This is a genomic window from Dactylosporangium sp. NPDC049140 (genome assembly GCF_040648435.1).
Genome location: NZ_JBEZDS010000052.1, coordinates 1 through 56,204 on the forward strand (window position 1 = coordinate 1; position 56,204 = coordinate 56,204).

Consider the following 56,204-nt stretch of genomic DNA (forward strand, 5'->3'; position numbering starts at 1 on the left):
GCTGACCCAGGCGGCATCATCGGGCGTTGGTGGGTAGCGACCTTCATCGCTCAAGCCTGCCTCGATCATGCCTACCGTCAACGCAACAGAGCCCTCGCCGCCGACCTCGCGCAGCGCCGCGACGAGCCGGGCGGAGTCCGGCGCGGCGCGGTCGACGGCGGCGCGGTCGCGGATCGGGACGAGGAGGTGGCCGGCGCCGGTGGACACCACCCGGGCGGGCCGGTCGGGCACCAGGTCGTCTTCGGCGAGACCGAGCGCGGCGGCGAGCCCGGCCCGGTCGGCGGCCTCGGCGCCGAAGACGGGCGCGGACTGGTCCATCGTGACGACGGGCGCGGCGGGGTCGGGCAGGCGGACGTGCACCGGCAGGATGTCCTCGCCGATGAGCTGCGTGAAGGCGCCCTCGCCACCCTCCAGGGCGAGCCGGCCGGAGGAGGCGAGCCACAGCCAGGCGCCCAGCGCGTTGTGCCCGGCGCCGAAGACCTCCTCGCCGGTCGGGGTGAACGAGCGCAGCCGCCAGGTCGCGTCCGGCCGCGGCGAGCGCAGCACGAACGTCGTCTCCGACTGGTTGAACTCCCGCGCGACGGCCCGCATCTGCCCGTCGGTCAGGGCGTCGGCGTCGGGCACGAGCGTGAGCGGCGCGCCGGTGAGCGGGGACGATGCGAAGACGTCGACGTAGGCGAAGTCGATTTCGGTCACGGCCCGTACGGTACGCGGCGCCAGCGCACCGGTGCGTCCCGTCCGGCGCGCACGGCCCCGGCCGCGGCGAGGTGGTGCAGGTGCGCCAGCGTCTCTGCCAGGGCCATCCGGCGCATCATGCCGCGCAGCGCATCCCAGCCGCGGGACCAGGTCAGCCCGGCGGCGACGTCCCACGCGCTGGGATCGCCGAGGCGGTCGATGACGCCGAGGATCTCCGCGCCGCGCTCGTCGTGGTGGCGGACGAGCTCCGCGGCCCGGTCGTCGATACCCCGGAACCGGTACTCGTGCGCCGGCAGCGCCTCATCCGCGCCGAACTTCGCGATCTGCTCCAGCGAGGCCACGTAGTCGCCGAGCGGGTCGCCGTCGCCGCCGGCGTGCACGCCGATGTTGGGGCTGATGCGGGGCAGCAGGTGGTCGCCGGTGAGCAGGATGCCGGCGCCGGCGTCGTGCAGGCAGATGTGGCCGGGAGTGTGCCCGGGCGTCCAGACGGCGCGGACCTCGTGCCGCGCGAGGGGCAGCAGGTCGCCGTCCTCGATGGCGCGGTCCGGCTCGGCCATGCCGAGGATGTCGCGCATCCGCTCCGGGTCCAGCGCCAGCCGGTCCGCCTCGTCCCCGGGCACGCCGTGCCGGACCAGCCACGCGCGGTCGGACGCCGGCCGGCGGTCGCGCCACACGCGGCCCGGCAGCGACGCCGCCTCGACCGGGTGCATGCCGATCCAGGCGCCGCCGGCCTCGCGCAACCAGCCGCTGAGCCCGTGGTGGTCCGGGTGCATGTGGGTGACCACGACGCCGGTGACGTCGCCGATGCCGGCACCCGCGGCGCTCAGCCCGGCCGCCACGGCCTCGCGCCCCTCTGGGGTGTCCCAGCCGGGATCGACCAGCAGCACGCCACTGTCGTCGATGAAGGCATAGCTCAGGGTGTACCGCAGCGGGTTGTGCGGTATCGGCACGGGTATCGACCACACGCCGGGCCGGACCCGCTCGACCGGCGGCAGGACGCGCCGCTGCCACGCCTCGTGCTGTGCGGTGCCGGTGACGATCACGCGCCGGCCGCCGTGGGTGCGGTGACGGCGCGCAGCAGGAAGTCGACCAGGCGCCGGGCATGGGCCGCCGAGTCCTGGGCCAGCGCCTCGCGCAGCTGCGGCGGCGTGCTCAGCGCGTGCATCATCGCGCCGCCCGCCAGGGTGTCCAGCAGCAGCGTGACGGAGGTGCCGGCGGGCAGCTCGCCGCGGCCGATGCCGCGGCGGACGATCGCGCGCGCGGCGAGGATCTGCGCCGTGCCCATCGCCGCATAGTGCTCGGCAACGCCGGAGATCGTGCCGGCCTCCAGGGACAGCCGCAGCGCCGCGCGGCTGGTCGGGCCGGCGTACAGGTCGAGCATCTGGGTAGCCAGCTCGACCAGGTCGCCGTGCACGGTGCCGGTGTCCACATCGCTGATCTTCGGCAGGCCGGCCGTGAGCGCGTCGGTGAGGAGTGCCTCCTTGGTACTCCACCGCAGATACAGCGACGCCTTGCCGACGCCGGCGCGCCGGGCGACGACCTCCATCGCGAACCCGGCCCACCCGGCGTCGCCGAACACGTCCAGGGCGGCCCGGGCGATCCGGCGGTCGACGTCCGGATCGCGGGGCCGGCCGGCCGCCGGCGGCGTAGCGCTCATCGTGGTTCCTCCGCTATTGCTGAACGGTTTCCGTCAGGATAACATTCGGCTTATATGAACGGTAGGCGTTCAGTAATGGAGGGTCCAAGATGACACCGGACGAGCTCGCCGCACTGTCCGACTCGGTACGCGGCGTCGCCGCCCGCCACTGGGGCTCGGCCACCGCCGCCGGGACCGGCAAGCTCGGCGACCTGTACTCGGCCGGTGAGGCCCAGGGCTGGTTCGGCATCGGCGCCGACGACGACCTGGGCGCCGCGCTGACGGTGACCCGGGCGCTGGGCGCGCTCGCCTGCCCGCTGCCCGTCATGGACGCCTTCGTCGCGGCGCGCCTCGGGCTGACCGGGCGGCGGGTCCTGGCCGGCACCGCGCTGGAGCACCTGGACGCGGCCGGCGACGCCACGCACGTGCTCCACCTGGGCGAGGCGGCGCTGTACGAGATCGCCGAGCGCGAGGAGCAGCCCGGGCTCGCCGTCCCGACCTGGTCGCGGGTCCGGCCCGGCCCGCTCGTGCTGAGCGTCCGGATGACGGACCGGCAGCGCGACGAGAGCATCGCGCTGCTGCGGCTCGGCCTGGCCGCCCGCGCCCTCGCCGCGGCGCAGCGCGCGCACGAGATGGCGGTGGAGCACGCCAAGACCCGCCGGCAGTTCGGCGCGCCGATCGGCTCGTTCGGCGCGGTACAGCAGCGCGCCGCGACCTGCCAGATCGACGTCAGCGCCGGCAACCACCTCATCGACCGGGCCGCCGGGGCCTACGCCGCCGGCCGGGACGACTGGCCGCTGCAGGCCGAGATCGCCGTCGAGTTCGTCGCCGCGGCCGCCCGCCGGGTGCAGCTCGGCGCGCACCACACCCTGGCCGCGATCGGGTACTTCGAGGAGCACGAGGCGCCGTGGCTGTTCCGCCGCGTGCACGCCGACGTCGCCCGCCTCGCCGACCTGCGCCCGGCCGCCGGCAGCGTCGCCGACGTCCTCGTGGAGACGGGCTCGCCCCTGCCGGCCTTCGACGCCGGCGAGGTGGGCGAGCGCTTCCGCCGCGAGGTCCGCGACGTGATCGCGGCGTGCGACGACGCGACGATCGCCGACGAGATGGCCGGGCGTGGCTGGTTCGGGATGGGCTGGCCGGAGACGGCCGGCGGCCGCAACGCCTCCCTTGCCGAGCAGGTCGTGCTGCACGAGGAGATCACCTATGCCCGGGCGCCGGTCGTGCTGCAGCTCGGCTCGGTGATGCTGCTCGGCGGCTCGATTCTGCGCCACGGCAGCGCGGAGCAGCAGGAGACGTTCCTTCCGCTGATCCGGGCCGGCAAGCTGCGCTTCTGCCTCGGCTACAGCGAGCCCGAGGCCGGCTCCGACCTGGCCTCGCTCAAGACCCGCGCCGACCGCGACGGCGACGGCTGGGTGGTCAACGGCCAGAAGCTGTGGACCACCGGCGGCCACCGGGCCAGCCACGTCTGGCTCGCCACCCGCACCGACCCGGACGCCAGCCCACCGCACGCCGGCATCACGGTCTTCCTCGTGCCGATGGACACCCCCGGCATCACCGTGCAGCAGCACCGCGCCCTGTCCGGCGAGATCTCCTGCACCGTCTTCTACGACGACGTGCGCATCCCCGACAGCTATCGGGTCGGCGAGGTCAACGGCGGCTGGAAGGTCATCACCGACGCGCTCGCCGGCGAGCGCGTGCTCATGGGCGGCATCGCCGCGAGCCTGCTGCGCCAGCTCGACGACCTGCTCGCCGTCGTACGCACCGACCCCGACGCGTGGGTCGGCCCGCGCGGCTCGGCCCGCCGGGCCCGCCTCGGCGAGCTCGCCGTCACCCTGCAGGCCAACCGGGCGCTCGTCGCCGCCGCCATCGGGGCCACCGCCGGCGGCCGCGGCGCCCGCCTGGAGGCGCCGATGGCCGGCGTCCTCGGCGGCGAGCTGGCCGAGCAGTTCGGCGAGGCGATGCTCGACATCCTCGGCCCGCAGGCGGCGCTGAGCGGGGACGTGCCCGGCGGCGGAGCCTTCGAGTACGGCCTGCGCCTGTCGATCATGTACGTCGTCGGCGGCGGCACCAACGACATCCAGCGCGGGCTGATCGCCCGCGGCCTCGGCCTACCCCGCTAGACACCCCCTTGGAGCAGCACATGTCGTCCGACATCACCGGCGAGCGGCTCAACAGCCTCTTCCGCCCCCGAAGCGTCGCGCTGGTCGGCGCCGCCAACAAGTCCACGTTCTCCGCCCTGGCCTACCGCAACCTCGTCGAGTTCGGCTTCGACGCGCACACGTTCCTGGTCAACCGCCGCGGCGCGGAGACGCACGGGCGGGCCACGGTCACGTCCTGCCGGCAGATCGGCGAGCCGGTCGACGTGGCGTACCTGATGGTGCCGCAGGCGGGCATGCCGGAGGCCCTCGATGACGCCGCGGCCGCCGGCATCCGCAACGCCGTCGTGCTCTCCTCCGGCTACGGCGAGGCCGGCGACGCGGGCCGCGCGGCCCAGGAGCAGCTCGTCGCCCACGCGAAGTCGCTGGGCATCGCGCTGCTGGGCCCGAACATGCTCGGCTTCGCCAACTTCGTCGACCGGATCCCGGTCTGCTCGATCCCCGGGCTGCCCGCGGTCGCCGGCCCGGTCGCGCTGCTGTCGCAGAGCGGCGCCAGCTCCGCGGCGATGCTCGAGTTCGCCACGATGGTCAACGTCGGCCTGTCCCACATGGTCACCCTCGGCAACGAGGCGATGATCACCGCGGGGCACGTGCTGGACTTCCTCGTCGACGACCCGCACACCCGGGCGGTGGCCATCTTCATGGAGACCGTCCGCGACCCCGAGGTGTTCCGCCGGGCCGCGCGCCGCGCCGCCGAGGCGGGCAAGGCGGTGGTCGTGCTCAAGGCCGGCAGCAGCGAGCTGTCCGCCCGCACCGCTGCCGCGCACACCGGCGCCCTCGTGGGCGACGACCGGGTCATCGACGCGGTCTTCGCCGAGCTGGGTGTCATCCGGGTCGACAGCATCGAGGACATGCTCATCACCGCCGGCGCCGCGGCGGCCCTGGGCCGGCTGCAGCGCCCGGGCATCGGCATCGTGTCCATCTCCGGCGGCGCCTGCGACATCATCGCCGACCGGGCCGAGGACCTCGGCGCCGCCCTTCCCGAGCTGGCCGAGCCGACGCGCGCCACGCTCGCGCAGATCATGCCGGGGTACGGCACCGTGCAGAACCCGCTCGACGTCACCGGCGCCGCCATCATCGACCCGAGCATCTTCACCCGCTCCATCGAGGCGCTGTCGAAGGACCCGTCGATCGGTGTGGTCGGCGTCGTGCAGGGCGTGCCGTGGATCGACGAGGGGCAGCCCTACTTCGGCCAGATGTTCATCGACGCCATCGGCGCCGGCATGTCCGCCGCGGCCTGCCCGGCCGCGTTCATCAACCAGGTCATGCAGCCGATCACCGACCACACCCGCGCCATCATGGCCAAGGGCGGGGTCCCGTACGTGATCCCCGGGCTGCGCCAGGCGGTCGTCGCCCTGCGCAACGTCGCCTGGTGGTCCGAGGCCACCCGCTCGACGGCGGCGCCGACGCCGGCCGCGGCCGTCACGGTGCCGCCGGCGGGCGGCCGGCGGGGCCAGTGGTCGGAGGACGCCGCCCGCCGCCTGCTCACCGACGCCGGCGTGCCCGTCGTCCCGGGCCGGTTGGTCACCTCGGCCGAAGGGGCGGTCGACGCCGCCGCCGAGCTCGGCCGGCCCGTCGCCCTCAAGATCGTCTCGCCGGAGATCCTGCACAAGAGCGACATCGGCGGGGTGCGGCTCGACGTCGCACCGGACTCGCCGAGCGTCCGGGCCGCGTATGCGGCGGTGACCGCTGCGGCCGCGACGGTGCCGGGCGCCCGCCTGGAGGGTGTGCTCGTGAGCCCCATGCGGCGCGGCGGCGTCGAGCTGCTCGTGGGCGTGGTCCGCGATCCGCAGTGGGGTCCGATGCTCGCCGTGGCGTTCGGCGGCATCTACGTCGAGATCCTGCACGACTCCGTGCTCTCCCCCTTGCCGGTCACCCCGGCACAGGCCCGCGGGATGCTCGAGCGGCTGCGCGGCATCGCCCTGCTGCAGGGCGCCCGCGGCGGCACGCCCGCCGACCTGGACGCCGTCGCCGCCGCCGTCGCCCGCGTCGGCGACCTCGCGCTCGCACTCGGCGACGACCTCGAGTCCCTGGAAATCAACCCCCTGCGTGTCGAGGGCAGCAGCGTCGAGGCGCTCGACGCCGTCGTCACGTGGACGCGAAAGGACCAGTACTGATGCGCACCGCCCTGACCGAGCTGCTCGGCGTCGAACACCCGATCGTCGGGTTCAACCGCTCGCCCGCCGTGGTCGCCGCGGTCACCAACGCCGGCGGCTTCGGCGTGCTGGCCGGCTCCGCGTTCACCCCGGAGGAGCTCGACGCCCAGCTCACCTGGATCGAGGAGCAGGTCGGCGGCCGGCCCTACGGCGTGGACCTGCTCGTGCCGGAGAAGTTCGCCGCCGGCGACCCGGACAACCTCATCGCCAGCCTGCGCGCGCAGATCCCGGCCGAGCACTTCGCGTTCGTGCAGGAGTTGCTGCAGCGCTACGACATCCCGCCCGTGCCGGCGGGCACGCGCAGCTTCGACGAGATCGCCGCGAGCATCAACCCCGCCGGCGCCACCGCGCTGCTCGACGCCGCGTTCAAGCACGACATCAAGCTGTTCGCCAACGCCCTCGGCGCGCCACCGCCGGAGCTGGTCGAGCGCTGCAAGGCCGCCGGGGTCGTCGTGGCCGCGCTGGTCGGCCAGGCCAAGCACGCCCGCCGGCAGCTCGAGGCCGGCGTCGACGTGCTCATCGCGCAGGGCACCGAGGCCGGCGGGCACACCGGCACGATCGCGACCATGGTCCTCACCCCGGAGATCGTCGACATCGCCGGCGACCGGCCCGTGCTGGCCGCGGGCGGCATCGCCTCCGGGCGGCAGATGGCGGCCGCGCTCGCCCTCGGCGCGGCCGGGGTGTGGACCGGCTCGGTGTGGCTGTCCAGCGAGGAGGACGTCGCCAACCAGGCGATCAAACGGAAGTTCCTCGCCGCGACCAGCAACGACACCCTGCGCTCGCCGACGCGCACCGGCAAGCCGGCCCGGCAGCTGCGCACCGCGTGGCATGACGCGTGGGAGGCCGCCGGCAGCCCGAGGCCGCTGCCGATGCCGCTGCAGCCGCTGCTGGTCAACGAGGCCTGGCAGCGCATCGACGCCGCCGCCGAGGCCGGCCACGAAGGCGCCCTGGAGCTCGAGTCGTTCTTCATCGGCCAGGTCGTCGGCTCGTTCACGCAGGTGCGCCCGGCCGCGGACATCCTGCGCGCGATCGCCGCCGACTGCGAGCGGCGCATCGCCGACCTCGCCGCACTGCTCTGACCGCCCGAGCCCCAGGAGCCACCGACATGTCACCGAACCTCGACGACCTGGACCCGCGCACCCCGATCGTGGTGGGCGTCGGGCAGGCGTCCGAACGCCTCGACGCGCCCGGGTACCGGCGCCGCTCCCCCGTCGACCTGGCCGCCGACGCGGCCCGCGAGGCCCTGAGCGACGCGGGCGCCGACCCCGCCGCAATCGCCGCCGCCGTCGACACCGTCGCCGCGACGCGGCAGTTCGAGCACTCGACGCCCATGGCCCGAGCGCCGCTCGGCCGCTCGGACAACTTCCCGCGCTCGGTCGCCGGGCGCCTCGGCGCCGACCCGCGCCGCGCCGTGCTGGACGTCAGCGGTGGGCAGAGCCCGCAGCACCTCGTCAACGAGTTCGCCGCCACCGTCGCCGCGGGCGGCGCCGAGGTGGTGCTGCTCGTCGGCGCCGAGGCCATCTCCACCGTCGAGCACTACGCCAAGGCTGAGGACCGGCCGGACTTCACCGAGCACGCCGACGGTTCCCTGGAGGACCGCGGATACGGGCTGCGGGGCCTGGTCTCGATGCACCACGCCGCGCACGGGCTGGCCGACGCGCCGAGCCAGTACGCGCTGTTCGACAACGCCCGCCGGGCCCGGCTCAAGCTGAGGCGCGAGGAGTACGCGGCCGCGATCGGCGAGTTGTTCGCCCCGTTCACCCGGGTCGCGGCGGCCAACCCGCACGCGGCGGCCCCGGTCGAGCGCGGCGCGCCGGAGCTGGTCATGCCGAGCGAGGCGAACCGGCCGATCGCCGACCCGTACACTCGCTACGTCGTCGCCCGGGAGAAGGTCAACCAGGGCGCCGCCGTGCTGCTCATGTCGGTGGCCGCCGCCCGCCGCCTCGGCGTCCCCGCCGACCGGTGGGTGTTCCTGCCCGGCCACGCCGACCTGCGCGAGCGCGACCTCATGCAGCGCGCGGACCTTTCGAGCGGTCCGGCCTCCGTCATGGCCGCGCGCCATGCCCTCGACGTCGCGGGCATCGGCGCCGGCGACCTCGCCGCGATCGACCTCTACAGCTGCTTCGCCGCGCCGGTGTTCAACATCGCCGACGGCCTCGGCCTGGCCCCGGACGACCCCCGCGGCCTGACCGTCACCGGCGGGCTGCCGTTCTTCGGCGGCGCCGGCAACAACTACTCCATGCACGGCATCGCCGAGATCGTCCAGCGCGTCCGCCGGGCCCCGGGCAGCTACGGGCTCGTCGGCGCCAACGGCGGCATCATGAGCAAGTACTCGGCCGGCGTCTACACCACCACCCCGTCGCCGTGGCGGCCGGACGACAGCGCCGCCCTGCAGGCCGAGATCGACGCCTGGCCCGCGCCGGACGAGGCCCGCCAGGCCGACGGCTGGGCCACCATCGAGACGTACACCGTCAAGCACGGCCGCGACGGCCGCCGCACCGGCATCATCATCGGCCGGCTGGAGGCCGACGGGCGCCGGTTCGTGGCCCGCACCGACGACCGCGACACCGCCACAGTCGAACTGCTCGCCACCGGCGAGCCCATCGGCCGGCGGATCTACGCGCGCTCGTTCGGCTTCGGCAATCGGGTCGCCGTCGACGAGGCCGCCATGGACGCGCTGTTCCCGCCCGAGCCGGCCGTGCTGCGCGACCGGTACGAGCACATCCTCATCCGCCGCGACGGCCACCTGCTCGAGGTGACCATCAACCGGCCCGAGGCCCGCAACAGCCTGCACCCCATGGCCAACGACGAGCTCGACCACGCCTTCGACGCCTACTTCGCCGACGACGAGCTGTGGGTCGCCATCCTCACCGGCGCCGGTGACAAGGCGTTCAGTGCCGGCAACGACCTCATCTACTCCGGCTCCGGCAAGCCCATGTGGGTGCCCAAGAACGGCTTCGCCGGCCTGACCGGCCGCCGGCACATGCCCAAGCCTGTCATCGCCGCCGTCAACGGCTTCGCCATGGGCGGCGGCTGCGAGATCGCCCTCGCCTGCCACCTCGTCGTCGCCGACGCCACCGCGCAGTTCGCGCTCAGCGAGGTCAAGGTCGGCCTGATCGCCGGCGCCGGCGGGGTCGTGCGCCTGCCCCGCACCGTCCCCGTCAAGCTCGCCAACGAGATGATCCTCACCGGCCGGCGGCTGAGTGCGGACGAGGCCCTCGCGCACGGCCTCGTCAACCGCGTCACCGCGGCCGGCGGGGCCCTCGACGGCGCCCGCACCCTGGCGGCCGAGATCCTGGAGTCCTCGCCCACCTCGGTGCGCATCTCCCTGCAGGTGATGGAGGAGACCCGCGGCATACCCGACGTCGTCGACGCCGTCACCCACCACAGCCCCGCCCTCGACGAGCTCATGGTGAGCGCGGACATGGTGGAGGGGCTCACCGCCTTCGCCCAGAAGCGCCGGCCGCAGTGGCGTAACCGCTGATCAGGGAGCCGGCCGGCCGGCGCGGTTGGACAGGACCGCGCGGCCGTGCTCCTCGACCCAGCGGGCGAGGCCCCCGACGGGGTCGAGCAGGGTGCGGCCGAGCGGGGTCGTCAGGAGGTGGCGGCACCGTGCGCAGGGCGCGGCCGGTCGTCTCGTCGCACGCCGCGGCGAGCAGCAACAGGAGATGGTGCGGCACCCAACAGGTTGCCCAGATGCACATCGGCCGGGGTGTAGGCCGGAGACACCGAGAACCGGATCCCGAACAGGTAGTCCGTCAACGTCCAGTCCGTGCATAGCGCCCGCATCTGGGTCTGCCAGGTATGCCGATGGGTGTCGATCAGCCCCGGTGCGACAATGTGCCCGGACGCGTCGATGACCTCGGCGTCGACCTCGCCCAGCGACGGCGCGACAGCTGCGATGAGCCCGTCCTCGACGAGAACATCACCTTGGGCCAGTACGCCGATGTCCGGATCCATCGACAGGATGTGCCCACCCCGGACGAGGGTGCGTTGCGTCGCCATGATGACCGCGTACCCTAGAGACATCTGCTGGTTACCGGCCTGTGACGACCGTCATCAGCAGCACATCACCCCAGGCCAACGGCGATCATCAGCCAGAAAAGTTGCGGTCCAGGTCCGGACACGAACTGCCTGCCGGGCTTGTCCCGGAGCTTGCCCACCCCGGGTCAAGCAGCGGGCAAGGAGCGGACGATTGCCGCCGCACGGCGAAACGCGGCCACGGCCGGCCGGCGATCCCGGCTGCAGGTGGCGACAGCGATCTCCACCGGCGGTCCCTCCGCCGGCACAAAACGGACATCAGGTCGCGGGTAGTAGCGGGCAGCCGCCGCCGCGTGCAGAGACACCCGGCCGGTCGTCGCCACCGCCGTGGGGACGGCCGCCGGGTGTCGCACGCACGGTGCGCCGGCGACTCGCGCGGAACCGACCCACGAGGCCAACAGCGGCTCCCGGCCACCCACCTCCAACCACGGCAGCTCCGCCAGATCGCCCGACGTCAAGAACGACGCCCCAGCCAGTTCCGACCACGCCGGGACCACCGCGACCCGCGGCGAGGACAGGATCGGCTCGAAGTCGACCCCGTCCAACTCCCCCACGAACTGGACAACGGCGACATCCACCTCACCCCGGCGCACCGCGTCGTACTGATCCGTCAAATCCAAGTCGCAATACTGCAAGGACAGGCCCGGCTGTTGCACGCCCACCGCATCCCGCAGCGCCTGCCAGCGGTCAGCCGCACCGAACCCCAGAATGCCCACCCGCAACGAGCTTGTCTCCGGGCCCGGCTCCTCGGCAGCAATCTGGCGCAACCCCTCTAGCTCCGCCAGCACCACCCGGGCACGCCCGACAAACCGCGCACCCGCCGAGGTCAGGCTGACCCGCCGGCTGGTCCGCTCGAACAGGCGGATCCCGACCTCACGTTCCAGCCGCTGCACAGCCTGCCCGAATGGTTGGGCGGAGATGAAATGACGCTTCGCTGCCCTGCCGAAATGCAACTCCTCGGCCAACGTCACCACGTACCGCAGCGCCTGGATCTCCATCAACCCTCCGCCCCGAGCTACCGGCCAACAGTTCGGCGGCATCACCGGCAGTGCGAGAGTACGTCCCGCTGGCGGGAAAGCAGCGCCCGGACAGACCCAGCACTGGTCAGCTGTCCAGAACCACTGGACCACGCAGCGCCAGCGCCTCGCCGGGTTCTACAACCCGCGCTTGGTTGCTCCGGACCGGGGCACCAACCTGCGCGACGCGGAACGGGCGAAAATCGAGGTCAGCAACCGGGAACACCCAGGTCAGGCTGACCGCTGAGGGCGTCGGGAGAGCGCAGGGCCATCTCCAGCCGGGGGCACGTCACAGAACTGTGCACAGCCTACGGGCACGCTGGTGATTGAAGCCACGTTCCCGCTGCCACCGCCGCGAACCCGGCGTTGATCGCTCGATGCCCCCGACCGTCAGAACCGGGACCATCGTGGTGACCGATGGTCTCGTGGACGCGACACCATCCGCCTCGTGTGCTGGCCGCAACCGTACGTCCACGTCAGCCGGTCGCCCATGTCCGCCATTTGACTAGATGCCGCCCACGGCGGAGAGCGCGGCCGACTCCGAGCGCCACGCGGTCAGAGCGCCGTCCGTGTCGGCCCATCGGTAGGCCAGCAGCGGGCTGCCCGGCCCGGGACCGAGCTGTGACACCGGGGCGATCCCCTGCCGGCCCCAGAGCTGCTCGGCGCACGACCGTCGCGGGATCGCGTGCTCGGCCTCGGTGAGGGTCTGCCGTCCGGGGCGAAGAACTGGCTCTCGACCTCGTACTGGAACGGAATGTCCAGGCCATCGGGGTATCGGCGGCGTCGTGGTGGGCGTGCCAGTTCATCCTCGCCTGCGGAAGGTATGCGGGTCACGGCACAGGCGCCTGGACCGAGTCCAGCGCGACCGCTGGGAAAGGATTCGGCAACTGGCCGGGCGTCAGGGCGGTCGGGCCGTAAAGCCAGTCGGTGAAGGCGTAGTCCTGCGGGTCGCGCGATCGCAGCAGCACGTTGCGCTGCATCCGCTTGATCCCTTCGAGGTGCCACAGCCTGCCCCACTCGCGTGCGGCGAGGACCACCCGGCGGCAGTGCTCGGTGCGTACCGCCTCGTACGCCGCGAGAGCCGCCGCCCAGTCGACGCCGGAGGAGTGCCCGGTACGTCGCGGGCGTCCGGCGCGTACGTGCTGCGCCAGCACCCAGCCGTCCTCGACGGCCATCACGGCGCCCTGAGCCAGGTACTGCAGTGAACCGGCCGAACGGGTGCATGCCTATCACCGCCGCCGGCTGGCGGACCTGCCGGCCGGCGGCCGTGGCGTAGTTGTCGACATGAGGGTACGGCGGCTGCGCTGCTCGACCCCGGATTGTTCGCGCCGCATGTTCCGTGAGCAGACACGGCAGATGTACGGCCGCGCCGGCTTCGCGCTCCTACCGCCAACGAATCCTGCTCGCGCAGATCGCTCACAGCGACCACCGTTTCCGCGCCAGAGCCAAGGGAACCGGTCGTATCCGGGTAACGGGTTGCCCGTAGCGGGAGTCAGGCTGGTAGTTCTTCGATGTGCGACGGTTCGTGGTGGTCGATGCCGTTGACGTGGTGGCGGAAGTCGCTGGACCGGGGATAGGCCGTGCGTCGGGACCGCATGATCGAGCCGAGGGGGCGGTGGGCAGCGAGGGCGTGCCACGGGTTGAAGGACAGGACGTCGTCGGCGTAGCGGCGGCGGGCGTCGCTATACGGGTCTTGCGCGGGCAGGTGCAGCACGGCGACGACCTGGTGCGGGGACAGGCTTTCGGGCCACGGGACGGAGGCGTCCTCGATGGGCATCCGGTCGACGTCGACGCAGAGCTGGGCCCGCACGTCGTACTGGGCGTCCTGGCCGGTGAAGAAGTCGGCGACCAGGTCCCGCAGTGCCGACTCGCCGTCCTTGCGGCGCACTGGCTTGCCGGTGAGCGCGCGGACGTTCGCGGTGCGGGGCGCGGCGGAGATCTTGGCGACGTGCTCGCCGTACCGGATCGCGGCCATCGAGTGGAATGTCTCGCCCAGGATGTGGTTGTTGGCCGCGGCCAGCGTCTCGATCGCCGGCGGCAGCGGCCGCCCGAGCTGACCGAGGACCCGGGCAGCGGTCCGGGCGGCCAGGCCGGTGACCTGGAGCTGCTGGTCGCTCTGCCGCGGCTGCTGTTCGAGGAGCTTCTGCAGCTTGGCGTACTCGCCGATGGTGCCGAACGGGAGGGTCGGGTGGTTGACCAGCAGGAAATCCTGGGTGGCCAGGCCGTCGTCGACCGCCCGTGGGCCGTCGACGCCGATGACCTTGATGGCCATGCCGCGCTGGACCGGTACCTGGTCGGAGCGCAGGTCGCCGGGCGCGGTCGAGAACCTGACGATGACCGGGTAGGTGCGGCCGGTGGCGAACAGGCCCTGGGCCAGGTGTTCGGGCAGGTCCGGCTGGATGCGCAGTTCCCCGGCGACCACGCCGTGGCTCTTGGCGTGCGCGTCGCGCAGGCCGTGCCGGTGCTTGGCGGCGACCTGCCGGTTGGCGCTCTCCATCGCCTCGACGATCTGGCGGACGAGTTCGTCCTCGTCGGGAAAGGGTCGTTCGAGGTCGTCGGAGTAGCGGACGTACCGGCGGGTGGTGGTGTGTGCGCTGGTCACGGGTGTCTCCCTCCCGGGTCGGCGAGCCAGGTGATCGCGGTGAGGCTGGGCATGAAGAAGTACTCGCCGCCCAGCAGGGTGTTGAAGCTTTGGATGCCGTGTACCCGGCGCGGCGGGGTGCCGGGCACGGTGAAGTAGGCGCTCTTGTCCTGCAGCGAGATCATCGGGTCTTTCTCTTTGCCGAGGCCGACGAAGTTGCCGGAGTTGACCCACTCGCTCTGCAGGAACTCGACGTTGTCGATGGCCCGCGCGCCGAGGGCGATGAAGTCCAGGCCGCGCGGCTTGCCGTCGTCCTTGAGCACCGATGCCGGCAGGGCGTCGCCGTAGGAGGTGCTGCGCCGGACGATCCGGCGGATGTTGACGTCGGTGAGTACTTCCAGCTTGGTGTCGCGGGGGTTCATCCGGCGGATGTGCGACCCCAGCGGGGTCTTCAGGCCGCGTGGGTCGTCGGCGTAGTCGAAGTCGTTGATCCGGTCCGGGACTTCGCCTAGTTTCGGGTCGTCGCGTTCGGGTGCCAGGGCCAGCGGTGCGCCGCTGCGCCAGCGGCCGACCAGCTTGGCGGCGAGCAGTTCGCGTTCGTCGTCGGTGCGGCCGTTGTCGTGCAGGTAACGGTTGAACGCCGCGACGTGCGAGTGGTACTTGCGGAACACGACGTAGGTGCCGTTGCGGCCGAGCACGCCGGGGGCGGGCATGGGCAGTGGGTGGCCGGTCTCGCTCGGGTAGCCGAGGACGAACTCGCCGGCCTTGATCGGCCGGCCGTCGCCGGGCAGCGGTTCGGCGCCGCTGCCCTCGACGACCGGCTGGGAGAACCCGTCCCGGTAACCGAACACGTTCCAGCCGGTGGCCCCGAAGTCCTGATGCGACAGCAGCCGTACGGCGGGCAGTCCGTGGAGTTGCTGTTCGTAGCCGGCCATCTCGGCCCGCCAGTCGCGCTCGTTGTCGGCGTAGACGCTCACCGCGACGTGCACCCGCTTGCTGCCGAACGGTTGCTCCCACTTGTCCGGGGCGTTGACGCCGGTGTCGCGCAGCCGGTCGGCCCGGCCAGCCATCCCGGCCCGGAAGTTGGCCGGGAACGAGGCGAGTGAGGCCTCCGGCACGCCCAGCGCCACCAGCCCTTGATAGCTGATTGCCAGGGCGAGCCAGGACGGTCGCGGCTCGTCCCAGTGCGCCGCAGAGCTCACCCGAGACGCCAGCCGGTGCAGCAGTTCCCGGCCGGCGTCCTGGTCGGTGATCTCGAGCAGGGCGTGGGTGCCGAAGTACGGTTCCGGCCGGGCCCGCAGCACCGCGGCCTGGATGTCGTCCAGATCGAGCGTCGGCGGCCGGCGGAACCGGCGGAAGATGTCCATGGTCAGTTCAGATCGGTCAGGAAGCGCTGCACGGCCGCGTCCTGGCGCTGCAGCCGGTTGGCCTCGGTGACGGTCATGGTGGGGTGGGAGACGAACCACGCCTCGGCCGGCAGCTGGTACTGGGTGATGAAGTCCTTCACGCCCGGCGCGGCGATGCCGGGCCAGCCCTCGACGTTGCTGAACAGGTAGTCCATCATCTCGGGGATCTTGGTGGCGAAGTCGTCGATGTAGTGGTCCCAGTCGCCGTCGTAGGCGGTGGCGAACAGCAGCTTGGTGTCGTTGTCCAGGAACACGAAGCGCATGTCGTGCAGCGTGCCGACCTGCCCGGCGCCGGCCAGGTTCCCGCTGACCAGCTTGAAGAACTTCCGCAGCCGGGCCGCACCGTTGGGCTTGAGCGGCAGGATCGTCGTCAGCTCGGACACCTCACCGCTTTTCGCCCCGATCCGGCCCGCGGTGGTGACCGCGTGCAACGCCATCTCCTGCTTGTCGACCAGCATCTCCGCGAGGCGCACCTTCAGCGCGATCTTCGCGTCGGTCACCGCGTTGTCGATCTTCTCCCGGATCCCGGCCGGGAAGCCCTGGAACTTCTCCTGCAGCACCTGCTCGCTCATCGCGGTACCTCCTTGTGGTCGGGCCCATGTGCGCGGGCCTCACGTCATCGGTCTGGGGAATAGCCCGTATTGCAGCTTTTGGACCATTCCGATGATGTCAGCGAACTCGTCGGCGAGCCGCCGTTTCACCCAGCGGCCGCCGATGCTTACTGAGACATCATGTCTCAGTTCTTGCGCTGAGACAATCCGTCTCAGATAATTGGTGGTGTGACCTCGACCTCCCGGCCGCAAGCCGTCCGCGCTCGTGCAGCCATCCTGCGGGCCGTCGTGGACCTCATCGCCACCGAAGGCGCCGCCGCCGTCACGCACCAGCGCGCGGCCGAAAAGGCCGGCGTCGGCCGGGCCACCGTCTACCGGCATTGGCCGCACCTGAGCGACCTGCTCAACGACGCCCTGGCCGGCACTACACTGCGCTTCCTCGACCCCGCTCCGGGTGCCCTGCTCGATCGGGTCGAGGCCGAACTGCACCGCGTGGCGCGCGACCTCAACAGCGCCCCGGTCACCGCCTTGGCGGCCGCCGTGATCGACCGCGCCCAGTTCGACGAGACCGCCCGTGAGATGCGCGACCGACTGGTCGCCGCCATCCACGCCAACATCAGCCAGGCCGTACGGGAGGCCGCCAGCACCGGCGAGCTCAGCGCCGCCCCGCCGACGGACGACCTGTTCGACCAACTCCTCGGCCCGCTGTTCGCGCGCCGGCTGCTCAGCAACCAGCCGATCACCGACGGCCTGGTCCACCGCGTCGCCCACGACACACTCGGCCCCTGGCTGACCCGCCACGACGGCACGCACTAGCGCCCCGCGACGAGGAACACGATCACGCCACGCCGCCACCGACGCCCAAAGATGATCGCAACGTCGAGGTCGGCGCCGCGGCTATCGCTCTGCGCTGTACATCGCGAGCTGCCCGAACTGGCAGGAGACCGGACGGCGGGTCCGCGCCGCTCTCGATCAGGCCGACTCCACGCGGACAGCGGTGACGTTCGTTCCGGTGGCGAGCACCGCGGAGGCCGGTGCTGTCGGGCTGCGGGGATCGCCGACGATCACCGTCGACGGCGAGGATCTGTTCCCCGCCCGGCTACCCCCGGTCGGGGCTGAGCTGCCTGCACTAGCCCACTACCAACGGGCCGGCCGGGGTGCCCGACCTCATCGCGGCACTCCAGGAAAGGGGCACCTCATGAGCACACCCACTCCGCCGGCCATCGAGCTACGCCGCTGCGGCTACTGCGACCGGGAACGGCCCGCCGGCAAGGTCACCGACCTCGGCAACAGGGGTAAGCGCCTTGTCTTCGAGCGCAGGTCCATCTCTTGTCAACGGCCATTGTGATGTCGCCACTGGTGGCCACCGAATGTCTCCACCGGTGGCCATGTCAGGTCATGATCGACTCCTTGCGGTTCTGGTGCGGGCCTCCCGCATGCGGAAGGACTCGCCTTCGGTGACCACGACGGTGGCGTGGTGCAGGAGCCGGTCGAGCAGGCTGGTCGCGGTGACGTGTTCAGGCAGGAACCGGCCCCACTGTTCGAACGGCCAGTGTGAGGCGATGCCCAGGGCGCGGCGTTCGTAGGCGGCGGCGACAAACCGGAACAGCAGTTGGGTGCCGGTGTCGTCCAGCGGGGCGAACCCGACCTCGTCGACCACCACCAGGTCGTGGCGCAGCAGGGTGTCGATGACCCGGCCGACGGAGTTGTCGGCCAGGCCGCGGTAGAGCTGCTCGACGAGTTCCGCGGCGGAGAGGTAGCGGACCTTGTGCCCGGCGGCGACCGCGGCGTGGCCAACCGCGACGAGCAGGTGCGACTTGCCGGTGCCGGCCGGACCGACCAGGCACAGGTTCTCGGCCTTGCCGATCCATTCCAGGCTGGCGAGGTAGTCGAAGGTGGCTTGCGGCACCGAGGACGCAGCGACTTTGAACTCGTCGAGGGTCTTGGTGACCGGGAACCCGGCGCCGCGCGGCCGGTTGCGCTGGTTGGTGTCGTCACGGGCCGCGACCTCGGCCTCGATCAGGGTGCGCAGCACCTCCTCGGGGGTCCAGCGTTGGACTTTCGCGGTGTGCAGCACCTCGGGCGCCAGCTGCCGCACCGTGGACAGTTTGAGGCGTTTCAGCGCCTCGGTCAGGTCCGCGGGCAGGGGCGCCGGCGCGGTGGTTGGTGGGGTGCGGGCGGGCATCAGGCCACCTCCCGTAGCCGGTCGGCCCGTAGCCGGTCGGTGTGGTAGGCGTCCAGGCCACGGGTCGGCACCACCGGCAGAACGCCGTCGAGGGCGGCGCCTGGCGGCTGCGGGGTCGGGGCGGCCGGGCCGGCCGCCAGGATCGCCCGCACGTCCTCGGCGGTGAACCGGCGGAACCGGGTCGCCCGGCGCAGCGCCGCGGTGAGGGTGTCGCGGCCGTGCGCGGCCTCGAGGGCGACGATCCCGGCCAGGTGGCTGGGCAGCCGGGTGGTGCCGGCCGCGGCGGCCGCGCGCAGGAACGCCTCCGCATCCGCGCCGAGGGCCAGGAACGCCTGCTCCGCCCGAGTGCGGGGCCGCACCGCCCGCTGCGGTTTGCGGGCCGGCCGGTCGTAGTGCTCGTCCAGGATCGAGGTGCCGCCGGGCGGGACGAGGCGGTGCGAGGCGACCAGGGTCTGCTCGTGCCAGACCTCGATACGGTCCTCGACGGTGGCCACCTCGACCTGAGCACCGACCAGCGTGTGGGGCACCGAGTAGCGGGCCGACCCGATCCGGACCGTGGCCAGCTTGTCGACCTTGCGGGACACGCCGTGGCCCATGGCGGGGCGCAGCGACGGCAACGCCCGCAGCACCCGCACCTCCTCGGCCAGGCGCTGATCCGGCACCGCCTGGATCTCGGCGTGGACGCGGGCGTTGACCTCGGCGCACCACACCCGGGCGGCGTCGTTGGCCACAGCCAGATCCCCACCGAAGTCCTCGGCCGGCACCACCAGATCCGACTTCGCCAGCCGGACCAGGGCCTCGACCGCGCCCTTGGACTCCGGGTCCCGGGCCTCGCAGAAGTCCGGCCGGAACCGATAGTGCGCGGCGAAACGTACATACTGCGCGGTCGGCACGACCACGTTGGCGACCACCCCGCCCTTCAGACAGCCCATCCGATCGGCCAGGACCTCGGCCGGCACCCCACCCGCGGCCTCGAAACACTCCGCGAGCAGCCGCAACGTCGTATCCAGGGTCTCGTCCCGGGTGAACCGCACGAACCGCCACCGCGACCACGGCAACACCGCGGTGAACAGCTTCAATCCACGGTTCGGGCCCTTGGTGACGGTGCCGTAGTCGATGAGCAGATGGCCACCCGGCTCCGGCGTCCACGGCCGGTACACCCGCCGGACCCGCTTCCACGTGGCTTTCTGCACCGCGACCGCCCGCCGCAGCGTGCGCGCCGAACCGGTATACCCGGCCGCCCGCAGCACCGGCAGCAGCCGCTTCGCCGTGATCCGCCCGTCCGTCGCCTTCACCCTGGCGAAGATCAGATCCGCGAACGGATCGGCCAGCCCCGGCGCCGGCGCCCGCCGCAGGCCCGGTCGCTGCCCGGCCGTGCGGCGCTCCAACACCCGCTTCACGGTCTTATGGGTCGTGCCGCACAAGGCGGCGGCAGCCCGCAGGCTACCGGTCTTTTCGTAGGCGTTGATGATGTCCAAACTCCTGCCTCGCAGTCTTCAATAGAGGGGTCCTTCGGGGCTTGCAGACGTGCTGGTTGGCGCCGCAAGTCTCGGCCCCGAAGGACCCCAAAGATCAGCTAATCCCCTGCGAGGTGGGGACTTTCACTGGCCACGAGCGGAGACTTGCCATGGCCAGGGACATCTCTAGCCGGGGGCTCCACAAACAACTGCGCCACGCCGACCCGTGTATTGGTCGTGTCCGCTACGTTGCCGCTTCCTCCGCCGCGCCGTCACAACTGGGGTGCGGTCGAGGAACCAGATGTTGGCTGATCAACGACGGCCGGCGTGCGGTCGAGGCCAAGCGCGAGGAGATCGAGGCCTCCTCTCCGACGTGATCGCAGATCTGGCTATTGGCAGTCGGGCGACACACGCGCGGCCGGTCGATGAGATTCCCTCACTTACCGTCGCCTCGGTCGATGCATTGAGGAAGGTTCGGCGTTCCGGACCGACCGAGGAGCCCTTCTCCGTTGCCGTGGACGATCAGATCGAATCAAACGATCAGTCGAACCGGATGAAGAGGCTGGTGATTTGGTCTGGACACGGCCGCATTGAATCGATCGATGTGAGCATACGACTCAGCCTCGGTCATGCAGGCGAATCTACCCGTGGACCTGAGCACCGGCCGTGCCCCGCTTCTCTGCTACCCCCGTGCCAAGTGACTGTTCAAGCTCGCCGCGACGGGCATCAGCCACCGGTAGACGGTGACGGCCGCGGCCGCGACGGCCAGGTGCATGAGCATGAGGGCCGCGACGGCGCCCCAGCTGACTCCCGGGCTGGTGCCGGCGGCCCCGACGGCGATGTCGGGGATGAGGGAGAGGGCGACCGCGGAGGGGACGAGCCATCGGAGGACGGACGCGGGCCGGGCGGCGCGCCGGCGGATGATCTGCCAGCCGATCGCGCCGGCGAGCACGCCCAGCACGGTCAGCGGCAGGTAGCTGCTGGGCCACAGCGGCCGGAAATCGGGCGAGGCGCCCGCGGCCCGGGCGATCAGAGCGATCAAGGCGGTCGCCAGGCCGGCAGCCGCGGCGCCGACGAGGGTGGAAAGGGCCACGGCGGCGACCGTGCGGCCCGCCGAGGTGGAGGAGGTGGAGGTGACGGTCATAGCGGTCTCCCGACGCTGGTAGTGGGTTCGATGGCGGGCGGGACGGGCCGGTTCACCGGCCGGGGTGCAGGCCGAGCACGCCGGGGCTGGGCGGGCCCTGGACCTCGCCGAAGTAGAGGGTGAAGGTCTGCCGCCAGCGTTCGGCTTCGGCCCGGTCGGCCATGAAGGCTGGGAAGCCGTCGAGGTGGGCGTTGGGGTACTCCCAGATCGGCTTGAGGCCGCCCTGGGGCTGGACGTCGGTACGTACCGCCCAGCCGTCGAAGGAGGCCTGCTGTACGGGGACCGACAGTGACCAGTTCAGGTAGAGCTTGGCGGCGGCGGGGTGCTTGGCCTTGGCGAGGATCGCGGCCCGCTGGCCCCACGCCATGAACGGGTGCCCACCGGGCGCGACCCATTTCACGCCGGGCGCGAGCGGGCCGGTCAGGGAGCCGACGCCGCCGATGCCGACCTGCTTCTGCTTGCTGGCGACCGCGACGATCGGGGTGGGTGTGCCGCGGCCGAACTGGATGTCCTGCGCGGCGAGGCGGGCCACCCAGTCCCAGCCGTAGGCCTGCGCGTACAGCTTGTACAGGTAGAGGACGGCGTCGTCGTCGTTCGGGTACGAGGACGCGATCGTGCCCTTCCAGCGGGAGTCGGCCAGGTCTAGCGGGGTGGCGGGTGCGGCGGTGCCGAGGCTGTCGTCGTACATGTAGCTGAAGGACAACACGGCGATGCCGACCCAGGCGCCGTCCGGGTCGCGGAAGGCGGGGTACAGCTTCGAGAAGCCGGCCGGCTTGTACGGCTGGAGCACGCCAAGGCTCTTCCACCGGGTGAAGTCCTGCAGGGTCTGCAGCTGGACCACGTCGGGGACGAGGGTGCCGGTGGCGAGCTGGTTGTCGACGCGTACGTCGTGGAACTTGCTGTAGTCGACGACCATGGTGAGCTTGATGTCCGGGAACTGGGACAGGAAGGCCTGTTTGGTGGCGTCCTGCTGGTCCTGGGTGTCGCCGCCGGCGTAGATGACGAGCTCGCCGCCCTCGCGGAGGGCGTCGGCGTACAGCTGCGTGAGCGACTTGCGCTCCTCCGGCACCGGCATGCCCGTGTACGCGGCCGAGGCGCTGGCGGGGATCGCGGCGCCCAGCGCGGCCGCGCCGAGCATCGTCCCCGCCGCGCCGAGCGCCTGTCGCCTGCTGAGTGTGGTCATGGCTGGAGTCCTCTCCGCCGAGGTGATTGTCCGTACAAGCAACTGCGACGCTAGAGCCTTGTAGTTGAACGGTCAACAGTTGTCCGCACCACATCCGCTGCCGGATGGTCCCGTATCGTCGGTCCGATGGAGCAGGTGCGGTGGTTGACCGAGCGGGAGGTGCGGGTGTGGCGGCTCTTCGCGGTGGTGCTGGGTTTTGTGGGTGACCAGATCGAGGGGCAGCTGCAGCGCGACGCCGGGCTGACCCACTTCGGGTACGCCGTCATGTCCACGCTGTCGGAGATGCCGGACCGGGCGATGCGCATGAGCGAGCTGGCCGCGATGGCGAACGGCTCCCGGTCGCGGCTCTCACACCTGGTGACCGCCCTGGAGCGGCGCGGATGGATCCGCCGCGAGCGGTCCCCGCACGACCGGCGGGGCAGCGTCGCCGTGCTGACCGAGGCGGGGTACGCCAAGGTGGCGGCCGCCGCGCCAGGTCACGTCGCGGCGGTGCGCGCCGCGGTCTTCGACGCACTCAGCCCGCAAGGGCTCGGCCGGCTGGAAGCCGCGTGCGCGGAGCTTCTCGCCGCGGCCAGCGCGGGGCGCCCGCTCCCGCCGTGGCTCGCCTCCCGGGGGCCGGAGGACCCGCAACCACCTGCGCCAGTAGTGCAGAAAAGTGCACCATCCGAGGATGACCTGGCGGCGTTGGCGGCGGCGATCGGGGCCCGGGTCCGGCTGGCCCGGCAGGCGCGCCGGTGGACACTCGACCGGCTGGCGGAGGCCACCGGGGTGAGCCGCCGGATGCTGGTCAACGTCGAGCAGGGCGTCGCCAACCCCACCGTGGGCACCCTGCGGAAACTCGGCGACGCACTCGGCATCAGCCTCCCCGCGCTGGTCGAGCCGCCCGAGCCCGTCCGATGAACGCCAGGGCTCAGCGAGGGCGCCGGCCGGCGACGAAGATGTCGCCGGCGGCGACCGAGACGTCGCAGGCGCTGCCGCCGCCCGTCGCCAGAATGTGGGCGGGCTCGCGGTGGCCGCCGATCACCTCGATCCGCCGCACGGGTTGCGACGTGGCGAGGGTCCTCTCCGCCCGCAGCGTGGTTCCCAGGGTGCAGGCGGAAGGTCTCGATGCCGGTCAGCGCGTCCCGCGTCGCGTAAGCCGGGGTTCCGGCGCAAACGCCGGACCCCTCGAACCGCCCGGCAAATAGTCGCCGCTGTCGTTGTCGGCGCCCGGACGTCAGCCTTTGCTCGGTGTTGGCGTCGCGGACTCCGGCGTGCCGTAGCTTTTCGGGGTGATATCCAACCGGGACGATGGGAATGTCCCGCCGAGGACGGAGCGGGCCGTGGCAGCCGGGCACACACTCAAGGTGCTGATCGTCGACGATGACGACGCGGACACCCTCATGATCGAGGAGGCGCTGCAGGCCGTCGCGAACCCGCCCGAGATCGCCCGGGTCGCCGACGGACAGGAAGCGGTGGACTATCTGGGCCGTCATGAGCCGTACACCGAGGCAGCCCGGCCGGACCTGATCCTGCTGGATCTGAACATGCCCCGGATCAGCGGTCACGACGTGCTCAGCGAGGTGAGGAACGACCCGGATCTGGAATCGATCCCGGCGGTCGTGTTGACCACCTCAGACACCGATGGTGACGTTCTGGCCAGCTACACCCGGCACGCGAACGCCTTCGTGACCAAACCACTGGATCTGCACCCCTTCGAGACCGCCGTCCAGCAGATCAGTCGTCTCTTCACCCACACAAGCGGAGCGCACCTTCGCGGATCAGAAAGGTACGCCCGCCTGCAGGCAACTCTATAGAGGACCGTGTCAGGAGGGTTCGGTGGTCCTCGGTTACGAACCTTGCCATGACCCGACGATTTGCAGGGCGGTCCGCGTGCAGATCGCGTCTGCCTCAGGCGCGAAGTCGGCTGTCAGCACGAGGGCGGTGCGGGCCAGGTGTCGGGCCAGGCAGCCGGCTGCGGCCGCTGGATCCCGCGACAGAATCGCTTCGGCGATCTTCTCGTGCTCGGTGTTCACCGACGCCCACACGCGAGGCCGCGAGGACAGCACGGACACCCGCCGGTAGCGCTCGGCGCGGTCCATCAGGTTCGCGATGATCTGCGCCTGCGACGGGCTGGTGAGTGCCACGATCCGGCGGTGGAACTCGAGGTGGGCGGCATCCCAGGCCGGCAGGTCGTCGTTCTTGACCGCCGCTACCAGCCTGGCCACGTTGTCTGCCAGGGCCGCATGGTCCGCACTCGTCATGCGCTGGGTGGTCACGGCGACCGCCATGGATTCCAGCAGCACCCGGCTGCTGTAGACCGCGTCAAGATCCTGAATGTCGAGCGGCGGGACACGCGCACGGTGATTGCGCTCGGTTATCAGCAGCCCCTCGGCTTCGAGTAGCCGGATCGCTTCCCGGACGGGCGTGGTGCTGACGCCCAGCTGCCGGGCCAGCGCGACCTGAGACAGCACCGAGCCGGGCTCAAGCGCACCTTGCAGGATCATCGTGCGGAGCCGGTTCCCGACTTCCGCGGTGGCCTGCCGGCCGTTTGCGCCCGTATGCACCGGGCCGCCGGATGGCGACTGGCGCACCGCGGTCAGCTCGGCCGCGTCATCCGCCCCGTTCTGTACAGCCTTCATGTCTAATCCTGCCTATCGCGTTGACGGCCGCCGGCACCGAGGCGGCTGATTCGGTCGGCGCTAGCGCGTGTGGTGGCTGCGCTCATGGCACGGTGACGAACGGCGCGCGGTCGATGAATACCTGAAGACTGCTGATGATGTGCGCGTCATGCCGGATGACCGCCATGGTGGGCACGGTCTCGACCCGGCCGTCCGGGAAGGTGAACCGCTCCTGGAATTGGATCATGACGTGGCCGTGCGCGTCCCAGACGTTGCGGAAGGTGTGCTGCATCGCGTGCGTCTGGTGCGCGGCCCGCAGCGCCTGGACCGCGGACGCCTTTCCGTGCAGCGGCGGAAGCGCGCCGAAGGTCAGGGTGAGGTCGTCGGCGAAGTCCTTGCTGTACCCGTCGAGATCGCCGGCGTCGACCAAGGCGTAGTGGTCGACGAGCCAGCCGGGCACCTCGGGGCGCAGGGTCAGGATCTCGGCGACATCGGTGGCTGCGGTCATGAACTTCTCCTACGAGTTCAGAGGGCACCTTTTCCTGTGAATGCCGGCAACATCCGGGATTTCGCCGGTGGATCCAGGCTCAGGCGTGAACGCTCTGGTGTTGCAGGGCGAGCAGGGACTCGAGTTCCTCGCGCCGAGGGCGCTTGTGGAAACGGCCGCCTTGCATGATGTGCGTGATCCTGTCGCGGTCACGCAGGATACCGATGTCCCGCAGCGGATCGCCGTCCACCAGCAGCAGGTCGGCAAGGTAGCCTTCGCGGACCAGCCCGAGTTCGTCGCCCATGCCCATCAGCTGGCCGCCGTACATCGTGGCTGCCCGCAGGGCTTCGGCGGGGCTGAAGCCGTACAGTTCCACGAAATACTGCAGGTCGCGGGCGTTGGCTCCGTTCGGGTTCCACGGAAAACCGTAGTCGCCGCCGGGCAGTACCCGGATACCGCGGCGCCGCATCTCCGGGATGACCGTACTCCACCGTTCGAGCGTTTCCAGCATGCCCTTCTCGGCAATGACCGTGGCGTCCATGCCGAACTGCGCTGCCTCGTAAGCACCGGTGTAGACCACTCCCACCGCCGGTGCGACGAAGACGCGGTCCTTGGCTTCCTCGAGCAGGTCCAGGGCCTCCTCATCGGCGTGCGTGCAGTGGTAGATGGCGCGGAAGCCGTTCTGCACCGCCTGCTTGACCGACGCGGCGGCGTGAGCGTGACAGGCCAGCCAGACCCCGGACTCGCGGGCCTGCTCTCCGGCCGCTTGCACCTCCTCGTCGGTGTACAGGAGTTGATGCGAGCCGCCTGGCACGAATGCGTCGTCGCTGGACAGCAGGAACTTGATCGTATCGACACCGTTGGCCGCCCATTTGCGGACGAATGCCCGTACCGCCTCCGGGCCGCGGCCGTGGTCGTCCGGATCGTGTGAGTCGGGGACGCCGACGTCGCCTTCGGGTGCGCGCTCGATACATGACGCGCGCAGCCGCGGACCGGGCAGCCAGCCGCCGTTGATCTCCGCGCGCAGCGCGATCTCGAACCTGCCGCCGAGCGATCCGGCCGAGTACGCGCTGGTGAACCCGGCATCCAGCAGAGTCTTGGCGTTGTGGGCGGTGACTAGCAGGTGTTCTTCCGCCGGAAGTTCCATGGTGGGGATCAGCCGGTCCACCGACGACGGCCACGACAGGTGGGCGTGCGCCTCGATGAGACCGGGCAGCAGGGTCTTTCCCGCAGCGTCGACGACCTCGGCGCCCTCCCGGTTGACCTGGCCCGAACCGGCGGCGACTTGGGTGACCCGGTCGCCCTCCACGCGCACCTCCCCGGCGAAAGGCTCGCCCCCGGTGCCGTCGAAGATCCTCGCGTCGATAAAGACAGTTGTCATTTTCCCTGCTCCTCAATTGCTCGGTCCGCAGTGCGGCACCGGGAAGCGCCGAGGCGCTTTTCTGCGAAATTCCGCACGGACGCGACGAGCGGTGCGGTGTCGTCCATGCCGAGCCATCCGTGCTCGGCGCCGGGCACGGTGATCAGCTCGACCTCGGCTCCTGCCCGGGTCAGTGCCGCGGCCAGCGCCTGGCTCTGCGTGACGGGTACCAGCGAGTCCGCGGTGCCGTGCATGATCAGGAACGGCGGCGCGTCCGGCCCGACGTGGTTGACCGGGCTCGCCGCGCGCGCCTCGGCCAGGCGCTCGCCGATCGGGCCGCCGATCAGCTGAGCCTCGCGCAGGTGCGGGTCGGCCGGGTCGCACATCGCCGGAAGGTCGGCTGGCCCGAACCAGTCCACGACGCCCGCGACCGCCGGCCGCGGTTCAGTGACCGCGGCATGCGTTTCCCCGGCCGCATCCCGAGCGCCAAGGCCGGCCAGCGCGGCGAGATGAGCCCCGGCTGACTCACCCCAGAGCAGCACGCTGGAGGTGTCCAGGTCGAGCTCGCTGCCCCGGGCGGCCAGCCAGCTCAGGGCGGCGTAGACGTCCCTCAGCTGGGCGGGGAAGGTCGCCTCGGCGCTGAGCCGGTAGTCGATGCACGCCAGCGCCAGGCCGGCCTCGGTGAACGTGGAGACGGCGAACGGGAAGCGCCGCCGTGACCCTCTCCGCCAGCCGCCCCCGTGCACGTAAACGACAAGGCCGGCCGGGCCCGCTGCCGCGGGACGGTGCACGTCCATCAGAAGGGGCCGATAGCCCTCCCACGCCGCGAACTCGATGTCGCTGTAGGACCGGGTACCCGGATGCCGTACCTGTGGTGCCGGAAGGGGCTGGGTGGCCGGATCCGGCTGGACCGCCTGCCGCAGCTGTGCGAGCAGCGCTGGACTGAGCATGGTCAGTTCCTCCCCGGCGGCGTGAGACTGGTGACGAACTTGGTGAAGACCATCGGCTCACGCGGAGGGTCCACCCTGGCTTCGGCCGCATGCTCAAGGTAGTTGAGACCGATGCCGAAGATCTGCCGCGGCCGCGGCACTGGCGGCAGCAGTTCGCTTGCCTGGTAGGGCCGGCCGTTGCCAAGGCAGCTTCCCGCGGCCCAGTCCGAGATTTCCTGCCACCGGGCGAAGACCGCCTGGGGGTCAGCGGGGAAACGGCCATCGCTCGCCTGTGCGATATCGAAGCAGAGGCCGCCCTCGACCAGGTGCGCGCGGTGACCAATATTAGCGACCTTCACTCGCCACGTCCCTTTCCCGTGAACCGGTGGCTCCCGCCTCCCGCCCGGCCGGCCCGACCGTCGTCTCGGCAGGCGACGGGATGTCCGCGCCCGCCACCCGGCTCGCACCGCGCAGTGTCACCACGGCGAGTAGGCCGGCGATCACGGCCGCCACGCCGCACACCGCGAAGCCGACGGAGTAGCCAGAACCGAGCGCTGCCATGGCGATGGGAGCGGCCTGGCCGGGGGGACTGTTCGGCGGCACCGAATTCACGGCAAGCGGACCGCCGGCCTGGGCGACCGCTCCGGCGGCGGCCTTGAGCCCGGGAGGCAGAGCGGAATCCTCCAGGCCCCTGCCGAACAGCGAAGACGCGCGGCTCAGCGCGACCGCGCCGACGATCGCCGGTCCCAGCGCGAGACCGAGGTCACGCAGCATGCTGATCGACCCGCTGGCCATGCCCGCCAGGTGCGCCGGCACGCTGTTCACCGCGACCGCGCTGATCGAGGCGATCAACAGCGCAGCGCCGACGCCCACGATGATCTGTGGCGCCAAGACCGCAACCACCGACCGGTTGGTGATACTCAGGGCCGCCATCCAGAACGCCCCGACGGCGATGAGAAGCGCACCGCCGCAAAGAACGACGCGCGGCCTGGCTCGCTCCAGTAAGCGCGCGGTGACCGGGGCTTGCACCACCATGACGCCGTTGGCTGCCAGGAACGGAACGGCCAGGAGGATCGGGCTGAGGTGCTGGATCACACCCAGGCGGAAGCTCGTTGCGTACGCGAAGCCGAGGAAGGAGAACATGCCGACTACCGCGACGACCGATACCGCCGCGAACTCGCGGTTACGGAAAAGCCCGAGCTGGAGCAACGGCGACCGCCCCCTGGACTCGGCGAACAGGAAGAGCACCAGGAACACGGCTGCCGTCACGAATGCGGTGACAACTCGAGGTGAGGACCAGCCGTCGCTCGGGCCCTGGATGACGCCGTAGAGCAACGCGGACAGCCCGATCACGATGGTGACCTGGCCGGCCCAGTCGAGCGAGCGTCCCTGCGGCGCGTTCGAGTCCTGGGCGAAGCGGGAGATGATCACGCCGATCACCGCGAGCGCCGCCACGGAGGAGAACGACAACCGCAGCGACCCGTAGGTCGCGGTGAGCCCGCCGAGAAGAGGAGCGAGGCCGCCGCCGATGGCCATGGCCGCGCCCCAAACCGCGATCCCGCGCGCGCGTTCTCGCAGGGTGCGCGTTCCGGCTGCCACCATGGCGAGCGTGCTGGGGAAGAGCGCGGCCGCGGCGATGCCCGACAGAAGCTGGCCGGCCAGCAGCAGGGCGGAATCGTGGGCGAGCGCCGAGATCAACTCGCCGGCCGCCAGCAGGGCGGCGCCGCCCGTCAGCAGGCGCTTGCGGCCGAACAGGTCGCCGAGCACGCCGAAGGTCAGCTCGAGCACCGTGATCGGAAGCAGCAGGACGACGGTAACCCAGGTGACCTGGGATCCCGTCAAGTGGAGGTTCTGCTGTAATGCTCCGCTGAGCGTGGCGGGCATGGCGATGGCGAGCTGGGCCAGGCACACGCCGACGCAAACCGCGATGAGCGTGGCTGTGCGCATCCCTCCGGCCGAAGCCGGGGCTGCGCTCCTATCAGGGACGGACATGCTTGACTCCAGTCGGGGGTGTGTGACTCCAGTCGGGGGTGTGCAGATTCGAAGGGGAAAGTCCTCTTGCTTCGCTTCGGACGCGGTCAGTCCGGGTAGTCGGCCGCGGGGCGCTGTCCCGTCATCTGAAGGTCGGGCAGGAACTCCGGCACGGTGCTGGACCGGGGATCGGACGCCGCCCTGAGGATGGGGAACACCTCGGCGCGCATTTCGGCTTCGTACGCGCCGATCGCCTCCAGCAGCGGCACCTGTCCGCGGGCCGCCTGGGTCAGGGCCCGGGCCAGGGACGCGGCATCCCGCAACGCGGTGTTGCCGCCGGTACCGTAGGCGGGCGGCATGGCGTGGATGGCGTCGCCGAGCAGGGTGACCCGCGAGGCCGGCCACGGCTCGGCCGGCTCCAGGTGGCGTACCGTCACCGGAACGATCGTCGCCGGATCGGCCCGCCCCACCAGCCCTGACCAGACCGGGTGCCAGTCGTCGACGACCGCCCGCATGAGGTTGTGCCGTGCATCCGCGGTCGCGCTCCAGAGCTCCGCGTCCCCGGGGAACACGTCGCTGCCGGGCGGGGTGAACAGGCCGGTCATGAGATAGGGACCGATCGGATCGATCTCGGCGCCGGGCGCGAGATCGGCGACCGCCTCGGCGATCGGACGCCGGGGCCGGTACGCGCCGCAGACCAGCAGGGTTCCCTTCGGGTCGGAGATCATGGCGAACCCGTCGAAGAGACCGGCAGGCAAGGTCGCCACCATCTCGTCGGTCAAGGGCGCGAGCGCATAGAGGCCGCGGAGCCCGGTGTCCACGACCGGCACGCCAGGCAGAAGCTGTCGGCGGATGACGGAGTGGATGCCGTCCGCGGCGACCAGGACATCCCCGGTCACGGACGAACCGTCGGCGAACAGCACTCGCACGCCGTCGCCATCGGCCGCGAACCCGGTAGCAGTGCGGCCGAGGTGCAGAACGTCCTTCAGGCCCACCATCATGATCTGCCGCAAAGTGCGCCGGTTGACCGCTGTGTGGGGGCGAACGGGGTCGTTGGGCGGATCCAGGTGGGGACGCGTGCCCACTTCGTTGCCCAGGTGGTCGAAGTGAACCATGAGCGCTCGCCGCGGGGTGACCGTCGAGGTCTGCGCGTACAGCTCATACAAGGGCTCGGGCAGGCACTGCTGCAGGGCCCGGCCGCCTTCGCTGTTCATGTGCAGGCGGTAGCCGGTGCGCACGACCTCCGGCGCGGTCTCGTAGACGGCGCAGCTGACGCCGCTCTTGCGCAGGCCCTGCGCCAGGCAGAGCCCTCCGATGCCGCCGCCGATGATCAGCACGTGCAATGACTTGGCCGCGCGACCTGCGGTTCCCTTCCCGGGTGCAGTGCTCACGTCCACCTCCTCTGAGTACGTGAGGTGGATCATATAGCCTTAGAAACCGAAGTCCATAGAGTTTGACGATCGATTGCGTACGCAGGGCGAGGAGGGGAGGGGCCTTCGATGCTGTACCCGACCGTCTCGCGCGACCGTGACGGCGCACCCGGTGGGGAGCTGAGGGTGGCCGTCACCGCGTGCCGCGACCACCTTGCCCGGAGATCGACCACCAGCGCTATCTGCGCCAAGAGTCACTCAGTTGACCTGGCTTCCGCAGTTGGCCGGGCCGGCGGGCACGCTGGAAGAGCTGCGCGGGTACGCGCGCGGCGTCCTCCCGGCGGTCCTCGCCGACGGCGGCCTGGCTCTCGAGCTGACGGCGTTGACCCACAGGCGCCCAGGTAGAACTCTATATACCTTCCCTCGCCGTGTTCGCTTCCCCGTCGTTGTTCACATTGGAGGCACCACATGACGATCCCTCGCTACGTGCTGGCCAGCATTGAATCTGGAGGCGGCCCCAAGACGGCGGTCGTCTACGACGACACCGTGTACGAACTTCCCGGCGGTCCCTCGATGCGGATGGTGCTGGACGACTGGCCAGGATGGATGGGACAGATCGAGTCCGCCATCGGGGCGGGCCGTCTGGGCCCGGGTGTTCCGGTGCGGGACGTGCAGTTCGCGGCCCCGCTTCCGGAGCCCCGCAACCTCTACATGTGCGGCGCCAACTATGCCGATCACGCCCGCGAGATGCGCGGGCTTCCCCGCGACGCCCCGATCGCGCGTCCGCTCCACGGCCCGTTCTTCTTCCTCAAGCCGACCTCAACCGTCGTGGGTCCAGACAGCGCCGTCGTGCTGCCGCACGGCATCGAGCGCCTGGACTGGGAAGTGGAACTCGCCGCGGTCATCGGCACCTCGGCGCGTAACCTGTCCGAGCAGCACGCCCTTGACTGTGTGGCCGGCTATACCGTGATCAATGACGTATCCGTACGCGACCGGTTCAAGCGCGAGCCAGCTCCCGAGCCGCCGATGGCGTTCGACTGGTTCACTCAGAAGGGTTGGGCCACTACCTGCCCGATGGGGCCATGGCTCGTGCCGTCGAAGTTCTGCGCCAACCCCGGCGACCTCAAGATGACACTGATGGTCAACGGCCTCGTCAAGCAGAACTCCACGACAGCCGAGATGATCTTCGACCTGAAGGCGCAGATCGCGTTTCTCAGCCGGATCGTCCAGCTTCTGCCGGGTGACGTCATCGCGACGGGAACCCCCGCCGGCGTCGGCGCCGGCGACAAGAACTCCCGCTATCTGCAGCCCGGGGACGAGATGGTGGCCGAGGTCGAGGGCATCGGAACCTTGCGCAACCGGATCGAACCTGAACAGTTGAACGCCGCCGCCTGAGTATGCTCGCGGACGCGTTCGTGTGCGGCGCGCTGCCCAAGCGCGCCGCAACGGACGTCCGCGCGAAAGCGCCGCCTGCGCTCACGCCGGCCTACTGCCCGACCTCCAGGACCACCCGGCCGAAGGTCTCTCTGCTCGCCGCGGCGACGTGCGCCGCGGCCGCCTCGGCGAGCGGGTAGCGGTGATGAACGGGGGCCGGCTCGACGCGCCGGTCGGAGGCGGCCTGCCACACTTCACCGGTGACGCGTAGCCAGCGACGCACGGTCGGGGCGGCCGGCCCAGCTCGGCGGCGATCTGCCGCCAGCCACGGCCTCGCGCCTTGGCGAGCAGGGCGGCACCGATGACCTCGGTGGCATCGGCGCGGCGCGGTAGCGGCGAGCCGGGCAGCAGGACCTGAGTGCTGCGGCAGCTCGTGCAGCGGCCCGGCGGGGCCGCACCGTGCGGGTGGAGCCGTCAAGTTGCCGGTCGGCCGGCTGGCCGCGTACGCCCACGGGCGCAGCACACCACTGCAGCGGGGACAGGCCAGCTCGCCGGCGGAGGCCGTTCCACCGAGTCGTCAAAGGACCAACCTGCGCCAAGCTTCCCGCCCGAACCACGAGGTCAGGAACCACATCCTCGCAGCTAGAGACGTTGAGAACGGCGGGATGAAGCGCAGGTCTGTCTCTTGCCGGGGGCACTCAGAACATCCCACCCGTCGAGCGGCTCTCGAATGCCGTCTCGGCTGACGGTCGAAGAGCGGGTCGCGCTACCCACCAGCTAGGGGCGTGACCATGCTCGGGTTCAGCCTGCGGGCGCTGGGCCGGGCCGCCGAGGCCGAACCGCTGCAGCAGCGGGCGCTGGCCATCGCCGAGACCGCCCTCGGCCCTGACCACCCCGACACAGCATCGGCGCTGGACAGCCTCGCGACCACCCTGTGGGCGCTGGGCCGGGCCGCCGAGGCCGAACCGTTGCAGCGGCGGGCGCTGGCCATCACCGAGACCGCCCTCGGCCCCGACCACCCCGACACAGCAACCGTGCTGGACAACCTCGCGGCCACCCTCCGGACGCTGGGCCGGACCGCCGACGCCGAACCGCTGCACCGGCAGGCGGCGGAAATCCGGAACCGGCACCAGCATTGACGTCAGGCACAGCAACGAAGTACCGCAGCCCACGCCCTCGAACCACCCGGCGTCGGACAGAATCGCGCCGACTGCCCTCGGACAAACCTTCATCTGACCGCAACGCCGACAGTTGACACGGAGGAGGTCAGTTTCGATCCAGCCACGCCCCGATGCCGGGAGAAATCCGGGAGACGATCTTGCACACGTCGCCGTCCGAAAGTCCCCCAGACCAACGCAGACCGACGCCCTGACCAGGCGATTTCCTCTCTGGCGCAGGTCCCGTGACCCCTCTGACCATTCCTCAGCGCGGTGCGGGTGTTCGGCTGGCTGCCGTACGCCACCCGCGGCGAGCCGGCGCTGATCGCCGAACTGCTGGTGCTGCGTCGCAAGGTCGCAGTGCTGCGGCGTCAGGTCGGTCGGCCGCGCCTGACCTGGCCCGAACGAGCGGTCCTGTCCGCGCTGGTCCGCACGCTGCCGCGAGAGCTGTGGAAGCACCGGATCATCGCTCCGGCACCCTGCTGGCCTGGCACCGACGCCCGGTCCGGCGGCACTGGACCTACCCGAACCGGCCGGGCCGACCACCCTCAGCGATGAACTGCGCAACCTGGTGCTGCGGTTGGCCCGGCAGAACCGCGTTGGGGCACCGGCGTATCCAGGGCGAGCTCGTGGGGCTCGGTCACCGGGTCGGTGCCGGCACCATCCGCCGCATCCTGCCAGGTCGCGCGTCGGTCCCGCCCCGCGTCAGATGGACACCAGTTGGCGGATGTTCCTGCGGACTCACGCATCCGGACTGGTGGCGACCGACTTCTTGGACGTCGACACCATCATGCTGCGCCGCCTATACGTCCTGTTCGTCATGGAGATCACCACCCGGCGGGTCCACATCTTGCGCGTCACCGCTCACCCAACCGCCGGGTGGACCACGCAGCAGGCCCGTAACCTATTGATGGACCTCGGCGACCGTGCGCAGCGGTTCCGGTTCCTGATCCGCGACCGGGACGCGAAGTTCACCGACACGTTCGCGCGGTATTCGCCGGCGAAGGCATCGACGTAGCGAAGACTGGGCATCGGCGTCACGGCCAGCCGGCGCCCGGGACGTCGACCTCGACGGCGAGCACCTGGCCGCCGCCCGGCGTCACCATGTCGGCCGCGGTGACGCTCTGCCACTCCGCGGCGGTGATGAACAGGGTCGCGCGGTCGGGTCCCCTCAGCACGCAGGCGAAGCGGCCCCGGTGGTCATCCACCAGGAGAAGTGGGTTCAGCGCCAGACCCGGGCGCAGCGCGGTGTCGCTGTAGGCGTCGGCGAGGTCCGGCGAGCCGTCGCGCAGCAGGGCGGTGAGGGCGTCGGCGAGCAGTGCCATGTCGGCGACGGCGAGGTTGAGTCCCTTGGCGCCGGTCGGCGGGACGACGTGGGCGGCGTCGCCGGCCAGGAACGGCCGCCCGTGCCGCATCGGCGCCTGCACGTAGGAGCGCATCGGCAGGACGCGCTTCTCGGTGATCGGCCCGCTGCCCAGCCGGCAGGCGTCGAGGCCGTCGCCGAGCCGGTCGGCGAGCGCCTGCCAGATCCGCTCGTCGGACCAGGCGGCGGGGTCCTCGTCCGGGCCGACCTGCAGGTAGAAGCGGGACACGGTGGCGGAGCGCATCGAGTGCAGCGCGAACCCGTCCGGGTGCCAGGCGTAGATAAGCTCGGCGGTGGACGGCGCCACGTCGGCGATGACGTCAGCGGCGACGCGGCGGTCGACGCCGCCCGCGTCGGTCAACGTGACCGCGGGCCGGTCGCCCGTGAGGTCGTGCAGGGCGACGTCGCTCACCCGGTAGTACGCCTGCCGGTCGATCGCCGTCAGGTCCTTGGTGAGCTCGGTCTGCACGTACACCTACACCGGACGCCCGACGTGGGCCATGAAGTCGATCCGGTGCCGTTCCCCCGGCCACTGCAGGTGGATGCCGTGGTGCTCGTCGCCCTCGGCGAGAAGCCGGCCGGCGAGCCCGGCCGGGCGCAGCACGTCGACCGTCGAGGACTCCAGCACCCCGGCCCGGATCCGCCCGGCGACGTGCTCGGGGGTCTGCCGTTCGATCAGCACCGAGTCGATGCCGGCGAGGTCCAGCAGGTGCGCCAGCAGCAGCCCGGCCGGCCCGGCGCCGACGATCGCGACCCGGGTCCTCACCTGACGGCTCATTTGACGGCGAGGGGGTTGACCGGGCTGCCGACGGCGCCGGTGACGGGCAGCGGGGCGGCGGTGAGCCAGCACTCGTGGACGCCGTCGCCCGCGCAATCGGCGGCGAGCGCGTCGAGATCCCACATCTCGCCGATGAACAGGCCGATGTGCGGGATGGCGACCTGGTGCAGCGGCTGGAACGCGTCGTCGAACTCGTTGGGGCGCACCTCGAAGCCCCACGTGTCGGTGGCGATCGAGGCGATCTCGGTGTCGTGCAGCCAGCCCGCGGTGGTGAACGACAGGCCGGGCGCGGCGCCGCCGGCATAGTCACCCCAGCCGTCGCGGCGGGCCCGCGTGTCGTTACGCCAGCAACGCTGTTGCGCTGGCACCGGCTACTGGTCGCCCGGCACTGGACCTACCCGCACGCACGACCTGGGCGGCCACCCGTCGACCGTCAGGTCCGGGAACTGGTCCTGCGCCTGGCCGCGGAGAATCCGGCCTGGGGCCGCCGCCGAGTGCAGGGTGAGTTGGCTCGTCTGGGCTACCAGATCGCGGCCAGCACCGTTTGGAAGATCCTGCACCAGGCTGGCGTGGACCCGGCACCCCGCCGAACCGGACCTCCCGGAAACAGTTCCTCACCACCCAGGCGAACACGATGCTGGCCTGTGACCTCTTCACGGTCCACACCGTGCTGTTCAAACGGATCTATAACCTGTGCTTTATCGCCCTCGCCACCCGCCAGGTCTACATCGTCGGTGCCACCGAACACCCGACCGGCGCCTGGGTAGCGCAGCAGGCGCGGAACCTACTCATGGACCTCAACAGCCGGACCGATGAGCTCCGATTCCTGCTGCGCGACCGGGACACCAAGTTCACCGCCGCGGGAATCGGTGTGCTGCGCACGCCGCCGCAAGCCCCACAAGCGAATGCCACCGCGGAGCGCTGGGTGGGCACCGTTCGTCGAGCGTGCACCGACCGGATCCTTATCGCCGGCGAACGGCACCTCACAAGCGTGCTGGCCGAGTACGCGGCGCACTATAACCGCCACCGGCCGCACCGGGCACTCGCTAGCGACCACCCAACCCGCGTCGCAGGTCGTCACCGCCGCGCACCTGTTCATCACCATGCTGCGACACGACCCAAAGCGATGCGCCGGCGTGACCTTCTGCAAGGTCATCCGCGAGCTGCAACGCATGCTCGCAACCTGGACCGGCGCATGCCCCACCTGCCACCAAACGGTGAAACCGTTACGGCGCAACAACCATCGACAAGCCCAACGAGGAACCCTTAGCTTCGAGTCCACTTCTGGTTGGTTCCGCCGTTGCAGCCCCAGATCTCGACCTCCGTGCCGTTGGCGGTGCCAGCACCGACCACGTCGAGGCACAGCCCGGACTGCACCCCGACCACCGTGCCGTCGGAGTTCAGCCGCCATTGCTGGTTGGCGCCGCCGTTGCAGTCCCAGATCGCGATCCTGGTACCCGCCGCCGTCGCGTACCCCGGTACGTCGAGGCACTTGTTGCCGTACACCTGCAGCGCCCCGTTGTTCAGCGTCCAGCTCTGGTTCGTCCCGCCGTTGCAGTCCCAGATCTGCACCAAGGTGGCGTTGGTCTGACTCGCGCCGGGCACTTCGAGGCACCGGTTCGACCCGACGCCGCGCAGCACCGCGCCGCCGCTGGGCGGAGTGGTCGTCGCCGTCGCCGTGGGCGTGGGCGCGCTGGCGCCCCAGCCGTACTGGAGCCGGTCGAGACCGGACTGGTTGGTCACGCTCAGCGAGAGGTTGGTGCCGCTGCCGTTGAGCGACGTGATCGCGCAGGAGGCGTCGAAGCAGGGCCCCGGGCCCGAGTATTGGTTGGCCTCCTTCACCCCGGTCCACAGCAGCGAGCCCATGCCGAGCGCGCGAACCGTGTCGGTGAGGGCGTAGAAGTAGGAGACGTTGTTGGTGCCGTCCCGGGCGCCGTTGTAGTTGACGCCGGTGTTCATCGGCACGCCGAACTCGCTCAGCACGGCCCGGTCGGCGTAGCTGCACAGCTTGCTCTTGAAGGCGTTGATCCAGTCCGCCTCGGTCGGGTGGCTTTCGCCGCCCAGCGTGTACAGGTGGATGGACAGCAGCGTGCCGTTGAGACGCGAGTCCGCACCGACGGTGCAGATGTCCTGGTCGGCGTACAGGCCCGGGATGACCATGCGGCCGCGCGGCACGTTCGGGTAGTGCGACAGCCAGTCCGCGGCCAGGTTGGTCAGCTCGCTGCCGCTGTACCCCCACGGCTCATTGATCATGTCGAAGTAGAAGTTGCTCTTGCCGCTGTACTTGGCGATGACCTTGTCCCACATGGCGTAGAAGGCGGTCGTGCCGCCGGCGATCCGGCCGCTGCCGTCCGGCGGGGTCCACGGGGCGATCCACACGTTCATGCCCAGCGCGCTCGCCGCGTCGAAGGCGGCGGTGTACTTCCCCCACCATCCCGACGAGGTGGTCTGCGGGTTGATGGGGAACCGGATGGTGTTGGCCCCCAGGCCCTGGAAGCCCCGCAACACCGCGGTGGACTTGGCGTATGTGGTGTCGTAGCTGTCCGATTTGGACAGTCCAACGGGGACGACCTCGTCCGTGGCGAAGTTGTCCCGCGGGTCGGCCCAGTTCACGCCGTGGAACTGGTTCGTGCTCGCGTGCGCCGCCGGCGCCGCGGCGAACTGAACCCCGAGAAATCCCGACAGGCTCAGCAGCGAGGCGGCGATCACGGTGATCGCCAGCCGGCCTCTGCGTTTGCTCATGTTCTCCTCCAAAAGGTTGTACGGGCGGCCATTTGCCGGTTGGCGGCCCCGATGCCACGAAGCATGTCCGGGCGGCCCGGTGCGGCCGACGGGCGCCCGCGCCGGCACCAGCCGTGCGAAGCGCCCGTCGGCCTCGCGCCTCGGCGGCGCGTTCAACCCTCGGTTCAGCTGTAGTCGACCGAGCAGCTGGCCGCCGTGGCCGCGCTCATGTCGACGCGACCACGGCGCCACCGCCCAGGGCGATCACCGCGGCGGCGATGATCCCCGTGCGGAGGCGCTGCCGGGCGGCCGGCGCCGCCTTACGACCGGGGTTCATGGTGCATTCCTTCAACGAGAGTCACCCTGTGAGCGCCAACTGTCGACGGAACGCTATGGTGCGCTCCGTGACTGTCACGGTTGGGGGATCGCTCACATAGACGCGCATGCCGAGCCTGTTCGCCCGCGTATCAGGATGTGGGGTACCGGGTTCAGGAACGGGTCCACTTCTGGTTGGTGCCGGCGTTGCAGGTCCACAGCTCGACGGGCGAGTTGTTGGCCGTGGCGGCCCCCGTCACATCGAGGCACAGCCCGGACTGCACGCCGGTGATCGTGCCGTCGGCGTTGAGCCGCCACTGCTGGTTCGAGCCGCCGTTACAGTCCCAGACCACGACCTTCGTTCCGGCGGTCGTGCCGGTGTTGTAGGCGTCCAGGCACTTGCCGAGGACCTGCAGCTGGTTGGCGCTGGTGTACGTCCACTGCTGGTTGGTGCCGCCGTTGCAGTCCCAGACGATCGCCTGCGTGCCGTTGGTGGTGTTGCTGCCCGGGTCGTCCAGGCAGCGGCCGGAGCCGGTGCCGCGCAGGATCGTGGTTGACGGCGGGGTGCTGCTGCCGCCGGCCACGCGGTACATGACGACGCCATGGCCGGGGACGCTGGCGCTGATGGCGCTGGTGGTGCTGCTGGTGGCGCCGGACCACAGGTCGGTCAGGGTGTAGCTGGACGCGCCGCTCTTGCCGATCGCCGACACGGTGGTGCTGATCGTGGCGGTGCCGGCGTTCTCGTTGAACAGCACCACGGACACGTCGCCGTTGGCCAGCGGCTTGGCCAGCACGTCCAGCCCGCCACCGGAGCTCACCACGTGGCCCTGCTTGCCGAGGGAGTCCTGGTCGACCGCGATGACGGCCTTGTTGCCCAGGATGGACAGGGTGGTGTCGCTGGCGTTGACGAGGTTGTTGCCGGCCAGCAGCGGCGCCGCCATCTCGGCCCAGAGGCTGAAGTGGGCCCGGTCCTCGGTGGCCGACATCCCGTTGCCGACCTCGAGCATGTCCGGGTCGTTCCAGGCGCCCGGCCCGGCGTACGCGTCCAGGCCCATGTTCGAGTGGAAGATCGACAGCATGCTGTTGAAGTTGGCCTGGATGTCGCCGGTGGTACGCCACAGGTTGCCGACGCTCGGCGCCCAGGTCCAGGGCGAGTTCACGCCCCACTCGCAGATGCTGTACACGATCGGCCGCCCGGTCGCGGCCAGCGCGTCCCGCATCGCCGAGTAGCGGCTGATGTACTGCTGGGTGGTGGAGCTGCCGTTGTTGTTGCAGTTGTCGTACTTGAGGTAGTCCACACCCCAGGACGCGAACGATTGCGCGTCCTGGGTTTCGTGGCCCAGGCTGCCCGGGAACCCGGCGCAGGTGGCGGTGCCGGCGTCCTCGTAGATGCCGAGCTTCAGGCCCTTGCTGTGCACGTACGCGGCGGTGCCGGAGATGCCGTCGGGGAACTTGGCGAAGTCGGGTTGGAGGTTGCCGTTGGCGTCGCGGCTGGACTGCATCCAGCAGTCGTCGATGTTCACGTACTGGTAACCGGCCGCGGCCAGCCCGGAGGAGACGATCTTCTCGGCGGTCTGCTTGACCAGCGTCTCCGAGACGTTGCAGCCGTAGGCGTTCCAGTCGTTCCACCCCATCGGCGGCGTCTTCGCCAGCCCATTGTCCAGCGCCTGCGCGGGCACGGCCGAACGGACATCGACAAACCAGAACGCGGCGCCGACGGCCACCAGCAGCAGCGCGGCCGTCGCGGCCACCCGGCCGGCCCGGCGTGGACCGGAACGGCTCAACGGATTCTCTACTCGCATGGGTTTTCCTTTCGATGGCGGTCGAGAGTGGACGGTTGTCGTTATCGTCTGGTCCATTGCTGGTTCGCTTGTCCGCCGCAGGACCAGAGAATGATCTTCGTGCCGTTGCTGGTGCCCGCGCCCGTGGCGTCCAGGCACAGGCCGGACTGGACTCCGGTGATGGTGCCGTTGGTGTTGACGTTCCACTGCTGGTTGGCTTGGCCGTTGCAGTCCCAGATGACGACCGAGGTGCCGTTGTTGGTGCCCTGACCGTAGGCGTCCAGGCATTTGCTGCCGTACACCATGAGTTGCTTGCTGGCCGTGTAGGACCACATCTGGTTGGAGCCGCCCCAGCAGTCCCACAGCTGCACGGCGGTGCCGTTGGTGGTGTTGACTCCGGTCACGTCGAGGCAACGACCGGACTGGGCGCCTACGATCTCGGTGCTCTGGCTGCTGCCCGGGGCGCCGATGCTGCCGGATACTGATTGCAGTGCGCTGTACCAGACCGCGGCCATCTTGTCGTATCCGCCGGCCGTCGGGTGGACACCGTCGACCAGGTCGGCGGTGCTCAGCGCGCTGTGCATGTCGACCAGGTGTACGTGTTTGCCGGCGTTCACCTTGTTCTGCACCATGCCGGGGATCGCCGCGTTGAAGGTGCGCGCGGCCGCGTCCTGCCCGCTGTTCGCGAGGGGGGTGATCTGGGCGACGAACACCTCGGCGCTCGGCACCGTCGCGGTGATGTGGTCGACCAGTGTGGACAGCCGGTCCGGTGCGGTGGAGACGTTGTAGTTCTGCAGGATGTCGTTGGTGCCGATGTGCAGCAGCACGGTGTGCGGCTGGTAGGTGTTCAGCCAGCCGACGACGTTCGCGTCGATCTGGTCGATCCGCCAGCCGGAGTGCCCTTCGTGATCGTGGTCGCCGAGACTCGCTGGCCCGTTGAACTGAGACCCGACGAAATCCATGGTGTACCCGCCGTTGACGGCGCGTTGCCACAGGTTGATCCGGTATCCGCCTGGCGTCGTCTCACCGTTGGTGATGGAGTCACCCAACGGCATGACGCGGACCCCGCCGTTGGACTCCGCGCCGGCGGGGCCGATCGGCGTCGTCACGATGGCCACCGCGACGCCCAGCGCCGCGATCGGGGCGAGCCATCTTACTTTGTTTCGCATCACGTACTCCTCGCATAGGGGAACGACCTTGCGATGGCAGACACCGGCGTCGCATCGGCGATGAGCGGTCGCCGGGGAAGTTGCGTCTCCGGGGGTCTGCCGTTGGGGTTAGCGTCGGGTCCAGCGTGGGCTGGTATTCAGCACGGCGTCCGCGACCGCGGCAGCGGTAACGGCGAGTGCGACAAGGGCAGCAGTCTGCGCTGTCCGCGCGGACGATGCCCTGAGGACGGGTACACCAAAACTCTCCCTGGGGTGTGAAGAGAGGTTGGCGCCTGGCGGTAGGCGGTACTCACAACCTTCAGTGGCCCGGGAAACCGGAAAGGTTGCTCGACCGCGCCGGAATTTTCAGCCGCCGTCATGACCACTCGAACAAAGAGTCGACCGGGCCAGCCGTTGACTTGCCGACTGGAACGAGCAAGCCGAACTCGTCCTCACCCGCCGTCTGAGCGAAGCGTCAGCGCCACATCACCATTGCCGTTGACAACACTGTTACGGCAGGTCAATGGCTGACCCGGTCGACTCTTGTTCGAGTGGTCATGACGGCGGCTGGTGAATTCGGCGCGGTTGAGCAGCCTTTCCGGCCGCATGCGTCGGTGGCCCCTGACAGCGTTCGAGGCTTTGAGAAGCCTCCGGCCACCTCGGCCCGGGTGCCGTTGGCGGTGGCCACCGCGTGGTGCGTGCCAGGCGCCGTGGTGCGCACGGTCCAGCAGCCCCACCAGCCCGACCACGCATCCTGGCAACGCCACGCCGGGTAGTACTCCGACGAGGGCGCGGGCTGGCTGTGCACACAGGCGTACCGCAGGTCGAACGGCGCGGCCTCCGCCTACGCGTCCTCCATCGACGCGGTGCTCCCACGCAAGAAAAGTTCTTCGTTCGAGGCAACCCTTTGCGGGCCTGGGACCACAGAGGAGTGGGACTCGGCCACTCCGGCGCTGGATCCGGCTTTCCTCTGGTGTACGGGATGTAAGGAGAACACCTCGCCATGAAGAACCCCACGAACGGGGGGCGCCGCGCGCGTCGCCTGCGTCGTCGGACCGTCATCGGTTTGCTGCTCGGCGTGCCCGCCGTCATCGTGCCGTACCTCCTGCTCACGAACGCGGATTCGCAGGCCACGACGATCGAGAGCGACGCCTTCTACCGGCTGGTCGCCGTACACAGCGGCAAGGTGTTGGACGTCAACGCCTTCTCCACCGCCGATGGCGCCCGCATCCAGCAGTGGACCGACCAGAACACCGCCAACCAGCAGTGGAAGCTGCGGGCGACCCCGGACGGTTACTACGAGTTGGTGAACCGCAACAGCGGCAAGGTGGTGGGCGTAGCCGGCGATTCGACCGCCGAGGCGGCCGCCACCGAGCAGCAGACCGACACCTCCTCCTCGTCCCAGCAGTGGCGGGTCGAAGGCGTGAACGGTTCCGACGCCGTCACCTTCAGCTCCCGCCGCACCGGCCAGGTCCTGGACGTGTACGGAGAGTCCACCGCCAACGGCGCGGCGGTCATCCAGTACCACGGCAAGGGCAGCAGCAACCAGCAGTGGAAGCTGGTGAAGGTGGCCGGGACCCAGACGGGCGGGGCCGGCGGCGCGACGCCCACGGCCGGGACCCCGACGGGCGGGTCCGGCGGCACGCAGATCCCGACCGGGGCCGGACCGTACGTGTGGCACAACGCCGAGGTGGTGGGCGGCGGTTACGTCACCGGGCTGGTGTTCAACCCGCGGGAGAACGGCCTGTTGTACGCGCGCACCGACATGGGTGGCGCCTACCGCTGGGACGCTGGGACCGAGCGGTGGACTCCGCTGACCGACTGGGCCGGCGAGAAGGACTGGAACCTGCTGGGCATCGACTCGCTGGCCACCGACCCCGCCGACCCGGCCCGGCTGTACATCGGGGCAGGCACGTACACCAACGACTGGGCGGGCAACGCCGCGATCCTGCGCTCCACCGACCGGGGCCACACCTTCCAGCGCACCAACCTGCCCTTCAAGCTGGGCGGCAACGAACCCGGCCGCGGGGCGGGCGAACGGCTCGTGATCGACCCCGCGAACCACGGCACCCTGCTGCTGGGCACCCGCAAGAACGGCCTGTGGCGCAGCACCGACTACGGCGTCACCTGGAGTCAGGTCTCCTCGTTCCCCGTCAAGGACGGCGCGAGCAGCGGCGCGGGCATCTCCTTCGTGACGTACGGCCCGGGGGGCAGCAACACGGTCTACGTCGGCGTCAACGACAAGTACGCCTCCCTGTACCGCTCCACCGACGGCGGCAACAGCTGGCAGGCCGTCTCCGGGCAGCCCACCGGCCAGATGCCGCAGCACGGTGTGGTCTCCGGTGACGGTTCGCTGTACCTGACGTACAGCAACGACATCGGCCCCAACGACGCGACGGCGGGCTCGGTGTGGAAGTACACGCCGTCCGGCGGGGCGTGGAAGAACATCTCCCCGTCCCAGGGCAGCTACGGGTTCTCCGGCCTGGCCGTCGACCCGCAGAAGCCGTCCACGGTGATGGTCACCACCCTCGACCGCTGGTGGCCCGAGGACGAGCTCTACCGGACCACCGACGGCGGTACGACCTGGAAGACGCTGGCCGACAAGTCGGTGCGAGACGCCTCCGCCGCTCCTTACGTCGGTACCGGCATCGGGCACTGGATGACCGCGCTGGCCATCGATCCCTTCAACTCCGGGCACGTGCTGTACGGCACCGGCAATGGCATCTGGCGCAGCAAGGACGCCAACGCCTCCGACAGCGGCGGCACCAGCCACTGGACCTCCGGGGCCCGCGGGCTGGAGGAGACCTCGCTGGCGGACGCGATCGCCCCTCCCGGCGGCGCCACCGTCATAACCTCCATGGGCGACCAGGGCGGCTTCCGCCACGGCTCCCTGACCGAGGTGCCCGCCGGACGGCTGAAGAACCCGCTGATGAGCAGCAGCACCGACATCGATTTCGCCCAGTCGGCCCCCGCGGTGATGGTCCGCGTCGGCACGGGCGGCGCACAGGACGGCGCCTACTCCACCGACGGCGGCAGCAGCTGGAACGGCTTCACGGCAGAGCCGGTGAGCAGCGCGAACAGCGGCCATGTCGCGCTCGCGGCGGACGGCTCCACCATCGTCTGGACCGAGGCCGGCCAAGCCCCGTACCGCTCGACCGACAAGGGGGCGAGCTGGTCGAAGGTCAGCGGCCTGGGCACCGACGCCGTGGTCGTCGCCGATCGCTCCGCCGCCAGGACCTTCTACTCGCTGGCCGGCGGCGCGCTCTACGCCAGCACCGACGGCGGCGCGACCTTCACCGCCCGCGCCACCAACCTGCCGGGCGGCCGACTCGTGGCCGTGCCCGGTGTGGCCGGAGACCTGTGGATCGCCGGCGGCGGCCGGGGGCTGCTGCACTCAACGGACGGCGGCCGCGGCTTCACCACGCTCACGACGGTGCAGTCCGCCTCGGCCCTCGGCTTCGGCAAGGCCGCGCCGGGCGCCTCCTACCAGGCCCTGTACCTGATCGGCACGGTCAAGGACGTCACCGGCGTCTTCCGCTCCACCGACGGCGGCGCCACCTGGGTCCGCGTCAACGACGACGCCCACCAGTGGGGCAGCACCGGCGGCCCCGCCGTCATCACCGGCGACCCCGACACCTACGGCCGCGTCTACATCGGCACCAACGGACGCGGTCTGCAGTACGGCGACCCGTCCTGACCCAACGCCCGAGCGGGGCCGCAGGCACGACGGCCCGCGGCCCGGCTCGGGCGATCACGGCGCAGTCGCCGCCAGCACCATGTGACAACCCCCGGTTGACATTGACAACCTGGGGTTGTCGCACCGCTCTGGTGGCCGAGAACTTCGAATCTGCGGCGCATATCGAGCTCCTGAACCATCTGAAAGAGGTCAGGGCCGAAGCAGTCGAGCACGCCCGCATCGCGCAGCGCCTCGTCCGCGAGCGCCGGCGCGTCATAGACCAGCTGGCGTGAACCTTCGTTGTCGTCGAACCCGGGCAGCGGTCCCATAGAGGAGCAGCCCGCCGTACAAAGCAGGTACGAGGGCGCCCGTTGCGTTGTGGGATCGGCGGACGTGTTGAACCCGTGTCGGATCTGCGGTCAGATCGCTCGGGCGAGTTCGGTGAACGCGGCTGCGACCCGCCGAGCGGGCGGGGCGTCGACGGCGAGTTCGGAGTGGCCGCGGCGAAGGTTCTGCATGCATGAAGACATGTCCGGCGATGATGACCTGTGCTGTGTTGTCCGTTCGTAGCCCGCGCATCGGTCTGAGCCGGTGCGTACCAGCGGACCGCGACCACGATCGCTTCAGGCGGAAATCGGAACCTGGCGAATGCCGGCTTCGGCGGCATCATCGGGCGTTGGCAGGCAGCGAGCATCATCGCTCAAGCCTGCGTCGGTCTTGCCCACAGTGAGCGCAACAGAGCCCCCCGAAATCCTCGGCGAACTTTTGCCGACCGCCGGCGCCGGAGCAAATCTCCGCGACGCGAGCAACCTTTCCGACCGGCCGGACCACTCACTGTCGTCCCGGTCAGATGCAGCGGCTGAAAGAGAGCACGGACATGCCCCTCGTACCCCCATGTCAACAGCGGCACGGCGCGCCGGCGCCGGCGGTCGGTGCCGGTCGGTTCGGCCAGCCGTCGCGAGGAGGCAAACAGTGACGCTCCGTGGCCATCGGTTCCTCTCACGCCGGGGCGCCCTGGTGGCGGCCGCCATCGTGGCCGCCACGGCCGGCTCCGTCGTCCTGGTCAACGCGATGCGGGCCTCGGCGAACACCCTCGATCTCGCGTCGTGGTACGTGCTGGTCAACCGCAACAGCGGCAAGGCGCTGGACGACCGCAGCTTCGCCACCAACGACGGCGCGGCCGTGATCCAGTGGGCGCGGCACGGCCAGGCCAACCAGCAGTGGCGGTTCATCGACGCCGGCGACGGGTACTACCGGCTGCAGAACCGCAACTCCGGCAAGATCCTGGACGACTTCAACTGGTCGAAGACCGCCAGCACCGACATCGTGCAGTGGAGCGACCTGAACGGCAGCAACCAGCAGTTCAAGGTGGCGGAGTCGTCGGACGGCTACGTGCGCCTGGTCAACCGCTTCAGCGGCATGGTCGTCGAGGTCAATGGCGCCTCCAAGGACGACGGGGCCGAGGTCGTGCAGTATCGCGACTGGGGCGGCGCCAACCAGCAGTGGCAGCTCGTCCCCGCCGGGCGCATCGGCACGCCGGCCACGGGCAGCGCGGGCGGCGCCACGGACCAGCCCTCCAGCAGCGCGCGCCCGTCGTCGACGCCGTCTGCCGCGCCGACGTCTCCGGCGGCCGGTGGCGGCGGCTCGGCGGTGCGGTTCATGGGTAGTAGCACGGTCCTGGTTGGTGGATCGATGGAGGATGCGTCGGCGAAGGCAGCGCCGTTTGATGTGCGGTACGCCTACGTGCACAGTCAGCCGGCGCCGTCGTCGTCGTATTACACGGCGTCGCGGTGTCAGGACGGGTGGTCGGGTTGGTGGGGCTGCTGGACCGGCAGTACCACGGCGCCGGGCACGTATGTGACGTATCGTGATGCGCAGGCGGCGCAGGAGACGTACAAGGGCAGTCCGCGGCCGCAGAAGTTCTTCTGGACGTGGTATTCGCTGCGGGATCTCGGGGACGCGGCCGGGCAGGGTGACGGGCCGGGTGAGGTGGTGGCGATCAACCGGGCGGATCTGCTGACCCGGTATCTCAACGACTACCGGTTCTTGCTGCAGAAGATCGGGACGTCGCACGACATGGTCGATCTCGAGCCGGACTTCTGGGGGTTTGCCCGGTCGCTGGGCAATCTGCACCAGGTGCCGGCGCAGGTGACCGCGGCCAACCCGACGGACTGTGGCGGGCAGGAGAACAGCGCGGCCGGGCTGGCCCGCTGTCTGATGGCGATGACCCGCAAGTACGCGCCGAACACCGGGGTGGGGTTGCACCTGTCGTGTTTCGACTGGCAGAGCAACCTGCAGAAGTGCATCAACGACTACGCCGATCTCGGGGCGAAGAACGCCGACTTCCTGGTCACCGACGTGTCCGATCGGGACGCCGGCTGGTACGCCCAGCCCGCGCACGGCGGCAGCGACCACTTCTGGACCGACCAGAAAGCCGCCGAAGCGCTGCACTTCTACAAGACGATGGCCGAGTCCGCGGGCAAACCCGTCGTGCTGTGGCAGATCCCGGTTGGGAACATGGCCCAGAACAACACCCCCGGCCACTTCAAAGACGACAAGGTCGACTGGTTCTTCGGCCACATGGACCAGGTCGCCCAGGCCCACGTCGCCGGCCTGCTCTTCGGCGCCGGCTGGAGCGAACAGACCACCCCCGAGACCGACGGCAACAACCTCATCAACAAGACCATCGCCTACCACAACGCCGGCGGCACCCCCCTCCGGTAGGCCCAGGTGCGCAGCCACACAAGCAGGGGCGCAGCCGTTCACGGACGGCGCCCCTGCCCGGGCCTGCGCGCGGCCGGTCGGCTGGCCAGGCGGCACCTTGACGCCCGTAGCACGCACTGTTACTTTCCGGCGTCGGGGTGGCCGGAGACCACGCGCGGCGACGACTTGACCATCGCCGCGAAGACAGGTGGTTCCGCAACTGGCTCGCACATGGAGGCTAACGGATGACCGAGGCGGCCATGGCGGTGGCGGCCGGACGCGAGCAGGCTTTCCACGCCTTCTTCGAGGCACATTCCGCAGAGCTGTCGCGCCTGGCGTTCCTGGTGACCGGCGAGCCGGAGGTGGCCGACGACCTGGCCGCGGACGCGCTGCTGGAGGTATGGCGGTACTGGGACCGGGTCACCGCGGCGGACAACCCGGCCGGGTACGCGCGCGGCGTCCTGCTCAACCTGGTCCGCAACCGGATCCGGCGGCTGCAGCGGGAGCGGCGGGGGCTGGTCGGCCTCGTCCCGCTGTGGTCGGATCGCACGTACGCCCGGGACATCGACGTGCCGGCCGTCGTCGACGTCCGCGGGGCGCTGCGCCGCCTGCCCTACCGGCGCCGGGCGTGCGTGGTCCTGCGGTACGCCTTCGACCTCTCGGAGCAGGAGACGGCCCGCGCCCTCGGCGTCACGGTCGGCACGGTGAAGAGCCAGACGTCACGCGGAGTGACACAGTTGACGGAGTTGCTGGGCATGACGCGACCGGGTCAGCGACCCGGCGCGTCGGCGCCAGCGGTCGACCGCACGGATTCGTGGATGTCCGCGGCGCAGGTCGCGGGCCGGTCGGCCCGGTCAGGAAGGGAGGAGTGATGTCGTCGGATCGGATCCGTGCCGCGCTTCGCGCCGAGGCAGCCGCTCACCAGCCGGACCGGGCGGCCATGCTGGCCCGGGTCGAACGCGGACAGGCCGCCCTCGATCTCGGGCGGACGCCCCGCGCCGGCCGCCGGCGCGCGACGGTCCGGATGGCCGGGGTCGGGGTGACGGTGGCCGCCGTGCTCGGGCTCAGCGTGGCCGTCACGTGGGCCGCCGTGGGCACGGACGTACTGCAAAGGCCCCCGCACGGGCCGATGATGGCCCCCGCACCGGGTAGCGACAGCCCCGCGCCGGCGCAGCGGCCCGACGCCGCCAGGGGCGCACCGTCGGCGACCCACGCGCCCCGGTCGCCGGCCGCCTCGTCGAGCGCCAGGGGCGCGCAGCCGGACATTCTTCGCACCAGCGGCACCACCGACCCGCACAGCATCGACAACTGGGCGCAGGGCAACGTGACGGTGGTGACCGGCCAGACCGCGACGGCGCTCGAGGTGACCGTCCGGATCGCCGCCACCCCCAACCTGGCGAACACCGGCGCGTGGAGCACCGTGTTGGCCGAGTTCCTGGTGACGGACGTCGAACGGCAGCCGGACGCGCTGGTCTACCGCTTCACGCTGAAGCCGGGCGTCACGATCGCGCCGTCGACGTACGTCTTCGCGGTGCAGTACAACCACGCGGTCGGCCGGGACACGAGCCGGGACACGTACCACGTGGTGGCCACCGTCGACGGCAACCGGGTCGAGTCGAGCGGGGGCTTCTGAAGTCCCGCCAGACCTTGAGGGGCCACCGGCGCGTGCGCCGGTGGCCCCTCTCAATGGGTAGGGTCTTACGCCTTGCGGGTGCGGCGGCGGTGCCGCAGCACCAACCCGGCGGCCGCGCCGGCGGCCAGGAGCACGGCGGCGCCGACCAGCCAGATGAGCCGGGTGCCACCGCCCACGGATCCGACCGGCACGGCCGCTACCTGGACGTTGTCCGCCGGCGCCGGCGGAAGCGCCGACGTCGATGCCCAGGGCGCCCCCGCCCCGGACGGCGCCGCCGCGGGGCTCGCCGCCGTGGGCGACGCCACGGCGGTCGGGGACCCGGAGGCCGACCGTTTGGGAGTCGGCGACCCGGCCGGGGTCGTGGGCGCGGCCGTCGTCGGCCGCGGGGCGCCCGGGGGCGCGGCGGAGCCGCCCACCACGATGTCGGAGCTCCCGCTGCTGTGGTACCCCTCGGTCGCGATGATCATGTAGTTGAAGGCGCCCAGGTTCATTCCGTAGCGGGCCCACGCGTCGAAGTGGTTACCGGTCGTGATCGTGCCGCCCGTCCGCCGGGACTGTCGGACGCTCCAGTACTGGTTGAACGTCGTGTTGCCCGCGATGGACGGGGCGTTGTACCGCGTCGTCTCGTAGATGTCGTACGTGCCGCCGTCGCTGGTAACCGTGCCCTTGAACGTCCCCGTGGGCCGGTACGTCCCCCAGTTGTCGACGATGTAGTACTCCACGAGCGGGCCGGTCGTCCACCCGTACAGGGACAGGTACGCATTGCCCGACGGATTGAAACTGCCCGAATAGCTCACGCTCATGCGCCCGCCGGTGGCCCAGCCCTTGCCGGCGACAAAGTTTCCGGCATTGCTCCAGGAAGTACGGTAGCCACCACCGGAGCCGAGGGTCATTGACGCCGCCCCATCCCCTTCGGTCCAGAACGAATAGTGGTAGCCGTTGCTGGAGCCGGTCTGGTTCGTGGTGATGGTCGTGTCGGCATGAGCCGTACCGGGCAGGATCGCCGCGGCCACCGCCACGGCGAAGGCACCGCCGACGAGCGCCGAGGCACGACCGCCACGGCGCCGCTTCGGTCGGGCGGGAGCATCGTTCATCTGCGTGCTTTCTCTTGAGTCGGGGTTGGGGCACCTGCCGCGGTGGCCGGGGCTACCAGGCCAGCGCTAGCGTGCCGATGTACGCGCCGAGCCGGTCGGCGATGAGCCGATCGTCGTGGGTGGAGAAGTGGTAGTCACAGCCGCTGGAGTCCAGGCCGCTGCCGTCGAGGGCCCAGTAGCGGACGCGGCCGTCGCCGGCCGCGTTACGCTGCTGCACCACCTGCTGGACGTAGTTGGCGAACGAGCCGGCGCCGACGGCCACGATCGTCGTCTTGGCACCGTAGCGGTTGCGCAGCTTCTGCAGGAATCCGGTGTAGGCGTCCCGGTAGGCGGTGACCAAGGTGTCGGCCGTCCATGGCTCGCCGGCGTGGACGGCGGTGGAGAAGTCGTTGGTGCCGAGGTAGACCACCACGAGCTGGGGCCGCCAGGAACCGAGGCTCCATACGTCGCCGGCCACGCTCAGCAGCGCGCGGTCGTAGGAGCCGCGGTAGTCGGTGCCGGGGTCGCCGCCGTTGTAGTTGCGGACCAAGCCCTTGCCGGAGATGGCGTTGATCTGGTAGTCGGCGGCGAGCCGGCGGGCGGCGAGCGCGCCGTAGCTGAGGTCGGTGTCGGTGCTGCGGGCGACCTGGTCGCCGGGGCAGCTGCGGCTGGTGGAGGTGTTGCCGTAACCGACGGTCAGGGAGTCGCCGATGAACTCGATCTGGCGGCTGCGGGCGGGTGGGGCGGCGAGGATGGCGCCGCCCGGTGCGGCGACGAACCCGCCGAACTCGCTGATGCTCCAGGGGCTGTCGTTGCGCTTGACGACGCGCACGGTGTGCTGGGCGTTGTTCAGCCCGTTGACCCAGCGGGTGGTCTTGCCGGGCGTGACGAGGGTGGCGACGCCGGCGCCGTCGATCTGCACGTCGTAGTCGGCGCCGGAGTCGTTGAGCACGATCCCGACCCCGGTGCCCCGGAACCGCCCCTCGAAATAGACGCCGGGCCAGCTGTACCGCATGGTGTTGCCACTGACCTCGACCCGCCCCGCGGTGTGCACCTGCGACAGCAGCCCGCCGGTCGCGGCCGGCTCGATCGTCGGACTGCCCGACGGCGCCGCCTTCGACGCGGACGGGCTGGCGCTCGCGGCACCGGACTGCGCCGGCCACAGGGCCCCCGCGCCGGCCGGGTCCGAGCCGGCCACCCCGCTCGGGGCCGGGTCGGCGCCCGGGCGGGAGTGCGCGCCGGCGCAGCCGGCAACGGCCACGAGCGCGCCCGCCGACACGACGGCCATGAACGCGCCCCACCACGGGCGTCGGGGGTGCGAGGGGAGCATGTCCAGGTTCTCCTTCAGCCGTTCCCGGTCGACTCGACCACCTTGAGTGGTTCGTGGGGACGGAAAGGTTGCTCGGCCACGGCAGAAACCTCGTAAGCCGCTGCTCTCGGTGGTCCGTTTGCGACCCATTGCGCAGCATTCGACCGAAACCTCACGCTCGGCGCCGATGGGCGCGCATCCCGGCGTCGCGGCGATATGCTCGCGCGGTTCGCCCATCGACCGTGCGCATCACATCCCTGGGAGTACCGGTGGCCGTTGACTCGGGACCGCGGCTGGTCGCGCTGCTCGGTGTGTCCATGATGGACAGCGCGATCGACGAGCTACTCGGCGAGCTCGGCAGGGCGCGGCCCGAGTACATCACCGACCGGAACTGCTACGCGAGCGAGCGGGAGCGGGGGCTGGGACATCCTGTTCAAGCCGGCCCGCGCGCTGTTGGGCTGGGAGCGGTTCGGCGTGGCCGGCGACGCGCCCGTGACGTCGGCGTGAGTCATCCACGCCGAGGGTTTCGAGGGGTACCGGCAGTACCGCGGCGAACTGCCACACGCACTCACCTTCGACCTCACCGTCGAGCAGACCCGGGCCCTGCTCGACCCGCTGGCGCACCGAAGGCCGGATGCTTCGCGCGCTGGGACTTCGAGCGGCACTACTGCACCGTCGACTTCACGCCGGAGGGGCGGATCAAGCTCGTTACGGTCGGGCTGCTCCCGGGGCCCCCGATCCAGCGCCGGCCGCTGACGCAGGAGCAGCGGGCCGCCCAGCCGGACCTGCTGAGGGCGCCGTCGTACGACGCCGTCCCCGAGGAGCTCGCCGAGTTCCGTGACGTCTTCTTGTCCAGCTTCTCCAGCTTGGGCAGCCGCAGGACCTGCAGAGGTCGAAGCAGTTGATTCCCATGTACCGCAGGTTCGGCAGGTGCACCGCGCGCAGCGCGTGGGTGTCGTCGAGCGCGTGGCGGCCGATCGACTCCAGGGCCGGCGCGGCGAAGTGCTCCAGCCGCGAGGTGTCGTCGAACGCGTAGTCCTCGACGGTCACCGCCCGCGACAGGTTCACCTTCACCAGGTACTCGTTGCGCCGGAACGCGTCGCGGCCGATCGAGGTGACGTTCGGCAGGTAGACGACGGCGAGCCGGGCGTAGGGCGCGTGCCCGAACGCCATCGCGCCGACCGCGCGGGGACCGAGCCCAGGCTGACACTGGCGAAGTTGTGGTTGCTGAACGTGCCGGGCTTGACCTCTTCGAGGTCGTCGAGGACGAGGTGTCGCACCCAGTTGTCCCGCCAGCCGTTGAACCACAGGTACTGGTAGGTGCCACCCCGCGCGGTCTGCCCCGCGCAGGCGAGTCCCGAGGTGGGCGTGCACTCCTGGCCGCCCTGCAGCGAGTGCAGGTTATAGACGTACAGGGTGTCCAGGTTGGTCAGCCCGAGCCCGCCGCCCACCGGCTTGTGCAGCTTCTGCAGCGTCGCGAGGTCCGCGTCGTTCAGGGCGGTGCCGCCGGCCAGATACACCGCAAGCCCGCTGGCCCGGGACAGGGCGTCCCGCACCTTGGCCAGCACCTCGCGCAACGGCACACTGTACCCGCGGTCGAGACGTCGTACTGAGCCGTGACCGTCCCGGTCGGCAGCGCGTGGTCACCCGGCTTCGTCGTGCGCGACTGGTAGCCGCCCGCGCGCGTCAGGTCGGGATCGCTGGTGAAGGCAGGGTCGATACCCGGGTCCACGTCCGGACCCGCCCGGACGGCTCGTCGACGCGGACGCGGCCACCGCGGCCGAGGCGGCGGTGGACGGGGTCGCCGGGGCCGCGCCGCCGGGGACCGGTTCCCCGGCGAAACGGCCCCCGCCAGCGCGCCGATCGGTCGCGGCCGGCCCGGGGGCGTCGGCCATGCGCAGCGTCGCGAAGATCAGCGCCGCGCCGGCGCCGACGACCAGCGCAGCCGCGGCCGGCGTCCGCAGGCGACGCCGGACGTCGCGCATCGTCGGTTCGCTCACCGCGGGCACACCTCCGCTCCTGTCGAGGCGCGCCGGCGGCCGGGGTACCGAGGGTGGTGATCCGTGCATACCCGGAAGACCGCGAGGCCGTCCCCGGCATAACAGAAAGCAAGCGATGGCGGTGATTGTGTCCGGAATTCGCCATGCGGGATAACGAAGATTTCGGCCAACGAATCGAGCTGTGTATCTGATTCGCCGTGACGTTCGGTAATGCCAAGATCACCGATGGCGCAGAGCCGCGCAGTGACATGCACGCCGCCGTCCACTGATCGGAGCACTCATGACGTACACCCGAACCCGCCGCCCACGGCTTGGCCGACGGCACGCCATCCTCGGCGCCGGATCGGCGTTCCTCCTGCTGGCCGCGGGTGAGGCCGCGGCCGCGCCGGCCTTCGCGAGCGTGTGCGGCACCCCCATCCATCAGGTGTCCGCGGCGCCGACCGGCGCGCCGGGCAACGGCGCCAGCTCCATGCCGGCGGTGTCCGCCGACGGCCGGCTGGTGGTCTTCGAATCGAGCGCCACGAACCTGACGCCGGGCATCGCATCGCCGCCGCCCGATGAGGTCGCGCCGCCGCAGATCTACCTCCGCGACGTCATCGCCGGCACCACGAAGCTCATCTCCGCCTCGCCCGGCAGCGCGCCGGGCGACTATGGCAGCACCGCGCCCTCCATCACGCCCGACGGCCGCTACGTCGCGTACACCTCGTCCGCGACCAACCTGGTCGCCGGCGACACCAACAACTCCGCCGACGTGTTCCTGTACGACGTCGGGACCGGCGTGACCAGCCGGGTATCGGTCGCCGGCGATGGCAGCCAGGCCGACAACGGCGTGCTGCCGGGCTGGCACACCGCGGCGGACATCTCCGACGACGGCCGGACGGTCGCGTTCTCGTCCAACTCCACCAACCTGGTTCCGGGCGTCGGCAGCATCTCGAGCTCCATGGTGTACGTGCATGACCTCCGCCGGCACACGACCACGCTGGTGTCGGCGAACTCCGCGGGCGATCCGGCCGACAACTTCAGCCAGGGCGCGGCGATCTCCGGCGACGGGCGGCTCGTCGCCTTCGCCTCGCGGGCGGACAACCTGGTCCCCGGCGATACGAACAACGACTTCGACGTCTTCGTCCGGGACCTGAGGACCGGCGCCGTTACGCGGGTCTCGGTCAGCACCAGCGGAGCGCAGGGGACGGGAAGCTCGAGCACCGACCCGGTCTTCTCCCGCGACGGCTCGACGGTCGCGTTCATGTCCGGCGCCAACGGGCTGACCGCCGACGGAGCCGCCAACCCCACCGGCGACATCTTCGTGCACAACCTGCGCACCGGCACGACGGTCAAGGCCTCGATCGGGCTGGACGGCGTGTCCGGCAACGGCTGGAGCGGCAGCCACTTCGCCTCGCTGTCGCAGAACGGGCGGTACGTCTCGTTCCAGTCGCTATCCACGAACCTCGTGTCGGAACCACTCAACGGCGCGTACCACGTCTTCGTGCGTGACCTGCTCCTCGGCACCACGCGGGTGGTCACCACCACCGCGGCCGGCACCGGCGGCGGCGGGTACGCCGGCGCGCTGTCCCCGTCCGGAAAGTACGTCACGTTCTACTCATGGGCGACCGATCTGGTCCCGGCGTGGACCGACGGCAGCTCCTCCCAGATCTATCTCCGCCGGGTCTGACCCGACCGCGCAACCGAACGATCGACAAGGCCGCCCGGCCCATACAGCCGGGCGGCCTTGCCGCACCTCCATCCGACTCAGAGTGCGGTGAAGGTCCACTGCAGGTTGGGGCTGCTGCCCGCGCCCCACTGCTTGGTGATCGAGCCCTGGGCGACGTTGCCGCCGCCGTCCAGGACCAGGCCGGTGGTTCGGTTGGCGATGCTGTACCGGCCGTTGCCGTGGTCGGTGATCCGCCACTGCTGGTTGGTGCTGCCGCTCCACGGGGCCTGCTGCGCGGCGGCGCCGTTGGCGGTGGCGCCCCACCCGTCGGCGACCATCCCGTTGGCGCGGTTGACCAGCTTGTAGTAGCCGGTGCCCAGCTCGACGGCCTGCCACTGCAGGTTGGTGCTGCCGTTCCACGTCCACTGCTTGAGGTTGGAGCCGCTGGCGACGTTGCCGCCGCTGTCGAGCACCAGCCCGTCGGTGACGTTCGTGATCCTGAAGTACGTCGCCGGGTTGAACTGCACCTTCAACGACACGATCGCGTCGTTGTTGCCGGTGACCCGCAGGTCTGCATTGTCGGCGGTGAACGTCCACGCG

Annotated in this window: 53 protein-coding genes and 2 pseudogenes (1 of these 55 running past the window's edge); 20 read left to right on the forward strand and 35 right to left on the reverse strand. The window is 70.8% G+C overall.

Annotation, left to right across the window (positions count from 1 at the left end):
• From AB0B76_RS48020 to AB0B76_RS48030, 3 genes are all read right to left on the reverse strand, one after another.
• Positions 1–696 (reverse strand): PhzF family phenazine biosynthesis isomerase (locus tag AB0B76_RS48020; protein WP_360389469.1); only part of this gene is annotated, 696 nt, incomplete at its 3' end.
• Positions 693–1,739, reverse strand: coding sequence for an MBL fold metallo-hydrolase (locus AB0B76_RS48025; protein WP_360389472.1), 1,047 nt, complete (start codon positions 1,737–1,739; stop codon positions 693–695). The genes AB0B76_RS48020 and AB0B76_RS48025, both read right to left, overlap by 4 nt.
• Complete coding sequence (locus AB0B76_RS48030) at positions 1,736–2,353, reverse strand: TetR/AcrR family transcriptional regulator (RefSeq protein WP_360389475.1); 618 nt, start codon at positions 2,351–2,353, stop codon at positions 1,736–1,738. Before AB0B76_RS48030 ends, AB0B76_RS48025 begins: the two co-directional genes overlap by 4 nt.
• An 89-nt stretch (positions 2,354–2,442) precedes the next feature.
• Between AB0B76_RS48030 and AB0B76_RS48035 the strand changes: the two genes are divergently transcribed.
• From AB0B76_RS48035 to AB0B76_RS48050, 4 genes are read left to right on the forward strand one after another with little or no spacing between them, the layout of a single operon-like run.
• Positions 2,443–4,452, forward strand: coding sequence for an acyl-CoA dehydrogenase family protein (locus tag AB0B76_RS48035; protein WP_360389478.1), 2,010 nt, complete (start codon positions 2,443–2,445; stop codon positions 4,450–4,452).
• A 20-nt stretch (positions 4,453–4,472) separates the two neighbouring features.
• On the forward strand, positions 4,473–6,605 hold the full coding sequence (locus AB0B76_RS48040; protein WP_360389481.1) for an acetate--CoA ligase family protein: 2,133 nt from the start codon (positions 4,473–4,475) through the stop codon (positions 6,603–6,605).
• Positions 6,605–7,723 (forward strand): nitronate monooxygenase, encoded by a 1,119-nt coding sequence (locus tag AB0B76_RS48045; protein ID WP_360389484.1) that lies wholly within the window; start codon positions 6,605–6,607, stop codon positions 7,721–7,723. The genes AB0B76_RS48040 and AB0B76_RS48045 overlap by 1 nt, the downstream gene beginning before the upstream one ends.
• A gap of 26 nt (positions 7,724–7,749) precedes the next feature.
• Entirely contained in the window at positions 7,750–10,128 is a 2,379-nt protein-coding gene (locus AB0B76_RS48050; RefSeq protein ID WP_360389487.1) for an acetyl-CoA acetyltransferase, read from the forward strand.
• A gap of 110 nt (positions 10,129–10,238) precedes the next feature.
• Here the strand turns inward: AB0B76_RS48050 and AB0B76_RS48055 are convergent, their stop codons facing one another.
• The 4 genes from AB0B76_RS48055 to AB0B76_RS48070 all read right to left on the reverse strand — a co-directional run bounded on the left by AB0B76_RS48055 (position 10,239) and on the right by AB0B76_RS48070 (position 12,876).
• A complete protein-coding gene (locus AB0B76_RS48055; RefSeq protein ID WP_360389490.1) occupies positions 10,239–10,649 on the reverse strand; it encodes a hypothetical protein in 411 nt (136 codons plus the stop codon).
• Between the two features lie 164 nt (positions 10,650–10,813).
• The gene (locus AB0B76_RS48060; RefSeq protein ID WP_360389492.1) at positions 10,814–11,683 is read right to left on the reverse strand and encodes a LysR family transcriptional regulator; all 870 of its coding nucleotides are present in this window, start codon (positions 11,681–11,683) and stop codon (positions 10,814–10,816) included.
• A gap of 523 nt (positions 11,684–12,206) precedes the next feature.
• On the reverse strand, positions 12,207–12,329 hold the full coding sequence (locus AB0B76_RS48065; protein WP_360389495.1) for a hypothetical protein: 123 nt from the start codon (positions 12,327–12,329) through the stop codon (positions 12,207–12,209).
• Between the two features lie 202 nt (positions 12,330–12,531).
• A complete protein-coding gene (locus AB0B76_RS48070; RefSeq protein WP_360389498.1) occupies positions 12,532–12,876 on the reverse strand; it encodes a hypothetical protein in 345 nt (114 codons plus the stop codon).
• A 55-nt stretch (positions 12,877–12,931) separates the two neighbouring features.
• On the opposite strand from AB0B76_RS48070, the pseudogene AB0B76_RS48075 reads away from it, so the two are divergent.
• Positions 12,932–13,039, forward strand: a pseudogene (locus AB0B76_RS48075) (hypothetical protein); the annotation flags it as partial.
• Between the two features lie 154 nt (positions 13,040–13,193).
• On the opposite strand, the gene AB0B76_RS48080 reads toward AB0B76_RS48075, so the two are convergent.
• From AB0B76_RS48080 to AB0B76_RS48090, 3 genes are read right to left on the reverse strand one after another with little or no spacing between them, the layout of a single operon-like run.
• Entirely contained in the window at positions 13,194–14,303 is a 1,110-nt protein-coding gene (locus tag AB0B76_RS48080; protein WP_360389500.1) for a catalase family protein, read from the reverse strand.
• Positions 14,300–15,649 (reverse strand): hypothetical protein, encoded by a 1,350-nt coding sequence (locus tag AB0B76_RS48085; protein WP_360389503.1) that lies wholly within the window; start codon positions 15,647–15,649, stop codon positions 14,300–14,302. Before AB0B76_RS48085 ends, AB0B76_RS48080 begins: the two co-directional genes overlap by 4 nt.
• Positions 15,650–15,651: 2 nt before the next feature.
• Positions 15,652–16,260, reverse strand: coding sequence for a hypothetical protein (locus AB0B76_RS48090; protein WP_360389505.1), 609 nt, complete (start codon positions 16,258–16,260; stop codon positions 15,652–15,654).
• A gap of 207 nt (positions 16,261–16,467) precedes the next feature.
• Here AB0B76_RS48090 and AB0B76_RS48095 point away from each other — a divergent pair, with 207 nt between their 5' ends.
• The gene (locus AB0B76_RS48095; RefSeq protein ID WP_360389508.1) at positions 16,468–17,055 is read left to right on the forward strand and encodes a TetR/AcrR family transcriptional regulator; all 588 of its coding nucleotides are present in this window, start codon (positions 16,468–16,470) and stop codon (positions 17,053–17,055) included.
• Between the two features lie 580 nt (positions 17,056–17,635).
• Here the strand turns inward: AB0B76_RS48095 and istB are convergent.
• From istB to AB0B76_RS48115, 4 genes are all read right to left on the reverse strand, one after another.
• Positions 17,636–18,424, reverse strand: a complete 789-nt coding sequence (istB, locus tag AB0B76_RS48100; protein ID WP_360389511.1) for an IS21-like element helper ATPase IstB — start codon at positions 18,422–18,424, stop codon at positions 17,636–17,638.
• Positions 18,424–19,917: an IS21 family transposase gene (gene istA / locus AB0B76_RS48105; RefSeq protein ID WP_360389640.1), complete on the reverse strand. Its 1,494-nt coding sequence runs from the start codon at positions 19,915–19,917 to the stop codon at positions 18,424–18,426. The genes istB and istA overlap by 1 nt, the downstream gene beginning before the upstream one ends.
• A 646-nt stretch (positions 19,918–20,563) precedes the next feature.
• Positions 20,564–21,025: a DUF6069 family protein gene (locus AB0B76_RS48110; RefSeq protein ID WP_360389515.1), complete on the reverse strand. Its 462-nt coding sequence runs from the start codon at positions 21,023–21,025 to the stop codon at positions 20,564–20,566.
• 52 nt (positions 21,026–21,077) lie between these two features.
• Positions 21,078–22,208, reverse strand: coding sequence for an ABC transporter substrate-binding protein (locus AB0B76_RS48115; protein ID WP_360389517.1), 1,131 nt, complete (start codon positions 22,206–22,208; stop codon positions 21,078–21,080).
• A gap of 126 nt (positions 22,209–22,334) precedes the next feature.
• Here AB0B76_RS48115 and AB0B76_RS48120 point away from each other — a divergent pair, with 126 nt between their 5' ends.
• A complete protein-coding gene (locus AB0B76_RS48120; RefSeq protein WP_360389520.1) occupies positions 22,335–23,108 on the forward strand; it encodes a helix-turn-helix domain-containing protein in 774 nt (257 codons plus the stop codon).
• Positions 23,109–23,118: 10 nt separating this feature from the next.
• Here the strand turns inward: AB0B76_RS48120 and AB0B76_RS48125 are convergent, their stop codons facing one another.
• The gene (locus tag AB0B76_RS48125) at positions 23,119–23,247 is read right to left on the reverse strand and encodes a hypothetical protein (protein ID WP_360389523.1); all 129 of its coding nucleotides are present in this window, start codon (positions 23,245–23,247) and stop codon (positions 23,119–23,121) included.
• A 283-nt stretch (positions 23,248–23,530) separates the two neighbouring features.
• Here AB0B76_RS48125 and AB0B76_RS48130 point away from each other — a divergent pair, with 283 nt between their 5' ends.
• Entirely contained in the window at positions 23,531–24,004 is a 474-nt protein-coding gene (locus tag AB0B76_RS48130; RefSeq protein ID WP_360389527.1) for a response regulator, read from the forward strand.
• 33 nt (positions 24,005–24,037) lie between these two features.
• Here the strand turns inward: AB0B76_RS48130 and AB0B76_RS48135 are convergent, their stop codons facing one another.
• The 7 genes from AB0B76_RS48135 to AB0B76_RS48165 all read right to left on the reverse strand — a co-directional run bounded on the left by AB0B76_RS48135 (position 24,038) and on the right by AB0B76_RS48165 (position 30,946).
• The gene (locus AB0B76_RS48135) at positions 24,038–24,829 is read right to left on the reverse strand and encodes a GntR family transcriptional regulator (RefSeq protein WP_360389529.1); all 792 of its coding nucleotides are present in this window, start codon (positions 24,827–24,829) and stop codon (positions 24,038–24,040) included.
• Between the two features lie 82 nt (positions 24,830–24,911).
• Positions 24,912–25,316 (reverse strand): nuclear transport factor 2 family protein, encoded by a 405-nt coding sequence (locus AB0B76_RS48140; protein ID WP_360389532.1) that lies wholly within the window; start codon positions 25,314–25,316, stop codon positions 24,912–24,914.
• 79 nt (positions 25,317–25,395) lie between these two features.
• Complete coding sequence (locus AB0B76_RS48145) at positions 25,396–26,676, reverse strand: amidohydrolase family protein (RefSeq protein ID WP_360389535.1); 1,281 nt, start codon at positions 26,674–26,676, stop codon at positions 25,396–25,398.
• Entirely contained in the window at positions 26,673–27,605 is a 933-nt protein-coding gene (locus tag AB0B76_RS48150) for an alpha/beta hydrolase (protein WP_360389538.1), read from the reverse strand. Before AB0B76_RS48150 ends, AB0B76_RS48145 begins: the two co-directional genes overlap by 4 nt.
• Positions 27,606–27,607: 2 nt before the next feature.
• Positions 27,608–27,943 carry a hypothetical protein gene (locus AB0B76_RS48155; RefSeq protein WP_360389541.1) on the reverse strand — a complete coding sequence of 112 codons (336 nt, stop codon included), beginning with the start codon at positions 27,941–27,943 and terminating at the stop codon, positions 27,608–27,610.
• Positions 27,930–29,531 carry an MFS transporter gene (locus AB0B76_RS48160; protein WP_360389544.1) on the reverse strand — a complete coding sequence of 534 codons (1,602 nt, stop codon included), beginning with the start codon at positions 29,529–29,531 and terminating at the stop codon, positions 27,930–27,932. Before AB0B76_RS48160 ends, AB0B76_RS48155 begins: the two co-directional genes overlap by 14 nt.
• Positions 29,532–29,662: 131 nt before the next feature.
• Complete coding sequence (locus AB0B76_RS48165; protein WP_360389547.1) at positions 29,663–30,946, reverse strand: NAD(P)/FAD-dependent oxidoreductase; 1,284 nt, start codon at positions 30,944–30,946, stop codon at positions 29,663–29,665.
• A 447-nt stretch (positions 30,947–31,393) separates the two neighbouring features.
• Between AB0B76_RS48165 and AB0B76_RS48170 the strand changes: the two genes are divergently transcribed.
• Positions 31,394–32,320, forward strand: a complete 927-nt coding sequence (locus tag AB0B76_RS48170) for a fumarylacetoacetate hydrolase family protein (RefSeq protein WP_360389550.1) — start codon at positions 31,394–31,396, stop codon at positions 32,318–32,320.
• Between the two features lie 91 nt (positions 32,321–32,411).
• Here the strand turns inward: AB0B76_RS48170 and AB0B76_RS48175 are convergent, their stop codons facing one another.
• Positions 32,412–32,582, reverse strand: coding sequence for a hypothetical protein (locus AB0B76_RS48175; protein ID WP_360389553.1), 171 nt, complete (start codon positions 32,580–32,582; stop codon positions 32,412–32,414).
• 508 nt (positions 32,583–33,090) lie between these two features.
• Between AB0B76_RS48175 and AB0B76_RS48180 the strand changes: the two genes are divergently transcribed.
• The 3 genes from AB0B76_RS48180 (at position 33,091) to AB0B76_RS48190 (ending at position 34,474) form a co-directional block, all read left to right on the forward strand.
• A complete protein-coding gene (locus AB0B76_RS48180; protein WP_360389556.1) occupies positions 33,091–33,438 on the forward strand; it encodes a tetratricopeptide repeat-containing protein in 348 nt (115 codons plus the stop codon).
• Positions 33,439–33,735: 297 nt separating this feature from the next.
• A complete protein-coding gene (locus tag AB0B76_RS48185; protein WP_360389559.1) occupies positions 33,736–34,014 on the forward strand; it encodes a hypothetical protein in 279 nt (92 codons plus the stop codon).
• 214 nt (positions 34,015–34,228) lie between these two features.
• A complete protein-coding gene (locus AB0B76_RS48190) occupies positions 34,229–34,474 on the forward strand; it encodes a hypothetical protein (RefSeq protein ID WP_360389561.1) in 246 nt (81 codons plus the stop codon).
• 19 nt (positions 34,475–34,493) lie between these two features.
• Here AB0B76_RS48190 and AB0B76_RS48195 read toward each other — a convergent pair whose 3' ends face one another.
• The 3 genes from AB0B76_RS48195 to AB0B76_RS48205 are packed head-to-tail and all read right to left on the reverse strand — an operon-like array spanning position 34,494 to position 35,965.
• Positions 34,494–35,288, reverse strand: coding sequence for an FAD-dependent monooxygenase (locus AB0B76_RS48195; RefSeq protein ID WP_360389563.1), 795 nt, complete (start codon positions 35,286–35,288; stop codon positions 34,494–34,496).
• Between the two features lie 6 nt (positions 35,289–35,294).
• The gene (locus AB0B76_RS48200; protein ID WP_360389566.1) at positions 35,295–35,585 is read right to left on the reverse strand and encodes an FAD-dependent monooxygenase; all 291 of its coding nucleotides are present in this window, start codon (positions 35,583–35,585) and stop codon (positions 35,295–35,297) included.
• 8 nt (positions 35,586–35,593) lie between these two features.
• A complete protein-coding gene (locus AB0B76_RS48205) occupies positions 35,594–35,965 on the reverse strand; it encodes a hypothetical protein (protein ID WP_360389645.1) in 372 nt (123 codons plus the stop codon).
• Between AB0B76_RS48205 and AB0B76_RS48210 the strand changes: the two genes are divergently transcribed.
• Positions 35,849–36,364 (forward strand): helix-turn-helix domain-containing protein, encoded by a 516-nt coding sequence (locus AB0B76_RS48210; RefSeq protein WP_360389569.1) that lies wholly within the window; start codon positions 35,849–35,851, stop codon positions 36,362–36,364. The two genes, AB0B76_RS48205 and AB0B76_RS48210, sit on opposite strands and share 117 nt — an antisense overlap.
• Entirely contained in the window at positions 36,265–36,867 is a 603-nt protein-coding gene (locus AB0B76_RS48215) for an integrase core domain-containing protein (protein ID WP_360389572.1), read from the forward strand. Before AB0B76_RS48210 ends, AB0B76_RS48215 begins: the two co-directional genes overlap by 100 nt.
• Here the strand turns inward: AB0B76_RS48215 and AB0B76_RS48220 are convergent.
• From AB0B76_RS48220 to AB0B76_RS48230, 3 genes are all read right to left on the reverse strand, one after another.
• The gene (locus AB0B76_RS48220) at positions 36,864–38,339 is read right to left on the reverse strand and encodes a ricin-type beta-trefoil lectin domain protein (RefSeq protein ID WP_360389575.1); all 1,476 of its coding nucleotides are present in this window, start codon (positions 38,337–38,339) and stop codon (positions 36,864–36,866) included. The two genes, AB0B76_RS48215 and AB0B76_RS48220, sit on opposite strands and share 4 nt — an antisense overlap.
• A 467-nt stretch (positions 38,340–38,806) precedes the next feature.
• Complete coding sequence (locus AB0B76_RS48225) at positions 38,807–40,435, reverse strand: ricin-type beta-trefoil lectin domain protein (protein ID WP_360389578.1); 1,629 nt, start codon at positions 40,433–40,435, stop codon at positions 38,807–38,809.
• Between the two features lie 41 nt (positions 40,436–40,476).
• The gene (locus tag AB0B76_RS48230) at positions 40,477–41,583 is read right to left on the reverse strand and encodes an RICIN domain-containing protein (RefSeq protein WP_360389581.1); all 1,107 of its coding nucleotides are present in this window, start codon (positions 41,581–41,583) and stop codon (positions 40,477–40,479) included.
• A gap of 982 nt (positions 41,584–42,565) precedes the next feature.
• Between AB0B76_RS48230 and AB0B76_RS48235 the strand changes: the two genes are divergently transcribed.
• Positions 42,566–45,259 (forward strand): RICIN domain-containing protein, encoded by a 2,694-nt coding sequence (locus AB0B76_RS48235; RefSeq protein ID WP_360389583.1) that lies wholly within the window; start codon positions 42,566–42,568, stop codon positions 45,257–45,259.
• Between the two features lie 131 nt (positions 45,260–45,390).
• Positions 45,391–45,531, forward strand: a complete 141-nt coding sequence (locus tag AB0B76_RS48240; RefSeq protein ID WP_360389586.1) for a hypothetical protein — start codon at positions 45,391–45,393, stop codon at positions 45,529–45,531.
• A 126-nt stretch (positions 45,532–45,657) separates the two neighbouring features.
• Here AB0B76_RS48240 and AB0B76_RS48245 read toward each other — a convergent pair.
• Positions 45,658–45,829: pseudogene (locus AB0B76_RS48245) on the reverse strand (IS6 family transposase); the annotation flags it as partial.
• 381 nt (positions 45,830–46,210) lie between these two features.
• Here AB0B76_RS48245 and AB0B76_RS48250 point away from each other — a divergent pair.
• The 3 genes from AB0B76_RS48250 to AB0B76_RS48260 all read left to right on the forward strand — a co-directional run bounded on the left by AB0B76_RS48250 (position 46,211) and on the right by AB0B76_RS48260 (position 49,574).
• Entirely contained in the window at positions 46,211–47,962 is a 1,752-nt protein-coding gene (locus AB0B76_RS48250) for an RICIN domain-containing protein (RefSeq protein ID WP_360389588.1), read from the forward strand.
• A 224-nt stretch (positions 47,963–48,186) separates the two neighbouring features.
• Positions 48,187–48,813, forward strand: coding sequence for a SigE family RNA polymerase sigma factor (locus tag AB0B76_RS48255; RefSeq protein WP_360389590.1), 627 nt, complete (start codon positions 48,187–48,189; stop codon positions 48,811–48,813).
• Positions 48,813–49,574: a hypothetical protein gene (locus tag AB0B76_RS48260; RefSeq protein ID WP_360389593.1), complete on the forward strand. Its 762-nt coding sequence runs from the start codon at positions 48,813–48,815 to the stop codon at positions 49,572–49,574. Before AB0B76_RS48255 ends, AB0B76_RS48260 begins: the two co-directional genes overlap by 1 nt.
• Before the next feature lie 65 nt (positions 49,575–49,639).
• On the opposite strand, the gene AB0B76_RS48265 is transcribed toward AB0B76_RS48260, so the two are convergent.
• From AB0B76_RS48265 to AB0B76_RS48280, 4 genes are all read right to left on the reverse strand, one after another.
• A complete protein-coding gene (locus AB0B76_RS48265) occupies positions 49,640–50,668 on the reverse strand; it encodes a glycoside hydrolase family 11 protein (protein ID WP_360389595.1) in 1,029 nt (342 codons plus the stop codon).
• 52 nt (positions 50,669–50,720) lie between these two features.
• Positions 50,721–51,977 carry an SGNH/GDSL hydrolase family protein gene (locus AB0B76_RS48270; RefSeq protein WP_360389598.1) on the reverse strand — a complete coding sequence of 419 codons (1,257 nt, stop codon included), beginning with the start codon at positions 51,975–51,977 and terminating at the stop codon, positions 50,721–50,723.
• Positions 51,978–52,664: 687 nt separating this feature from the next.
• A complete protein-coding gene (locus tag AB0B76_RS48275; protein ID WP_360389601.1) occupies positions 52,665–53,129 on the reverse strand; it encodes a leucine-rich repeat protein in 465 nt (154 codons plus the stop codon).
• Positions 53,027–53,533 carry a hypothetical protein gene (locus tag AB0B76_RS48280; RefSeq protein ID WP_360389604.1) on the reverse strand — a complete coding sequence of 169 codons (507 nt, stop codon included), beginning with the start codon at positions 53,531–53,533 and terminating at the stop codon, positions 53,027–53,029. Before AB0B76_RS48280 ends, AB0B76_RS48275 begins: the two co-directional genes overlap by 103 nt.
• Before the next feature lie 703 nt (positions 53,534–54,236).
• Here AB0B76_RS48280 and AB0B76_RS48285 point away from each other — a divergent pair.
• Positions 54,237–55,625 (forward strand): hypothetical protein, encoded by a 1,389-nt coding sequence (locus AB0B76_RS48285; RefSeq protein ID WP_360389607.1) that lies wholly within the window; start codon positions 54,237–54,239, stop codon positions 55,623–55,625.
• Between the two features lie 77 nt (positions 55,626–55,702).
• Here the strand turns inward: AB0B76_RS48285 and AB0B76_RS48290 are convergent, their stop codons facing one another.
• Positions 55,703–56,204 carry the end of an RICIN domain-containing protein gene (locus AB0B76_RS48290; protein WP_360389643.1) on the reverse strand. 518 nt of this gene lie beyond the right edge of the window, so 502 of the gene's 1,020 nt are visible here — the last part of the coding sequence; its start codon lies beyond the right edge, outside the window; its stop codon occupies positions 55,703–55,705.

What these genes read in the sequence shown, in the direction of transcription:
- AB0B76_RS48060 (WP_360389492.1), bottom strand. Translation starts at nt 11,683, where the DNA reads ATGGAGATCCAGGCGCTGCGGTACGTGGTGACGTTGGCCGAGGAGTTG.
- AB0B76_RS48140 (WP_360389532.1), bottom strand. Translation starts at nt 25,316, where the DNA reads ATGACCGCAGCCACCGATGTCGCCGAGATCCTGACCCTGCGCCCCGAG.
- AB0B76_RS48110 (WP_360389515.1), bottom strand. Translation starts at nt 21,025, where the DNA reads ATGACCGTCACCTCCACCTCCTCCACCTCGGCGGGCCGCACGGTCGCC.
- AB0B76_RS48270 (WP_360389598.1), bottom strand. Translation starts at nt 51,977, where the DNA reads ATGCTCCCCTCGCACCCCCGACGCCCGTGGTGGGGCGCGTTCATGGCC.
- AB0B76_RS48255 (WP_360389590.1), top strand. Translation starts at nt 48,187, where the DNA reads ATGACCGAGGCGGCCATGGCGGTGGCGGCCGGACGCGAGCAGGCTTTC.
- AB0B76_RS48235 (WP_360389583.1), top strand. Translation starts at nt 42,566, where the DNA reads ATGAAGAACCCCACGAACGGGGGGCGCCGCGCGCGTCGCCTGCGTCGT.
- AB0B76_RS48090 (WP_360389505.1), bottom strand. Translation starts at nt 16,260, where the DNA reads ATGAGCGAGCAGGTGCTGCAGGAGAAGTTCCAGGGCTTCCCGGCCGGG.
- AB0B76_RS48050 (WP_360389487.1), top strand. Translation starts at nt 7,750, where the DNA reads ATGTCACCGAACCTCGACGACCTGGACCCGCGCACCCCGATCGTGGTG.
- AB0B76_RS48055 (WP_360389490.1), bottom strand. Translation starts at nt 10,649, where the DNA reads ATGGCGACGCAACGCACCCTCGTCCGGGGTGGGCACATCCTGTCGATG.
- AB0B76_RS48120 (WP_360389520.1), top strand. Translation starts at nt 22,335, where the DNA reads ATGGAGCAGGTGCGGTGGTTGACCGAGCGGGAGGTGCGGGTGTGGCGG.
- AB0B76_RS48265 (WP_360389595.1), bottom strand. Translation starts at nt 50,668, where the DNA reads ATGAACGATGCTCCCGCCCGACCGAAGCGGCGCCGTGGCGGTCGTGCC.
- AB0B76_RS48045 (WP_360389484.1), top strand. Translation starts at nt 6,605, where the DNA reads ATGCGCACCGCCCTGACCGAGCTGCTCGGCGTCGAACACCCGATCGTC.
- AB0B76_RS48285 (WP_360389607.1), top strand. Translation starts at nt 54,237, where the DNA reads ATGACGTACACCCGAACCCGCCGCCCACGGCTTGGCCGACGGCACGCC.
- AB0B76_RS48070 (WP_360389498.1), bottom strand. Translation starts at nt 12,876, where the DNA reads ATGGCCGTCGAGGACGGCTGGGTGCTGGCGCAGCACGTACGCGCCGGA.
- AB0B76_RS48145 (WP_360389535.1), bottom strand. Translation starts at nt 26,676, where the DNA reads ATGACAACTGTCTTTATCGACGCGAGGATCTTCGACGGCACCGGGGGC.
- AB0B76_RS48170 (WP_360389550.1), top strand. Translation starts at nt 31,394, where the DNA reads ATGACGATCCCTCGCTACGTGCTGGCCAGCATTGAATCTGGAGGCGGC.
- AB0B76_RS48035 (WP_360389478.1), top strand. Translation starts at nt 2,443, where the DNA reads ATGACACCGGACGAGCTCGCCGCACTGTCCGACTCGGTACGCGGCGTC.
- AB0B76_RS48220 (WP_360389575.1), bottom strand. Translation starts at nt 38,339, where the DNA reads ATGAGCAAACGCAGAGGCCGGCTGGCGATCACCGTGATCGCCGCCTCG.
- AB0B76_RS48115 (WP_360389517.1), bottom strand. Translation starts at nt 22,208, where the DNA reads ATGACCACACTCAGCAGGCGACAGGCGCTCGGCGCGGCGGGGACGATG.
- AB0B76_RS48135 (WP_360389529.1), bottom strand. Translation starts at nt 24,829, where the DNA reads ATGAAGGCTGTACAGAACGGGGCGGATGACGCGGCCGAGCTGACCGCG.
- AB0B76_RS48040 (WP_360389481.1), top strand. Translation starts at nt 4,473, where the DNA reads ATGTCGTCCGACATCACCGGCGAGCGGCTCAACAGCCTCTTCCGCCCC.
- AB0B76_RS48030 (WP_360389475.1), bottom strand. Translation starts at nt 2,353, where the DNA reads ATGAGCGCTACGCCGCCGGCGGCCGGCCGGCCCCGCGATCCGGACGTC.
- AB0B76_RS48225 (WP_360389578.1), bottom strand. Translation starts at nt 40,435, where the DNA reads ATGCGAGTAGAGAATCCGTTGAGCCGTTCCGGTCCACGCCGGGCCGGC.
- AB0B76_RS48180 (WP_360389556.1), top strand. Translation starts at nt 33,091, where the DNA reads ATGCTCGGGTTCAGCCTGCGGGCGCTGGGCCGGGCCGCCGAGGCCGAA.
- AB0B76_RS48260 (WP_360389593.1), top strand. Translation starts at nt 48,813, where the DNA reads ATGTCGTCGGATCGGATCCGTGCCGCGCTTCGCGCCGAGGCAGCCGCT.
- AB0B76_RS48150 (WP_360389538.1), bottom strand. Translation starts at nt 27,605, where the DNA reads ATGCTCAGTCCAGCGCTGCTCGCACAGCTGCGGCAGGCGGTCCAGCCG.
- AB0B76_RS48230 (WP_360389581.1), bottom strand. Translation starts at nt 41,583, where the DNA reads ATGCGAAACAAAGTAAGATGGCTCGCCCCGATCGCGGCGCTGGGCGTC.
- AB0B76_RS48160 (WP_360389544.1), bottom strand. Translation starts at nt 29,531, where the DNA reads ATGCGCACAGCCACGCTCATCGCGGTTTGCGTCGGCGTGTGCCTGGCC.
- istB (WP_360389511.1), bottom strand. Translation starts at nt 18,424, where the DNA reads ATGCCCGCCCGCACCCCACCAACCACCGCGCCGGCGCCCCTGCCCGCG.
- AB0B76_RS48275 (WP_360389601.1), bottom strand. Translation starts at nt 53,129, where the DNA reads ATGGCGTTCGGGCACGCGCCCTACGCCCGGCTCGCCGTCGTCTACCTG.
- AB0B76_RS48085 (WP_360389503.1), bottom strand. Translation starts at nt 15,649, where the DNA reads ATGGACATCTTCCGCCGGTTCCGCCGGCCGCCGACGCTCGATCTGGAC.